Below are 57,671 nucleotides of genomic sequence, written 5' to 3'. Positions count from 1 at the left end.
TGCCCGCCTGGCGCGCGGCCCGCCGGTTTACCGTCGACGTAATGCTGCTGGGGTTGCACGGCGGCGCGGGCGAGGACGGCGGGCTGCAGGGCCTCTGCGAGACGTTCAACGTGCCGTACACCGGCAGCGGCGTGCTGGGCTCGGCGGTGGGCATGGACAAGGTGCTGTCGAAGAAGCTGTGCCGCACAGCCGGCGTTCCGGTCGTCGACTTTGTGAGCCTGCGCGAGGACGACTGGGCATATCAGGAGGAGGCGCGGCTCGACGAGTGCGCGGCGGCGCTTGGCTATCCGGTCATCGTGAAGCCGGCCCGCTGCGGCTCGTCCATTGGCATTGCGAAGGCAACCACCCGCGAGGCGCTCGATGCGGCCATTGAGGATGCCTTTCGCTACGACGACAAGGTCATCGTGGAGCGGGCCGTTACGGCGCTGCGCGAGATCAACTGCGCGGTGCTGGGCGATCAGCACGAGGTGACGACGAGCGTGCTGGAGGAGCCGGTCGCTTCGGAGGATGCGGCGGTGCTCTCGTTCAAGGACAAGTACATGCGGGAGCAGAACGGATCAGACAAAGCGGGCGGCGCGAAGCAGGGGCCGGCCGCGGAAGGCATGGCGGCGCTCGATCGCATCATCCCGGCAGAGCTTTCGGCCGAGCGAACGAAGGAAATTCAGGACATGGCGCAAACTGTGTTTCAGTTGTTCGAGTGTGCCGGCGTGGCCCGCATCGACTTCATGATTGATGAGGCCACCGACGCGCTCTACTTCAACGAGATCAACACCATTCCGGGCTCCTTCTCGTTTTACTTGTGGGAGCCCTCGGGCGTGCCGTTTGATGAGCTGGTGCATCGCATGATCGAGATTGCGCAGCGGCGGCACCGCGAGCGCAACGGACGGGTGCGCACGTACGATGTCAACCTGCTGGCTGCGCGCGACCTCGGGGGGCTCAAGGGATCAAAGACGCAACGCGAATAATCTGCTCATGTAAATGTCAGGTGCCCGTTGCGGGTGTTTGGACGAGCGGCCCATCCGCCACGAACGAAGAAGAGCAATCAGTTGTAATAATAGGGGCAAGGAGGTGACGTAAAGGGTCTTTTGCGAGGGGCACACGTTAGGGTATTGAGCAAAAAGCTAATCTCACCACACCCTAGGCTGCTATGTCTGCTCGCATTACACCGATTCGTGCGGACGCATCCGTACGCCCCGATGCTCCGCACGTTGTTGTTGTTGGGGCGGGCTTTGCTGGGCTTGAGGCCGCGAAGGCCCTCATGGATGCCCCGGTGCAGGTGACCGTGGTGGACAAGAACAACTATCATACGTTTCAGCCGCTGCTGTACGAAGTAGCCATGGCCGGCCTGGAGCCCGACGACATCGCGCAGAACGTCCGCAGCGTGCTGCAAGGGGCCGACAACGTGCGGTTTCGGATGGCCGCTGTGGAGCAGATCGACACGTCGGCCGACACGGTCGCGCTGTCGACCGGCGATCGCCTGGCGTACGATTATCTTGTGCTTGCAGGGGGTGCGGTGTCCAACGACTTTGGCGTGCCGGGGGTGGCCGACCACGCGTTTCCGTTGAAAGAGGTGACGGGTGCGGTGCGCCTGCGCAACCATGTGTTGCGGCAGTTTGAGGCGTACGACCAAGATCCGGAGCGGGCGCCGGAGGGGCAGCTCACGTTTACCATTGTGGGCGGCGGGCCGACGGGCGTGGAGATGGCGGGGGCGCTGGTGGAGCTGTTCGACACGCTCAACCGCGATTTTACGGCGTTTGACACCCGCGACGTGGCCCGCTGCGTGCTCGTGGAGATGTCGGATCGGCTGCTGGGCGGTTACGATGAAGAGATTCAGGCGTACACGGCGCAGGTGCTGCGCTCGCGCGGCGTTGAGGTGCGCACCGGCGCGACTGTTGAGGAGGTGACGTCCACAGCCGTCCGCTTTGCCGACGGGCCGACGCTGCCAAGTCGCACGGTGGTGTGGGGGGCCGGGGTAAAGGCCAACCCGCTGGCCGAGCAAATCGACGCGGAGCGCGCGGGCGGCGGGCGCTTGGTCGTGTCCCAGGATTTGCGCGTGCCGGGCCTGCCACGTGTGTTTGCGGTGGGCGATGTGGCGGCAATCGCGGACGGAGACGACTACCTGCCGCAGCTCGCGCAGGTGGCCATCCAGTCCGGCCGGCATGCAGCGGCAGAGGTGCGTCGTCACGTGCTGGGCGTCGATCCGGAGCCGTTTGCATACACCGATCTGGGGCAGATGGCCACCATTGGGCGCAACGCGGCCGTGGCGGAGTTCCCGACCGGCCATACCATGAAGGGGGCGTTTGCCTGGCTCGTGTGGGTGTTCATTCACATTGCCAAGCTGGTGGGCTTCCGCAATCGCCTCAGCGCGCTTGTGAACTGGGCGTACAATTACTTCACGTACAGCCGCAGCGCGCGCCTCATCCTGGACGTCAACGATCCGTCCGGTGCGGCACAGCAAGAGCCCCGCGAAGAAGATCCCCAACCGCTGCGTGAGGTGGTCGGATAGGCTGCGGCCCTCGCGCTGCTGTTCACACGGGGGGCGCTGATGGTTCGAACGGCTGTTCGGGCTGCTACCCGCAGCTACGTTCCCACGATGTGCTCCTCAATATCACGCTCCAGTAGCCGGTAGAACTCCGCCTGCGCCTCTTGCTTTCCGTCCAGCATTCGCAAGAACGCCTGTTCTGTGTCGAACGTGTGTGTGGTATATCCTGCCGTTTCATCGTCGCGCGGTTCCGTCTGTTCTTGCTGTGAGCGCTCCGGGGTTTGCTTGTCAGACATAGGATTCATCGTCGGCGAGGTGTTGATCGGCTTCATAGAAAAACAAGGAGAGAATCCAGCCCATCATAAGCGGTGAGAGGAGCAGGAAGGAAGAGAGCAGGCGGAACCTGGAGAACTACATAGCACGTGCTTGCTGGTTGATGATACGGTGATGAGACGCGTTCGGAAACCGCTATTCCCACGACATCTCTCTTAGTTGCTCCGCAATGGTCTCTGTGTCGGGAAGCGGCTCGTTCTCTTCCACGTCGAGATAGTCACGCAGGGAGAAATACTGCGGCCCCATCATGCCGTAAGAAGAGGCTTTCTTAAAGTTCGTGGGGTGGAAGGTGTCCACGAGAAGGAATTCACAGTCGGTGTCGAGGCTGTATCCATGTTTCTTTCCTGCTTCGATTGCCCCTCGGATCCGCTGTTCTTCATCCGCGGAGAGGCTCTCGCCGTTCTGGAGGATCAACTCGCCGTCCACAAGATCGGTCTCGACTGTCTTCGCCAACTTCCCAATTCCACGAATGCTCCTTTTGTAGTAGATCCCGATGTACTGGTGCGACTGATACCCACGTGAACTGGGGTGGTAGTACAGATCGTACTCAAAGTTGTCCTTATGCGACGTCCCACACGGGACGGCACGCATGAGGTCATCTGTAGGAAGGAGATTTTCTCCCGAGCAGAAATTGCGGTAGTCTCCGACAAGTTGAAAAAGGTGCTCTTCATGATCGCCGATCAGTTTGCCAGATCCAATGAGGACATCAATGACCTGCTTGAACGTCACGGCTTCGAATTGGATGGACTTGTCATACTCAGCAATCTGCTCTGCAGCCGCCTTTACCTTAGTAGCCGGTACTTCAGGGAGGAGCAACATCAAAATGCCCTGCCGAGCGTCGTTAAGCGCCTTCGCATGACGCATCAGTTGGTCGATTCTGAAGCTGTCAGAGCGCTTGGTTTCGATGACAATCTTGAAACTGGATTGCGTGAGCGCGCCATCGGGAATGCTGTCGGTCTCAGCAGATTGCTGTTCCATCTGAACCCCAACGTCAATGGTCGCCCCATCAACGAGGGCTTCCAAAAGCCGTTCAAGGCGACTGGGACTGTCGCTATAGATTTGTGCAAAAAGCCGCAACGTGTTGTTGGTGATGACGTTTTCACGCTGCGAGTAGCGCTGAAAGTAATGGATGTTGCTCATGGGTGCGGTCGTCTTTTGTGATCAGAAAAAGAAGAGGTCTCTCCACGCTTGTCACCCCATAGAGTCGGTACACGCATCAGCGTCTGCGATGCCCAATCGCACCCTGATTAAAGCTCTCTAGTGGCTGAAAATCCAGGTCGTGCTTTTCAAAGAAGTCTTCCGTCAATGCGTCTCGAAGTTTCAATCTGCTCATGGGTTGGGAGCAGGAAGCGGTCCTTCTACATCGTGTGTTTTTTCCCACTCTACAACCTCTCGTAGATTAATTCCAGGGAGCAGCAAGAATGGGTATCGATGCGATGTTGTTTGACGCTGAATAATACGCCTCAGACCCCCGTACAGCATGGAAGCACCGTTCACTCGGATAATGTCCAGCACGCGACCCCTCTCCTCCTCTTCTGTCGCTGGAGGGACATTGTTGGCGGAAAATCGTCCCAGTGTAACCGTTTCAATCTGGTATGGCATCGTCTCTTGAATGGCCTTGGATACCGTGTTAATCCCTACGTACAGGAAGATATCGAACTGCTCGGTGCCCCCTTTGGGCTCCGAACGAGAGAGACGCTCCGTCGAAAGGTCAATCTGGACGATGTTTTTTTCTTCAGACGTTTCGGGAGGAAAGTCTGGAGAGACCCGTTGACCGCGAACGTAAAATGTTGGCTTCAGCGTACCTCCCTCTTCTGACGGTTGGTAGGCGGGATTCGCTGAGAAATGAGATTCGACAAGGTCGAAGCTCTGCATCTGAACGGGGGAGATCATCGCTTAAATCGTTTCTTGCTCTTGCAGCGTTGCGTAGGTGTCAAAGGGAATGTGCTCAGCTGCTTCAATGGACGGCGGCTGGACACGTCCGGCGGATCGTACTTCCGTCTGGATGAACTCGCGCATTCGGTTGCGCACATGCGACGAACGCCGCCGCGTCACGGGCCACCATCCCGCTCCGTTCTTTTCGCTACAGACAAACGACTTCACTTCGTCGGTCTGGTCTTCCATCTCCTCTTTTGGCACGAACTTCAGTACGGGAACCGCCAAGTCGAGTGCTTTTGCCATTTTTGCAATAGATAGCAGCGTTGGATTCTCGCTGTTGAGCAGACGACTTACCGTAGGAGGTTTTACTCCCATGGCTTCTGCCAGATCTTCCTGCGTCCATCCATACTCTTCAAGACGGCGCCCGATCTGATATCGAACCAGATCCATCAAGTCTGAGGCAATGTCTTCGGGCGTTTCCTCCAAATCCTCGAATAGCTCTTCGATGTCGCCGGGCATCGGGTCAACATTGGCCATGTCGTGGTTGCTTTGTGTATCCACAATAGTATAATTTTCTGTTTTCTAGATTATAGTAGAGGCGTATTATTTTGACTCAAAGTAATTTCTCATGGTGGATTTTGCTTCTCTGATAAAACGACGCTGCTTTGATTCGGAGGGCTTCTTAAATGCGTCCAAAATAATCCAACACGGCTTGGTGAATGTGCTAACTTGATCGTCCTTAAACATCAAAAGACGATGCCCTTTTGGCTTCAATTCCCAGAGGTCATCTCCAACATCCCGAAGATGCCTGGGTTCTTTGTTATAGTATGATTCGCCGACTCTGGCAATCATCGTTAGCATCTTCAGGATACGTTTTTTCAGTTGCTTGTTTGAACGCACTTTTTTGCTTCGAAGGTGCTCATGGTACGGACAGGACCAAGACGCATCATCTCCATGGGCCCGTGAGCGAAGCGCTACAATCACGCGCTCATGATGGCGGCTCCTCTTCTCTTTGGGGAGCGCATGAACAAGACTGAACTCACGGGTGCTTTGTGACATGTCGCCCGGATATTAGTGTATATGCTAATCAATTGCAAGTTTCTAACCGAAGATGAAGGAACTGCGACGGTCACCCCCGCCCCTCCACCACCGCAACCTCCTCATCGGTCAGGCCATAGAGGCGGTACACGATGCGGTCGATGAGGGCATCGGTGAAGGCGAGGTGGCGGTCGAGCCGGGCGGCCTCGGCAGCGTTGTTGAGGAACGGGCGAAGCTGACGGGCAATGGCGTCGTCGGTGGGATCGGGGAAGCGGGCGGCGTGCAAGCGGTCGAGCAGGGAGATGGTTTTGGTGGCGTTGTCGCGGTAGCCGCCGTAGCCGCTGCCGTGGGCGTTGAGCACGTCGATCCAGTGGACGACGAGGGCCGCTTCCAGGTCGGTGCAGCCGTGCAGGGTGCAGACGTCCACTGGGTCGGTTTCGTGGTAGCCCCAGCGGTCCAGCGCGTCGTCCGGGAGGTCGTCGTCAGCGGCGGGCTTGTAGCGGGCGGTGGCGCGGAGGGTGACGGCGGCGTCGGTGCGGGTGGCCGAGAGCGTGCCGATGCGCAGCCCGTCATAGGTCGCAGCGGTGGCGGCTAGCATGGATTGTTGCACGCCGGGGACGGGCTGGTAGCGTCCGAAGTCGACGAGCGGACGCCCGGTGGCGGCGGTGGGCTCGGGGACGTAGTCGGTGAGGTCGAGGTGGTAGGTGCTGCGCTCTGCCTTCAGGCGCGTCATCTCGCGGGCGAGGTGCGCCAGCAGGTCGTGGACGACGTCGGCCCGCTCGGGGTCGGCGGTGAGGTGCGCGTCAACGGCCTCCAGCACGGCGTAGACGGTCGGGCCGGCGTCGGCATCGCGGGCGGCCTCGTAGGCGGCGATGGCGGCTTCGGCGTGGGCGGTGCGTTCGTCCGCCGGGGTGGTGAAGGCGATGTCGCGGATGGGGACTTGTTCAACAAACTGTCCCAGCAATTGCAAATAATCGCCCCGGTACTGAACACTGGTGGCTTTGAGATAGAAATCGGCGAGTTGAGAATTGAGAATGGCGAGTAGGTAGGCATCATCTGTTGGGAGCGAATAGATCTTGTTCGTCGGGAAAATGCCTTTCCGGTCCAGATGGAATCGTCCTTTCTCCGCCAGGTCTGGATTGATGATCTTCGGCTGTTTGAAAGCCTCCTCGTAGGCTGCCTGCGGCTGCTGCAATTCGTACCATTCCTGATCGGTGGCGCGGCCTTCAAGATCCGACCGAAACGCTTGCAAATGCGCTTTAATGGCCGGGTATCGGTCGATGTCAACGCCGTGCTTCGTGTAGATCAGATAGGTTCCCGGATCGCGCAGTGCGTAGCGCCGAACGTCGCGTCCCGTTCGAACTGGATAGAGAACCTCTTCACTTTTTTCATCTCTGTCAATCAGGCGGTCTCGCGTTTCCCGGCTAATGATGAAAGCATCGTTTAACCCGCTGACGATTCCACGGAGAGGCGATCCACCAACGTACTCCCGAAGCGGGACGGCTTGCGTCTTCATCTTCGCAACGACGTCGAGGCCGGGATTGCCAAGAAGTGCCCAGCCGATTTCGTGGAGTTGTGCTTGCGAGAAGGAGACGCCAACCTGATTCACGATTGTGTTCAGGCTATCGAACGCCAGATGAGGGATCTGTGCAGAACAGCCTTGTGCATCGGGATCGGTGCCTTTCGAAAGAATGAGGATCAGTGGATACACGGTGGCCTGGAACACAGGCAGGTCACCAAAATCAATCGCCTGCTGAACGGTCGCATATTCTTTGATCAGTTCTTGAATGGGCGTTCCGTAATTGGCCCGCATCCACTTGTTCGACACGATAAATCCGAGGCGCTGTCCGTGAGCCAAGAGTCCAACGGCTTGCTCAACAAAGTAGCCGTAGAGATCCATCCGCTCGGCGTACACGTCGTATTTGCTCCGTAGGAAGTGCTTCATGTCTTTGAATGCTTCCATGCGCACATACGGCGGATTCCCAATCACCGCGTCAAATCCGGGATTGGAGCGGCGTTTGCTGGAGTCCAGATCGTAATAGACTTCGGGAAACTCCAGCTGCCAGTGGAAGACGCGCTTCTCCTGGGCAACGCGCTCGGCCGTGGCTACCGTGTCCGGAAATTCCTCCAGCACCGCACCGCCGTCCGTTCGGTACGCTTCGATCACCTCACGGGCATAATCGCGCACCAGCGTACGGCCCTTGGGCGCGTCGAAGTGCTGCGCCGTCCACAGATCCAGCAGCCGCTTGTACGGCGCCATCTTGTCCTGATACGCGCGGAACGCCGTCGCGCTTTCTTCAACATCCGTGAGCGTCGCATCCGTGTTAAAGGCCGCGTCCTGCAAGAACTGGGTGCCGCGCAGTATCTCGCCGCGAATGTTGCCGAACAGGTCGCTCTGAATGGCATCCATCACGGCCTCCACATCGGCCCCAATCAGCGAGTTGCCCGCCTTCAGGTGATGGTCGAGGAAGGAAAGCGGTGCGCCCACGGTGAACGAGTGCAGCCACAGGCTCACCTTGGCCAGTTCCACCGCCATCGGGTTGAGGTCCACGCCGTAGATGCAGCGCTTCATGACGAGGCGCTTCAGGAGCGACGTATCGCGCAGGCGGGTGCTGGCCGAAATGGCCTCGGGGCTAATGCCTTGGCGCTGGAGGCTTTGCAGGATGCGTTCGCGGATCTCCGCCAGATATTCCGTGACCGGGTTGTTTTCCGGGTAGCGGCTAAGGATCTGTGCGAACTGTTCGGCGAGATAGTCGGCCGCGTGCACGAGGAAGTGGCCGGAGCCCATCGCCGGGTCGCACACGCGCACAGTCAGCAGCGCGTTGAGGGCCTTGCGACGCGGCGTGTCGAGCTTGGCCCGGACGCCGCGGTCGGTGGGGGCCCGTCCGTCCATGATCTCCGCGATGCGCGCCATGGCCGCAGCAAATTGCTCGATGCGGCGCTCCACGATAGGGCCGAGCGTGTGCTCCACGATGTACTCCACGATGTAATGCGGCGTGTAGTACGATCCGGTCTTTTTGCGCTCGCCCTTGTCCGTTTGCAGGTCGAGCGCTCCGTCGTCGGTGCGCACCAGGCGGTGTTCGAGCAGCCCTTCGTAGATGGAGCCGAGCTGGCGGACGTCCAGCGCCTTGTAATCCACCTGCGGCCCGGTGGGGTTGGTGTGGGGGTCAACAGCGGTGAGGTTGACGAGCGCGCGGACGATGTAGCGTTGGCCGATGGTGTGGTCGTCGAGAAAGGCGTTGGCCGGATTGGTGGTGTCGAACAGGCCGCCGTTGTACGCCGGCACATCGAATGTGGGGTCGCCCTTGTCGATGGTGCGCACGAGCGCCTGGAGGTCGTTCCAGAAATCGGAGTGGCGATCGCTGAGCGGGCTGCCGCCGGCCAGGGCGCGTTGGGCGCGGGTGGCGAGGCGGGTGAGGCTGTGCTTCTGGTAGCCGGGATTGTCGAGTGGCAGCAGGGTGCGCGATTCGGCGTATAGGAGGAACAACAGCCGGTAGAGCAGGCGCAGCGTGGCACGGTAGACGGCCTCCAGATCGGCTTCGGGGTCGTCTGGATTGTGCTCGCGGCGATGATTTTCGTACAGTCCGGTGGCCAGTTCGAGAAAGACCTGATCGAAGATGCGATCTTTGAGTTCGGCCTCCAGCTCCTCGGCGTAGCGGTCGGAGGCGGCGTACACATCCTCCAGGAAGGTGGGGCCTTGGGGGGTTGGGGTGTGCGCGGCGGCGCGGAACAGCGCATAAAATAGGCGGAAGGCGTGCCGGGCTTCGGACTGTTCCTCGGCCGTGCCCTGGGCCAGGCGGCAGATGTGTTCGAGGTTGATCTCCAGGTACGTTTCGAGGCGGGACGGGGCCTTTTCGTAGTAGAGCCGCCAGTGAGAGCCGTTGGTGAGTACGCCCCATGCGACGCCGGTGAGGGTGACGTAGTCAATGATCTGGAACGACGGGTTTTCCTGGCGCATCTTTGCGCGGCCGTCGCGGCCGGGAGCGGGCGCCGGGCCATCGAGCGGGCGGCCCCAGTACTTGGCGTCGGCGACGGCATCGGCGTAACGAAAGAGGTCCGTTGCATCGTCATTGGATTGCTGGCGGGCGGTTTCTTTGCGCTCGGCCGAGCGGAAGAGGGCATAGTCGGGGCGTCCCCGGCGGCCCTGGCGTTGCGCATGCGGCTGCACCTCGCGGGCCCATCCGAGGATGTCGAGCACCGGCCGGATGAACTGATCCTCCGTCTGGCTCTCGTTCCAGTTTCTTGTGTGCGCCGCGTGCTTCGCGTACAGCGCGCAGACATCGGCATATGCCGCGTCCGCATCGTCGTGGAGCGCCTGTACGTCATCTCGTTCCGGGAAGCGCTCGGCGAGGTAGTGGTCGGAGAACAGGCTGCGGTTGTCGACGGCTTTGTCGAACAGTATGGGTGTGGGCACGGTGCGGAGGGGCAAGGCGTGGACATGCGACGATTGGGGTAGGCAGTATACGCTCGCCTACACCGATAATATCCGAAGGTGCGTGGAGTATTTCAACGCGATGGTTTGCTCAACTGCACGTACAACGTGCCTAAACTGCAAATCCACGCTACGATGCGATCCCCCTGCACGGAGACAAACGATCCGCTGCGGCGATTGCCGCGTTCGTTTCCTATTCGCAATCCCCGCCTCGGGGCCCATCCACTTGCGCGTCGGGGGCGCTGTGCCGTAGGTTGCGCATCGCCCCGATACCCACTCATTGGCCGCCGCGCGCATGCCTCGATTGACTCGCCTGCTGCTCATCCTCGTCGTTTTTGTTGGCGGCAGTGCCTGCACATCGTCTCCCCCCAAGGCCCCGCCGCGGGCCGCGGTGCTTACCGATACCACGCTGCAGCGCCTCGTAACGGCACAGCAGGCCCGCAACGGCGCCGTGCTGCGCCGGGCACTCCAGCATCCGTCGGCCACGGTACGGGCGCGGGCTGCGCTCGGACTCGCGTCGGTGCAAGACACCACGGCCCTACCGGCGCTTTTCGCTGCGCTCGCGGATTCGGCGGAAGCGGTGCGGGCCTCCGCGGCCTTCGCGGTGGGGCAGCTGCCGCCGGCACGCGTCTCGGCCGCGCCGCTGTTGGAGCGATTGGCAACGGAATCGTCGGCGCGGGTGCTGGGGCGCTTGTTGGATGCCCTTGGCAAAACCGGCAACGCGTCGTCGCTTGCGGCGCTCATGCAACGCCCTGTGCCCCCCGAGGCGGCAGCCGACCAAGCCCGGGCCGTCGCCCGCTATGGCATGCGGGGCATCACCGATTCCACGGCCACCGTGTGGGTGCTGCAGCACCTGACGAGCGACCGTCCGGCGGTGCGAACGATGGCGGCCTACGCGGTGGGGCGCATGCAAGACGTGAGCGCCTGGGCCGCGGCGGCCGATGCCGTGCGCGGCGCGCTGGCCACGTACGCCCCGTCTGATCCCGCGGCGGCCTATCTGCTGCGCGGGCTCGGGCGTCTGGCAGCGCCGGAAGACATCGGCCGTCTGGTGGAATGGACCCAGGCGGGAACGCGGTGGACGATCCGCGTGAACGCGGCCCGCGCGCTTGCGCCGTTTGCTGATACGGCCCGCGTGCAGCGGGCGTTGCTGCAGCTGCTGGACGACGGATCGACGCTCGTGGCGCAGGCGGCCGCACAGACGCTCGCGGGCACTGGGGCGTGGACGCCGGCGCACAGTGAGGAGGTGGAGCGCTGGATTCGTACGCACCGCGACTGGCACGTCATCGCCCCGTTGGTGCGCGGGCTGGCGCGGAACGGCGCGCCCACGCTGGTGTGGGACCGGCTCAGCGACTGGCGGGCGAACGCGCGGTTTTGGGCGTACGCCGCCGGGGTGCCGGCCCTGGGCTGGCTGCCGTCTGATACCGCCCGCACGGTGCTCCTGGCGGCGGCCAATCATCCCACGGTGCGTGTGGCAGCGGCGGCGGTGCGGAGTCTGGCGGATCGCTGGCAACGGGGCGCGCCGGATACCACGCGGGCCGCGTACTTTCGGGCCTTTGCGGAGGCCGTGCAGCGTCGCGACATTGCCACCGTCAACGCTGGCGCCCGGCCCCTGGCCGATGCCCGCTTTGCCGCGCTCGGTGCAGCCGACACCCTCGCAAAGGTCTACCGCTCGCTCCGCACCCCAACCGACATTGAAGCCATGACGGCGCTGCTCCGTGCGTTGGGCGCCGCCCCCGATACGGCCGTTGCCCGTCCGGTGCTGCGTGCGGCCCTGCGGCATTCCCATCCCGTCATTCAGTCGGCCGCCGCGCAGGCCCTCGATACGACGGTGACGGCCGCCCCGGCTGCGGTGGAGACGCCGCCCATCGACTGGAACGCGTTGCAGGCGTTGGGCCCTCGGCCGCGGCTGGTGCTCGCCACCGAGCGCGGGCGCATCGTTCTCCAACTGTTCACGCCGCTCGCTCCGCAGACGGTGCAGGTCATCACGCGCTTCGTCCGCGAAGGCCGCTATGACAACGTTCCGTTTCACCGCGTCGTCCCCAATTTTGTCGTGCAAGGGGGCGACTTTGCGCGGGCCGACGGGTGGGGCGGTCCGGGCTTTTTCTTGCGCAGCGCCTTCACCGGGCACGGCTACACCCGCGGCACGCTGGGCATGGCCAGTGCGGGAAAAGACACCGAGGGCTCACAATTTTTCATTACGCACAGCATGCAGCCGCACCTCGACGGGCGCTACACGGCCTTCGGGCAGGTGCTTACCGGGCAATCGGTGGTGGATCGTTTGGTGGTGGGCGACTCAATTCTGAACGCTACCGTACAGCCCACGCCGTAACGGGGCGCTCACACAAAGCTGTAACGAAATCGTGCATGCGCTGAACCTCACGCGGGCTGTGCCGTGTGAGCCCTCGAAATCTCTTACCAAGCAATCGATGCAAGATGCCACGCCTCACGCCCTGTACGTGTTGTTGTCTGTCCACCGGGGCACGCGTGGTAACGTGCGGAGCCGCTCGCTGAGCGTCCGCGCCTTATTGCACCTGTGTGCCCCTTACGGCTTGCCGTGAGGGGCTTTTTGCATTCATACCCAACGCATACATCCAACCGCCTTATGAGCGCATACGCCCATCCCGACGTGCTCGTCGCTACCGACTGGGTAGCCGAGCATCACACCGAAACCGAAGACATCCGCATCGTAGAGTCGAACGAAGACGTGCTGCTCTACGACACCGGACACATTCCGAACGCCGTACACATCGATTGGACGAACGACCTGCAGCAGGAGGACGTCCGCGACTTTATCACAGCGGATCAGTTTGCTGCGCTCTGCGCATCGAAGGGGATCAGCAACGACACCACCGTGGTGTTTTACGGCGACAAGAACAACTGGTGGGCCTGCTACGCCTTTTGGGTCTTTAAGCTGTACGGTCACGAACACGCCGTGCTGATGGATGGCGGCCGCAAGAAGTGGATCGCCGAAGACCGCCCCTTGACCAAGGAGACGCCGTCGTTCCCGGAGGCAACGTACGAGGCCCCCGCGGGCCCCGACTTGTCCATTCGGGCGTTCCGCGACGAGGTGCTGTCGCATCAGGACGCCGGCGGCCCGCTCGTGGACGTGCGCTCGCCCGAGGAATTCCGGGGCGAGAAGCTGCATATCCCGGGCTATCCGCAAGAGGGATCGCTGCGCGGGGGCCACATCCCGGGCGCACGCAACGTGCCGTGGTCGGAAGCGGCCGCCGCGGATGGCACCTTCAAGTCGCGTGAGGAGCTGGAGGAGCTGTACCTGCAGAACGAAGGGCTGTCGCCCGACACGGAGACGATTGCGTACTGCCGCATCGGCGAGCGATCGAGCCACACGTGGTTTGTGCTCAAGTACCTGCTGGGGTTTGAGAACGTCCGCAACTACGACGGCTCGTGGACCGAGTGGGGCAACCTTGTGGGCATGCCGATTGAAAAAGGCGACGCCGCGCCGGTCGAACGCTAAAGGCTCGAACGTTAAAGGCGTCGGCTACACGGCACGAGATCCAAAGCGCTGCTGGGGCATCCCGGCAGCGCTTTCGGTTTGCAAACGGAGCCGGTGTGCCCGGGCTACTAGCCCGCACCTGTATCCGTTATTGCAAAAATAACAAAAGCAAGAAGCGACAGGTAGCATTCGTGCGTGGAAACACCTTTCTCCAACAGCAGGTAGCGCACGCCACTTGCCTGTTCACAATGAGATGGCCTCGATGGAGCACCGCGCTACGTCCCTTTCCCTCCGGCGGATCGCCAGCATCATTGCGCTGGTTTTGCTTGCGGCGTTCATTGCCTACCTGGCGGTTCGGCTGGCGCACGTACTGCTCATCGTGTTCTGCGGACTCTTAGGCGCGGTATTTCTGGGCGGCGTGGCACGCCGTGTGCAAGCTGTCACAGGCCTCCAGCGGGCGTGGGCCCTCGGTAGCGTGCTCCTGGCGCTCGGCGGGTTGGCCTCGGGGATCGTCCTCTACACGGGGCCCGATCTCGTCCGGCAGGTCACGCAGCTCATCAACCAGCTGCCCGCGGCCCTCACACGGTTGCAGGCCCTGCTCGATCAGTATCCGTGGAGCACCGCCTGGTTTGGGTCCAGCGGCGTATCGGCCCTGCTGCCCGCGGCGTCGAACGTGGTGCAGAGCGTCACGAATGTGTTCTCCACCACCCTTGGGGTGCTGACGAACGTGTTCATCATCAGCGCGGTGAGTATTTACGGGGCGCTTCGGCCGTCGGCGTATGTGGAAAACACCGTGATGCTGGTGCCGCCTGCGCACCGCGAGCGCGCACGGACGGTGCTGCATGCCTTGGGCCGTGCGTTACGCTGGTGGATGGCGGGCCGCTTTGTGATGATGGCGGTGGTGGCCGTCTTCACGAGCACGGGCTTGTGGCTTATTGGCGTGCCGTCGCCGCTGGCGCTCGGGCTTATTGCGGGCGCTGCGGACATCGTGCCGTACATTGGGCCGATCGTGGGCGCGATTCCGGGATTACTGGTGGGGCTCCTGGCGGGCCCCGAGACGCTCCTGGCGGTTGCCCTCCTGTATGGGGTTGTGCAACTGCTGGAGAGCTACCTGCTTAACCCGGTCATCCAGGAGCGCGCGGTGTCGCTGTTGCCGGCGGTGCTTATTTCGGCGCAGGTGATGCTGGGCGTGCTGGCTGGTCCGCTGGGCGTGCTGTTGGCCACGCCCCTGGCGGTGTGCATCATCGTGTTGGTGCAAATGCTGTACGTAGAAGACGTGCTGGGCGATACGGTGCACGTGCTGGGCGACCACAAGCCTGCTAATCGGTGAGGGCATCGTCGGGCGATACGAACGTGAACACGCGTTCGGTAACGAGCGCCGCGAGCACGTCCACAAAGGCGTCGTGGTCCATGTACGGGGCAAGGAGCGCGGCGGGAATGTGCATGCGATCGGTGAGGAAAGGTCCCATAAACGCGTCGGCCGCGTCGAGGGCGTACGTCGTGCCGTTGGCCGTGAGCACGACGGAGCCGTTGGGGCGCTCGGTGTACACGATGCGCGCGGTGTGATGCCGCTGAAGGCCCCGCCCGGCGCCCACGTTCTTTTGCACGTCGGCGGGTGTGCATGGCGGATCCAGCGGCTCCGGGGCTTGGGTGCGCGTGGCCCACAGGCCAATCCACCGGCGGATGCGCTCGGCGTCGCTCGTTGCTTCGCTAAACAGCGCCCGGAAGCGCTGCACGACCTCGGCATCAACCTGCCCGGGGTGCGCCGTGGGCATCAGGTCGGGGTCGCGGTAGAAGAGACGCTCGTCAAGGTCATCGTACGCAAACTGCGCAAAGTCGTAGAGGGCCTCGCGCACGCTCGGCGCCCGAAAGCCAATGCTAAACGTCATGCAGTCGTCATCGCGCGAAATGCCGTGGTGCGCCACGCGCGGCGGCAGGTACAGCATGTCGCCGGGCGTCAGGTCGTGCGTCGCCGCGGGGGTAAAGTCGGCCAGCACGCGGAGGTCGGCGTCGGGCACCAGCGTCTCGTCCACGACAGGCTCTGCGCCGATGTGCCAGCGCCGCTCGCCGCTCATCTGTAGCAAAAACACGTCGTAGTGGTCAATGTGCGGACCCACGCTGCCCCCGCGCGGCGCGTAACTGGCCATCACGTCGTCAATCCGCCAATCCGGGATGAAGCGAAAGCGGCTGCGCAGCTTTTCCACCGCGGGCAGCAACCGGTCCAGCTGTTGCACGAGTAGGGTCCAGTGGGTCGCGGGCAGCGCGGCGAAGTCTTCGGGCGTAAACGGGCCGTCGCGAAGGGTCCAGTTGTGCGCCTCGGCCGAGCCCTCGATGAGGCGGCTTTCCACGTCGGGTTCGCACGCCAGCCCGGCCATCTCGTCGGGCGAGAGCGGCGGCTCAACATCAGGCAGCGCATCGCGGATTACGACGGGGCGCTTTTGCCAGTAGGTCGACAGAAATTCGTCGGGCGTGAGGTCGCCCAGCGGAGCGGAGACGGGCATACAGCGGGTGTGCGGTTATTCGGGGGGAGTACGATGCGTGGATCGATTTAGGCTGTGCTTAAAACACCTCGCGGACTGCGCCCGGTTGGACAGCCGCTGCTGCTGCGTTGTTCTGCATCGCGGTAGGCTCGCTACCCCTGCTTCGAACGCCGTGCAGCTCTGGCTTCGCCCTCGGGCACGCACTCACGTTGATTTTTCAAACACAGCCTAGTAGTGCCAGGGCACATCCGACCAGTCGGGGGGGCGGTTTTCCAGAAAGGCATCGCGGCCTTCTTGGGCTTCATCGGTCATGTATGCCAGCCGTGTGGCCTCGCCGGCGAACAGCTGCTGCCCCACCATGCCATCGTCGGCGGCATTGAAGGCGTACTTCAGCATGCGGATGGCCGTGGGACTTTTGCGATTGATTTCTTCGGCCCAGTCGAGGGCTTCGCGTTCCAGGTCTTCGTGCGGAATGGCGGCGTTGGCCATGCCCATGGCTACCGCTTCTTCGGCGCTGTAGGTTTTGCCCAGAAAGAAAATTTCCCGGGCCCGCTTTTGTCCCACCTGCCGCGCGAGGTAGGCCGAGCCGTAGCCCGCGTCAAAGCTCGCCACGTCGGCATCGGTTTGCTTAAACTTGGCCTGTTCGCGGCTCGCGAGGGTCAGGTCGCACACCACGTGCAGGCTATGTCCGCCCCCCACCGCCCATCCGGGCACCACGGCAATCACCGCCTTGGGCATAAAACGGATGAGGCGCTGCACCTCAAGGATGTGAAGGCGGCCCAGCTTGGTGGCGTCGGCCCCGTCATCGTTGGCCTCGTCATCGTCGGCATACTGGTAGCCGTCTTTTCCGCGAATGCGCTGGTCGCCGCCCGACGAAAACGCCCACTTGCCGTGCTTGGGCGAGGGGCCGTTGCCGGTAAGGAGCACGCAACCGACGTCGGGCGTCTGGCGGGCGTGGTTGAGCGCTTGGTAGAGCGCATCGACCGTTTGCGGACGAAACGCATTGAGCACGTTGGGGCGGTTAAACGCGATGCGCACCGTGCCGTGGTCTACCGCGCGATGATAGGTCACGTCCTCGGCTGCAAAGCCGTCGACGGGGGTCCAGCGAGAGGCATCGAAAAGCTCGGAAATCATGAAGCAGACCGTTTGGAAAGCGATTGGACGAGGACTAGAGCAGTGGTGGCTACCTTCGAGCGGAGGCGCAGTTTCTACGGGCCGTCTGCCCGTTTGGCAGCGTCGCACTTCAAGCTGTCAGGCGGAAGCCGTGCGGGGGTGTCAGGGTGTGAGCGGCGGCTGTCAATCTGATAGCCCCGCGGGGCCTCCGGGCTGTAGTCTTGGCACCGGAGCGTCGCTGGTACAGGGGTTGTAGTTTAGTTGGGCGAACACATGAAGCGCCGGGCAGCCCTTTGATGCTGCCCACCAAACCACCACCGAACAGCGAACCAACCGATACAAAACATCATGACCAGCCTTGTACGCGCACGCAACCGCAACATGAATTCGCTGCAGCGCGAAATCGATCGCCTGTTTGAGAACTTCTTCCCGTCGACCAGCGGGCCTGAGAACAATGACAGCGGCTCGCAGGCCGTGTGGGCGCCGCGGACGGACCTTACGGAAACGCCGGAGGCGTACCGCATTGCGCTCGACCTGCCCGGTATGTCGAAGGACGACCTGAAAATCAACTATAAAGACCACACGCTTAGTGTGAGCGGCGAGCGGTCGAGCCAAACGCGCGCCGAAGATGAGGATGTGGTGCGCGTGGAGCGGGCCTTTGGCCACTTCTACCGTTCGTTCACGCTGCCGAACACGGTAAACAGCGACGCCATTGAGGCGACCTATGAGAACGGCGTCCTCACGATTCACGTGCCGAAGGCGGAAGAGAGCAAGCCGAAGCAGATTACGATCAACTAACCACGCGTCGCACGCTTTTGACGCTGTACGACTGCCCCGCGAGGCGTTTTCTCGTGGGGCAGTTTTTTATGCACTCACGGTACGTACCCGACTAGGCGCGGCTTGCCGGTACGTGGCCGGTCTACGCATTGGCGGTGCCATTGCTGGTAGAGCGGTCATCATCCGGACGGGCATCGTCTGTAGGGGCGTCATCAGACGCTGGGCCGCTTGCGGATGCCGCTACGGCTGCTTCGGCATCGAGCTGCAGGAGCTTGGCGCGCTCCTCGTCGAAGGACGGATCGTCCAAAATCTCGCGGACCTCGCGGATCGTTGGCAGGTCGCCGAGGTCGTTCAGTCCAAACTCTTCCAGGAAGTGATCGGTGGTGCCATAGAGGAGCGGGCGTCCTACGGCATCGCTGCGGCCCTGCACGTCGACGAGGTCGAGCTCCATGAGGCGGCGCAAGGCATAATCGGAGTTGACGCCGCGCACAAAATCCACCTCGGGGCGCGTCACGGGTTGCCGGTAGGCGACGATGGCGATGGTTTCCATGAGCGAGCGCGAGAGCGTGGTGCGCTGCTCGCCCACGTAGTACGCGTTCACGAACGGGGCGACGTCCTCGGCCGTGGCCATGCGATACCCTTCGGCCCACTGCTCGATGCGCAGCGCGCGGCCGTCGGCTTCATACGATGCGTTCAGGTCGTCAACCGCCGCCCGCACTTCCTCCACCGACGACGGCGGCCGGCCGGTGACCTCGGCCACGATCTCGGCAATCTGCTCAGGCGGCACAGGGGCCTCGGCCGCAAAGATAATCGATTCGGCGGCGCGTTGCAGCGGGTTCGTCTTCATGAAACGCAGCGTTCGTGGGAGAAACAACAACCGAGCGTCGTACCGCTTCGGCATCAGGCGTGATTCTAGGCTGTATTTGAAAACTCGAGTTTTCGGAAGCAGCGTCGGATGAAGGCCAACTTGACTACCGCTAGGTAGCACCGGGCATACTTCTCATAGCGGGTGGCCAGCCGGCGGCACGCCTTTAGCCATACGGTTGGTCTCTCAATCACATTTCACTTTGCATAAACCGTTTTGTCAACTACCAGAGGCTGCGCTTACTCTCAATCGCTCTCAATTACTCTCAGCTGTAAGGGATTGGTGATCTGGCGACCGCGACAAATCTCTCGGTTCCCGACATGAGCCTTGACATCCATGGAGATCCCTTGTGGATGGAGCCCCCTTCTGTAGACTGTAGACTATAGGGCCACGCAGACACGTTCAGCCTTTCATCATGCACCGAGCGTCTGAGACAACTTACGACTTCACGCAGATTAACGACGAGGATCTCCGGGTGCCGCTGCCTGCCTCCTCGCCGACCTGACGCCAACCCCATCAGGTGGTGGAACCCTGACCGGTCCACAACCCGCACGTCAAGACGCTTCTCAAGACGCCTCCAGATCCTCGTCCCCCTCTGTGCGTGCTTCGTCGTCCGGTGCCTCCGTCACCGCATCCACCAGCGTGTACACGTCCGCCATCGGAATCTGCACGTCCAGCGCATCGCTCGTAAGCGTGGCATCGAGGCCACGAACCAGGGTGACGCGCCAGTCCGTCTCTGAGCGGTGGTAGCGGACCACCAGCGCCTGCGCCGGATCGATCAGCCAGTACTCCTGCAACGCGTCGAGCGTGAGGTACGCTTCCAGCTTCTCCGTGGCATCGCGGCGTTCGGTGCTCTCGGACGTCACCTCCACAAGCAGCAGCGGATTCCGGAGCGACGACGGGGTTTCGTCCGTCATCTCCGGTGTGTCGCACACCATCACCACATCGGGGTAGACATAGCGCTCATCCAGAGAGACGCGCTGGTGAGACGTGACGCTCCGGCATCCCCGCGATGCGGTTTGCGTGTGGAGCGCGGTGCGGACGTTGTCTTTGATCTGATTGTGGTCCAGCGATGCTCCGGCGAGCGCGTAGGTGCGCCCGTTCAGGTACTCGTAGCGGACGTCGGTCGCCTGTGCGTCGCGCTCCAGGTACTCGTCCAGCGTGTGCAAGCGTCGGGCGGTTGCGGTGGCCATTGGATTGTGGGTTGTCGTGACGCTGGCGTCCATGTCGGTACGAGGCGGGGCGTGGGGGGATCCGGAAGCAAATCGCACACTGATGTTTTGCGAAGTTGCGATTCAGAAGATTGGTCTATAGGTTACATACTTGATGCTCTTCTTTTGCTCAATATCTCAAAATTCTATCTCGTATCATGTACTCCTTTCCATTCGAGGGTGAACAGTCTCACGTGATCCGGTTGTGCCGCGTTGGTTTTTGTTCCCGCAGTAGGCGTTTTCCGCAGTTCCATATGAACGGCTGCAGCCAAGTTGTGCAGGCTTCTTCAAACCTGGCTCTCGCCTTCCTCCTGGCCCTCCTACCGGGAGTGCTAACTCTCACACAACCGATACAGGCCCAGCCGAATCCCGTCCTTGAGGGCACCATTACCGGGCCGGGTGGCGAACCAATGGAACGGGCCGATGTCAGTGTGTACGCACCGGGTGGGATCTATGCGCCGCGTGATGGCGGATTGGCACGGGTTGGTCATCAGCGCCTGTCGGAGACAGCCCCCTTTCGCGTCTCGGTAGACACCACGGGCATCGTGCATGTCAAACTAACGGGTGTTCACCACCGTCCCTTGTCGTTTGACACCTATGTTGCAGCGGGCGATACGGTGGAACTTGATGCGCGTCTGGCACGGTATCCCTCTCCAGACTCGTTGACGGGGCTGTTCATCGTCGGGTCGTTCAACGACTTTCGGTTTGTTCCTTTTCGGTCGCCTCCCGGTGGTGTTGCGATGACGCGACAAGACGATGGGACGTACGCGGCAACCGTTCCAACACCGGGCGACTCACTGGTTTACCAGGTGAACGGCCTGACCGAGCACCGCAATCCGATAAACGCCTTTCCGATCTTCTTTTCGTGGTCTGGCACCTCGTCCGAGGCAGAGGCCGTTCTCCAGCGAGCAACCTACCGCTCGGTGCAAGCCACGCCGAGCGATTCGACGCGCATCGTCTTCGACCCGTCCGCCACGACCGGCGCTTCCGATCCGCCCGTCCGTTTCGCACCAAAGGCGCCTTTTGATGCGGCGGCGGCACCCGTGCTTCGCTTTCAAGACTCGACATCCGTAGCTGCCCGCTTCGCGTCGTACCACAGGGCGTACATTCGGGAATTGAGGGCATACATGCGGTTCATGTGGAGGGCCCGCCAAGATTCCAGCCTCTCCCCGGATGCGTACGATGCATCCGGATTTGAGAATACGCTCGATGAGGCACTGTCGTACGATGACTCGCCTGCGGTGGTCAATGCGATGCTGGTCCTCCATCTGTTTTGGACGCCTGAGCCTACAGCGGCTGTTGCCCAGCGTGCCTTGGCGTCTCTACCGGCAGATACGCCGCTTTGGAACTACGTTGCCTCCGATCTCCCGAGGCCAATTGGGTGGGGATTGGTGGGCGCCACGATGAGCGCCACGGGACGACCGGATGCGTACCGGGCGTACGCGCATGACGTACTGCGGACGAATCCAAGTCGCATTGTGCGCTCCGATCTGCTGTATGCGTTGACGCGTCAAGCAAAAACCACGGGCGATCGCGATCGGCAGCACATCTACTACACGTGGTTGCAGGAGTCGCATCCCAATGCCTTGGTGACAGAGATGGCACAGCGCCGTATCAATCCGCTGGCAGACCTGCGCCCCGGTGCCACGGTTCCATCGTTTGAGGTCCCCGCTCTTGCCGACGCCTCACGCACCTTTACCCCGAAGACCTTCGACGGGCAGTACGTCCTGCTCGACTTCTGGGCGACGTGGTGTGCGCCGTGCATCGAAGAATTTCCGACGCTGAAGACCGCCTACGACCGGTTTGCCGATGACGGCTTTACGATCCTGAGCCTGTCGGTCGACGAAAGCCGCGAGACGGTCACGGAATTTCTTGCAGACTACGACCAGCCGTGGCCGCACGCCTTTGTACCTGAAGGATTGCAGAGTGATCTGATGGCCCGGTTTCAGGTCGATGGCGTCCCTACACTTGTTCTCGTCGCGCCGGACGGCACCATCGTGTCCACCGAACGGGATGCCCTCACCGGTGAGGCGCTGTTGGACACCCTGGAGCGCGAATTGGGCGAGGGCGACGTCTCATCCGAGCGCTGACTCACCCTTCGCGAAGCTGTTCCCATCGCAGACCTGACAGGCCTCCAAGGTTTGTCAGGTCTCCACACGCCTCTACGCACGCCCCAGCCGCCACCGCTCCACCAGCAGGTAGCCCGCCGGAATCACGACGAGCGTCAGCAGCGATGGGAAGGTCTTCCCACGGCCCGCGGCTAGGGTTCCAGGTTAGGAGATAGTTTGCCATTTCAGCACGTATTGGTGGAGCGGCATAACGGACTAATTCACCTGCCGTGGGCAGCGTCAACCTACGAATTGAGCAAATGAGACACTACCGAATGAATATGATTACAGCCCACGGCCAGGTGCAATGGGGGTTATAGCGCCTTTTGGGCCTATTCGAGCGGCTCGATCCTTCCCGTCGGCTCCAAGTTCTTCGCGCGCTTCCACGCTTCCCTCAGTTCCGCACGATGCTTCCCGGCCCACTCATAGACCAACCCCAAGGCGCGACTCGGCAGCTCACCCGCCATTACATCCAACGTGTCAATCGTGATCAGTGCCTCGTCTCCCGCATATTCGGCATGGAAATGCGGCGGATTATGATCGTCGTAGTACATCTTGATCCGCACGCCGTAGAACCGGCACAGCTCAGGCATGGGTCGTTGACTTCAGCTTCGGGAAGATCTCTTCTGGGGATTTGCCCGTCAGCTTCATGTACGTCGCGTCCGGGCACAGCTCGACCTCTTCACTCCAGCGGATGGCCCCATCGTCGGCGATGCGGACGTTCTTCCACTGCTCATCATCATCCCAGAGCTTAAATACCCCTTGTCCGGCGAGGTGGGACACGTCCACTTCTCCTTCGGATCCGTCCGCGTAGCGGATCCAGACGCGGTAGTCGGCAAGCGCTTTGACTTCGATCGGCTTAAACATATAGATAATCGACTGTGGAAAACGAAGCAACGGATGAACGCACCGCATTACGGACTCGTTTCTAGGCGCTATAACGGTTGAGCTCACCGGCGGTGCTGAGGCCATGCTTCGCGGTGAGCAATCGAGACGCGGCGGTCGTCTCAATGCGCACTCGGACACCGTCCGGTGCAACGCCGTGTTATGCCAATCGATTTTCTCAAAAGAATTTTTGTCACGATAGCTTCGATTGAATCCTCATAATCCGATTCTGAAAGGACTCTCAGCTCTTCTTGTAGCCACTCAGAATCCCACAAATTCCAACCGTGGTCTTCAAAGATTGCAGCTATCTCATCACGCTCATTGTAGATATTTCCTGCAGCCAAGCAAAGTGTGACTTTAGGGTCCGGTCGGCATAGGCCGCACTGAGTCATTTGAAGCACAAGACGATTCAACACTACTTTGCGCAACACGTCCTCGTTGAACAGCTTGTAGCGGCTTGACTCTGTCTCGTTGGTACCATCAAAACCACTCAAGGGCCACGCAGACACGTTCAGCCTTTCATCATGCACCGAGCGTCTGAGACAACCTGAACAAAACGGTCGCGTGTGGGGCGCGCTCCTACAGGGCGTGCCTGCTTTTCTCGTCCTTGCAAATCGCTGTTGCGGCTGTTATTGTATGCACATGCCTCCGCAAGACCTGCACCTCTTTGGAGCGGCCCCCGGCCGTCTGCTGTGCTCCTGCGTAGGGCTGCCATTCCGCTTGTCTCACGTTCCTGTGCCTTTGCCCATGCCGTACCGCTTCACGCTGCATCGTCTCATGCCGAACTGCCTTCGTTCCTGTGCCCGCTCCGGTTGGCACGTGCCCCTCGCCGCGGCCCTGCTGCTCGTGGGCCTGTTACTGGTCGGTCTGCTGCTTCCCACACCTGCCACTGCGCAGAGCAACCCCGACTTCAAACTCGCCTCTAACGAGGTAACAGTAACGTGCGACGCGGCAGACGTGGGCGACACCGGTGAGGTAAACGGCACCGTCTACACCAAACGCCGCTCCTACGAAATCACCACGGCCAATGCCGCCACCACCTGCACGAGTGGCATCACCGATATGAGCGCACTGTTTAGTGGTAAAACGTCCTTCAACGGAGACATCAGCACGTGGGACGTCTCCAGCGTGACGGACATGAGCTCCATGTTCGCTGGAGATTTCGATAACCCTACGAGCTTCAACCAGGACATCGGCGGGTGGGACGTCTCCAACGTGACGAATATGGGCGGCATGTTCAGTGAAGCCACCGCGTTCGACCAGGACATCAGCACGTGGGACGTCTCCAGCGTGACGAATATGAGCTTCATGTTCAGTGATGCCTCCTCGTTCAACCAGGACATCAGCGGGTGGAACGTCTCCAACGTGACGACTATGCGCTTCATGTTCAATTCTGCCGGCTCGTTCAACCAGGACATCAGCACGTGGGACGTCTCCAGCGTGACGACTATGGGCGGCATGTTCCAGCTCGCCACCGCGTTCAACCAGGACATCGGCGGGTGGGACGTCTCCAGCGTGACGACTATGGGCGGCATGTTCAGTGAAGCCACCGCGTTCGACCAGGACATCGGCGGGTGGGACGTCTCCAGCGTGACGACTATGCGCGGCATGTTCACTGATGCCTCCTCGTTCAACCAGGACATCGGCGGGTGGGACGTCTCCAGCGTGACGGATATGGGGACGCTGTTCTTTGGAGCCACCGCGTTCGACCAGGACATCGGCGGGTGGGACGTCTCCAGCGTGACGAATATGAGCTTCATGTTCAATGAAGCCACCTCGTTCGACCAGGACATCGGCGGGTGGGACGTCTCCAGCGTGACGAATATGTACGGCATGTTCACTGATGCCACCTCGTTCAACCAGGACATCGGCGGGTGGGACGTCTCCAATGTTGACGACTCGCGTTCTTTCGATGACTCCTTTGAGGAGATGTTTGACAACAGCGGCCTTTCCACGGAAAACTACGACGCCCTGCTGATCGGGTGGAGCCAACGCAACCTCACCGATGGACTCACCTTCGGCGCCGGTACGATTCAGTACACGCCGGCTGCTGCCGCCGCTCGGCAGTCGATCATCGACGACCACAACTGGACGATCAACGACGGCGGGCCGGTGGACGATTAACGACACGGGGCAGGTGGCTCCCTCTGTCACACGCACCGATGGCACGGCCTACGATCCATCGGCCCCGGTGCCCGGGACCAGCCGCAACCCGGTGGGGCGGCTTACGCTTACCGCCAACGTCACAGGTTCGAGTGTAAGCGCCCTCACCATCAGTACCAACGGCGCCGGAGAGGGCATCGAAGAAGTGAGCCTGTGGACCAGCGCCAGCGCAACGTTCGACGCCGCTGCGGCCTCGCGCCAGGACCAGCAAACGCTGGACCCCGAGGCGGCCATCCCCGCCACGATCACGTTCAACGGGCTTAGCCATTCGGTGCCCACCGACGGGACGTACCTGTACGTTGTTGCCGATCTGACCGCAGACGCTGCCGGAGATGTGCAGTTCTCGCTTGCGTCTGCCTCCGATCTCACCATCACAGATGGCACCGTAAGCAACAGTTCAAGTGACTTCCCGATGCCCTTGTCCAGCGGCTCGCAACCGCTCCCGGTGGAACTGTCGGCGTTTGATGCCCAAGCCAATGGCGAAGCCGTTGCACTCACCTGGCAAACCGCCGCCGAGCAAAGCAACGCGGGCTTCGAGGTGCAGCGGCGCTCGAATAGCGCGTGGGAAACGCTCACGTTCGTCGAGGGCGCAGGCACTACGTCGGCCCCGCAGAGCTACCGCTTCCGCGACGCGGCCCCGCCCTTTGCCGACGTGCTCGTCTACCGCCTGAAGCAGATCGACACCGACGGCAGCGCGGCCTTTTCGCCGGAGGTGGTCGTCCGCCGTGGCCCCGGCTCCGAGGTGCAGCTTGCCGCGCCGTTTCCCAACCCCACGCGGCAGCAGGCCACCGTGCGCTACGTTGTGCCCGGCGGCCCAGCGCAACCGGTGCGACTCGACGTCTACAACGTGCTGGGGCAGCGCGTGGGGACCCTCGTGGATGAAACGCAGGCTCCTGGCCGTGAGGAGCTGACCCTCGACGCCTCCGGCTGGGCCAGCGGCGTGTACTTCCTGCGGCTTCAGGTGGGCGAGACGATGCGCAGCCAGCGGGTGACGGTGGTGCGGTAACCAGGCGGCGAGTGGCCGTAACCGGGCGAGCGGCGGTGCGCCCGTGAGACGGGCAGCGCAGGACACACCAGACCTGTCAGGTTTTGAAGACCTGACAGGTCTTTGTATGCACCATCAGAGCGGTCCTCGTCGCAACCGGAGGGTCGGCAAGGCCACTGCAGCAAGGCGGCTGCAGCGCTTGAAGCAAAGCAACGCGGGCTTCGAGATGGAGATGAACCCGGTGCCGCATGCGCCCCGAGGTGGAGGCCCGTTTATGGATTAGGCGGGCCGTGGCCATAAGCGATGGACTGAACGCCGCCAAGCAACTCTCAACTACTCTCACTAGCTCTCAATTACTCGCAGCAACTCTCACTGGCTCTCAACCGGCGCCACACACGTTGTGCGCTTCGCCCAGGATGGATGCTGCGTTGCATGTGCGCTTAGCTACCGATAATGAACGTTAGCAAAACTTAGCATGCGGTGGTAGAGAGAGGACGACCCCGCACACGCGGGAAGAGCCGCCGGTCGGCAGCTTTGGGTCGACCATAGCACGCGCCGCGAGCACGCTGGAGGCCCACCAGCTGCAAGACCTTGCCGACGAGATTGCCGAGATCGAACGGATCGCCGCGCCCTTCGGCATCCCGTTCCGTCTCCAGATCGACGTGGGGACCGACAAAGAGCTCCCCAGCGATGTCCGCACCCGCCTCAACGACGTCTTGCGGCCCGTTGCAGAGGCGTTGGAGGTATAGCGTATGCCGACCCTAACGTTCTACTCACCTGGGCTAATGTCTACAAGGTTCTTAAGCGAGAAGCCGATCCAGTAGATACCGAACTGTTCACACGCGGGGCGCGCCCACCTCGTCGCGCACGCGTGTGCGGAGCGTCTGCAGCTCGTCGGCAATGGACGTGTGGGCGGCCGTAGCCTCCGCCAGGGCTTCTTGCTCCTGCGCGACGGCCGCGGCAAAGGGCTGCACCATCTGCCAGACGCGCTCCAGGGCCTCGTCCACAGATCGGTCGAGGCGGGCGCGCAGGGCGTCCTGCACGCGCCCTTCCAGGGCGGCGATGCGCTCAGTAAACGCCTCGATGGCTTTGCGGCGTTGCCGGGGCAAGATGGTAGCGCCGTACAGCGCAGCGGCCGCGCCGGTGGCCAGCCCCAGCCCGCCCAGGGCGTCGACGGTGCTGGTAATGAGCAGCACAATGCCCAGCCCGCCCGCGGCGGCCGCGCCCACCCCGGCGCCCACGGTAAGCGTCGCGTCGTCGTAGACGTTCTCCACGATGCGTTGCACCTCGTGCTGCACGTTGTGCGTGCGCAGCTCGCGCGCGGCGGTGTCCATGATGCCTTCCACCAGCGCCTTGCGGTCGTACGACATCTGATCGCTGCCCAGCGCGTCGGCGCGTTGCGTGGCGGCCCGCACGCGCTCGGCAAACGTGCGCAACAGTCGCTGTTGCAGGCTCATGGTTTGGGTTAGTACGTCGTCTACGGCGTCGGTTACCACGTGCTCAATCTGACGCGTTGTTTCGTCCACCACCTGCTCCTCAAACCGCGCCTTGAAGGCGTCCTTGTTGCGCAGCAGCTGCAGCCGGCTGACGCGAATATGGTCGTCCAAAAACTGCGTGCCGCGTCGCCGCACGTGGGCGAACACATCTTCGATGGCGGCGAGATGCTGCTCGTATTGCGCTTCGAGGGTGGTGCGCGCGTCGTCGAGGTGGCGTTCCATGGCGTCGAGCGTGTCGGCGTCGTCGCTAAGCAGCGCGCGGCGCTTGGTGAGGCGCTTGTCGGTTTGTTCGAGGAGGCGCTGGCCCGTTTCGAGGGGGGCGGCGAGCTTGAGCGCCACCTGCTCGGGGCCCGCTAGGGTATCACGCAGAAAGGCTTCCAGCGCCGCAAAGCCGCTCGGATGCTCCGGGTCGATGGGGGTGCCGGCTTGCTTCGCCCTCCACGCGGCCCGCGCGCTCACAGGCAAAATACGCGGGGTGGTGCCTAGCAGCTCGCCCAGGTTCGTCTCCAGATAGTCGATGACCTGCCGGAGGTCGTCGGGCGTCTCGGCCAAATCCGCCTTGTTGAGCACCACCACGAGGCGGCGGCCCCAGTCGTCGCGGATGTAGGCCAGAAACTGCCGCTCGGAGTCGGTGAGCGGGCGGTCGAACGACGTGACGAAGAGCACGAGGTCGGAGCGCGGGACGAAGTCCTCGGTGATCGTTTGGTGCTGCTGCACGATGGAGTTCGTGCCGGGCGTGTCGACCAGGGTGAGGTGCTGGAGTAGCTCGGCCGGGACGCGCCGCTCGGTCACAAATTCGCTGAGTTGCCGCGTGAGCGGTTCGTCGCCGTGGCGCAGAAGGGTAATTTTGGCGGTTGTGGGCACGGGGCCTTCTTCCATCACGCGCGTGCCGAACAGCGCGTTCATCACGCTCGACTTCCCGGCGTTAAACTCGCCCACCACCACAACCAGGAAGAGGTCGCCGAGGTGCGCAATCATGTCGCGGAGCTGGGTGCGCGTCGCCTCGGGCGCCTCGGTGGCCACGAGCAGGTCGTGCAAGCGCTCCAGCGCGTGCTCTTCCTCCGTCAGGAGGGCGCGGGCGGCGTCGTGTAGCAGGGGCGTCATGGGCCGGGGGCGTTGGTCGGGCGTTGGGGAAGGCGGCGCGGCGCTTAGGCATCGCGCGGCGCAAAGTGTGCGGTGAAGTGGCGCAGCTGCGGCGGCTCTTTGGTGATACGGTAGCCTGGGAGCTGCTCTTTTTGGGCCTGCACCTCCTCAAAGCACTCAATGACGTAATCGATGTGGCTCTGGGTGTACACGCGTCGCGGAATGGCCAGCCGCACGAGCTCCATGGCGGCGGGTGCTTCGGACCCGTCGGGCTGTTTCCCGAACATGACCGAGCCAATCTCGCACCCGCGAATGCCGCCGGCCAGAAAGAGCGCCACGGCCAGGCTCTGCCCCGGGTAATGCAGCGGCGGGATGTGCGGCAGGAACGCTTTGGCGTCGACGTAGACGGCGTGGCCGCCCACGGGTTGTACGATGGGAATGCCGCGGTCGGTGAGGGCGTCGCCAAGGTACTGCGTGGAGGCGATGCGGTAGTTGAGGTAATCCTCACGCACGACCTCCTGCAATCCGATGGCGATGGCTTCCAAATCGCGGCCCGAGAGGCCGCCGTACGTCGGAAAGCCCTCCGTGAGGATCAGCTGGTTGCGGGCCGCCTCGGCCCATGCGTCGTCGTTAAGGGCAATCCAGCCGCCCATGTTCACCAAGCCGTCCTTTTTGGCGCTCATGGTCATGCCGTCGGCATGGCTAAACATCTCGCGGACGATCGCCTCAACCGACGTGTCGGCGTAGCCGGGCTCGCGTTGCTTGATGAAGTAGGCGTTTTCGGCGAAGCGGCAGGCATCGAGCACAAAGGGCACGTCGTAGCGCCGGCAGAGCGCACCGATGCCTTCCAGGTTGGCCATGGAGACGGGCTGCCCGCCGCCGGAGTTGTTGGTGATGGTGCACAGCACCAGCGGAACGTCCGCGGCGCGCGCATCGAGCAGGGCCTCCAGCCGGTCGAGGTCCATGTTGCCCTTGAAGGGCCGGTCGAGGGCCGGGTCAAGGCCATCGGCGTGCACGAGGTCGCGGGCCTCGGCGCCGGTGGCCTCAATGTTGGCCCGCGTGGTGTCGAAGTGCGTGTTGCTCGGAATCACGCGGCCCGCGCCGCCCACGAGGCCCATCAGGATCCGCTCGGCGGCCCGCCCCTGGTGGGTGGGGATGACGTGCTCGAACGGCATGAGCGCCTTCACCGCGGCCTCGAAGCGCTCGTACGACGGCGAGCCGGCGTAGCTCTCATCGCCCCGCATCACGCCGCCCCACTGGTCGGCGCTCATCGCCGCCGTGCCCGAGTCGGTGAGCAGGTCGATCATCACGTCTTCCGAGCGCACGTCGAACAGGTTGTAGTGCGCCGCTTCCAGAATGGACGCGCGCTCCTCGCGCGTGGTGAGGCGAATCGGCTCAACGGACTTGATGCGAAAGGGCTCAATGATCGTTTGCATACAACCGCGGGATTGGTGGACAAAAGGCGGGCGTTCAAGGTAGCGCTACCGGCGGCCGTTGGCAAGCTGCCGGAAGGCCGCGCGGCGGGCAACGGGCCATCAGCCGTCGTCCTCGTCCAACGTAACATCGAAATGATCGGCCAGCACGTGCTTCACCTTCGGGAGCACGAGCGCCCACTCGGCCGCGGGCTGCTTGCTGACGGTGAGGAAGTCGGGCATGATGAGGACGGAGGTGACGCCCGCCACGTGCAGCAGGCGCTCCGCAAGCGGCGTGTCCTCGGCCTCGTCGAGCGACGCGGCCGCTACCATGCCGTCGTCTATGAACGGGCCAAGCGTCGTGGTAATCTTGAGGCTGTTGGGGTTGGGCGTGGATTGGGTGACAAAGTGCGCCATGATGTACGCGGTGGGTGAAAGAAACCGAAGCATCGCCTCAACCCGCGGCGCCCACAATCGTTCGGGGCGGAGCCGTCGTGGAACGGCGGGCGGTGCCGGTCGTGGAAGCGGCCGAATGCGTCTGTGCCCTTCCCAACGACCGTACGGCCGTGCTTGCCTTCTGCCTGAGTGCTACGCCGCCTGCCCGCATCGCCCGTGCGGGCTTTGTTGCCGACGCGGTGCATCCAACGCTTGCTGCGGCCCAGGCGGCTGCGGCTGCGGGGCAGCGCATCGTTGTGGTAGACGGCACGCCGGTGCCCCCCGGCGCCCGCATTGCACCTGGGGCGTGCCAGAACATCGCGCCCTTCCGCCCTCCGATTGCGGTTGCGGCCGGCGGCGGGTACGTTACGTGCCGCCCGGCGCCCCAGGAGCTGGCGCTGCTCCTCATCTACCGGCGCGGCGTGTGGGATTTGCCGAAGGGGAAGCAAGACCCGGGCGAGACGCTCCGCTCCTGCGCGGCCCGCGAGGTGCGTGAGGAGGTGGGGATTACGGCGCTCACCGTGCACGAGTCGCTGGGAACCACGGTGCACGGCTACGCCCAGGACGAGGCGTACGTCGTAAAGACCACGCACTGGTACCGCATGGAAACGCCCGAGCGCTCCTTCCGGCCCGAACGCTCTGAAGGCATCCGGCGGGTGGCCTGGGCGCGGTGGGCGGTGGCGCGGCGGCATATTGGATACGACACCCTCGCGGCCCACATGGATCGCGTGGCGGACACGCTATTATAGCTCGGCGACGGTACACACAAAGCGGCGAGCCCCCGTCCGGGTGGCCCGCCGCTTTTAGCGCTGTCCTACGTCCAGGGTTAGCTGCTAAGCTGCTAGAACCGGTAGGTGACGTCCGCGAAGAACACGCGCCCCGGCTCGGGCACTTGCTGCCCGGTGTACGGATTGCTCGCGTTCAGGTGGTCCACGTACGCGGCATCGGTGAGGTTCGAGATGCCGGCTTGCAGCCGCACGGCCGCCGCGCCCCCACGGGCCTGCCACACCGTCACGCCGCCGGTGACGTCAGCGGTCATGTAGCCGTCGGTGGGCGATTCGCCCAACGCGAGGGCCACGCGGTCTTGGGCGGCCACGCCGGTTACGGTGCCCTCCACAAAAAAGCGCCCCGCGGGCGGCTCATAGCGCAGCCCAAGGCTGGACCGAAACGGCGCGATCCCAAACGCGGGCTGGTCGGTGGTCTCGTTGCGTCCCCACAGGTAGCTGGCGGTGCCGTGCACGTCCAGCGCACGGCTGAGGGCGTACTGCAGCCGCGCCTCGCCGCCGTAGAAGGTGGCCGTTCCGTTGACGTAGCGGAAGGGCCCCGCGGCAAAAATAGGGAGCGGCAGCATGGGGGCGACGCCGGGCGCGGGCGCGAGGGTGATGTAGTTGTCGATGCGGCGCGCAAAGGCGCTGAGCTGCACCGCGGCCCGCGCATACCGTCCGGTGAGCTCGGCATCGACCTGCCACGAGCGCTCCGGATCGAGCGTGGGGTCGCCGATGAATTCGGCGCTCGTTTGGGCTTTGTTGGACGGAAAGCGGTCGGCGTAGCGCTCTAGGGCGCTGGCGGTGCGTACGGCCGTGCCGCCGCTCAGCGCTGCCGTCCACGCGTCCGCAAGGGGCGCGCTTAGCATCAACGCCCCGCTCACGTTCACCTCCTGCTGATCGAGCGCGGCCCGCGTGGTGTTCGCAATGTCTAAGAACACGTCGCTCACCTGCGACTCGTCGGCGCCGGCCCACACCACATCGGTGCGGACGGAGGCGGTGGCTTCCACCGAGCCCATGAGCTGCTTGGCCTGCGCAAACACGCCCACGTCGGTCATGGTAACGCCGGGCCATACCTGGTCGCTTTCGTAGAAGGGCGGCGTCATGCGTTGCCCGTTCATGACCACCTGAAACGGCCGTTCGGCGTCGCGGAGGGCCTGGTACGCGTCGCCGCCCAGGGTGAGGCGGAGGGTGGGTGTGGGGGCCAGCTCGGTGGCCACGCGCCCGCCCACGGTCGTGATGTCGGCATTCACCGTAATCCGCAACGGGGGGCCGGGGAAATTGATCGATTCGAAGGTCGGCTTGCCTTCGTTGTTCATCGCGTGCAGCGTCTGGTAGGCGTAGGCTTGCGCCTTCACCGAGCGCACCAGCCCGCGGGCCGCGTCGTACGAGTAGCGCAGCTGCCCCCGGCCGGATTCAAAAAAGGTGGCGTTGAGCAGGCGCCCCGGGTAGCGCACATCGTCTTGCCGGTTGTACCCGCCCGAAAGCTCCAACTGCGACCGCTCGCTCCACCGGTAGCCCACGTGCGCCGTGGCTTCGCGGCTCTGAAACGCAGCCGGCACCCGCGTGCCCGACCCCGTCTCGTAGGCCCCGCCGTCGCGCCACGCGCCGTTCACCCGATAGGCCCACTGCTTCGCATGGCCGGCCGCCGTGGCAGTGGCCTCGTAGGCGTTGCGGTTCGTGTCGTATCCGGTGTGTACCTGTCCGCTGAGCGGTGCAGGCGGCCCCTGCCACAGTCCGCTCGTGGACACGCGCACCGCGCTCATGCTGCCGGAGCCCAGGGTGAGGGCGTACGGGCCCTTCACCACTTCAATTTGTTTGATGGTGGCCGGATCGGAGTGGCTGAGGGGCGAGTCCATGCGGGCGGGACCGGCGGGAAAGGTGCGCATGCCGTCGACGTACACGCCGAGCTGCGGCCCGCGCAGGCCGCGCACTACCGGATCGAGGCCAACCGGGCCGCGCCGCACGGCCGATACGCCCTGCAGCTGCCGCATCAGGTTACCCACGCCGCGCGGGTTGGCCTCTCGAATCTCCGCCTCGGTGAGCTGCGTCTGTGGCGTGGTGGCGCCGCGCTGCGCCGTAATCGTGACGACGTCGATGCCTACGGTGCGAGGCCGTAGGGCGAGCGCTATCCGCGTGGTGTCGCCGGCGCGGATGGATAGCGAGCGGGCGGCGGGTTGGTAGCCCACGTACCGAACCCGAACGGTGTAGCGTCCGGTGGGCACGCGCGCCATGGTAAAGCGGCCGTTGGTGCCGGTAGCGGCCCCGCGTGGGGTGGCGGCGAGCTGCACGTTGGCGCCCACCAGCGGATCGCCGGTGGCGGCGTCGCGCACGACGCCCGTGAGCGTGCCGGGCTGTTGGGCGTTGGCCGTGGGCGGTAGGCCGAGAAGCGAAAAGATGCAGGCGAATAATGCAAGCGAATACGCGAAGCGCGAACGCTTCGCCGTAGCAATCAAATGCGTCATGGGAAAATCAGGCAGTCGTGGATGGGTCGGACTAGCGCACGCGCGGAGCGATGCGGCCCATCGCCGTACACGACGGACGCGGTGGGGCATCGCACGGGGCGCGTGCACATACGTGGCCCTGCGCTTTGAGCGCGGGCGGCGGTATGCGAAGACGTTCGGCGGGGCAATGCCCGGCCGCGCATCATCCCATCCAGGGCGGGTGGCCCCACGGTGCCGGGTGGTGCTGCGAGGTGAGGGGGACGTGTGTTGCGTGATGCCGGAGCGGCCGCGCATCATCGGCCCGCACGGATGACACGGGCGCCGGGATGGCGCGGAGCATCACGGGCGGCGCTGCGGCCAGCGACGATCCCATGTCGCACGAGCGCAGCATAGGGCAGGGCGCATCCGATGCATCGTCCTGCATCGCCGCGCACCGCGGACATGCCGATGCTTGGTGGGCGTCGATCAGACAATAGCCGCGATCGGCACAGGGGCACGTGTTGGTGTGGCCCGATGCGGTGGGGAGCACATGGCGCCAGCCTGAAAGGGCCGGTCCTTGCAGACAGAGCAGTCCGATGAGGAGCGCGACGAGGCTCCCACCCAATTTCCGAATATGTGAACGGAAGGGCTGCATAACAAACGCTTAGGCATTAAGACACGCTGTGCAATGCCCGGTGCCCACACAAGTTCGAGAACATGCCGCGAATCGAACCGGCCGGCGGGGCGCGGTCGGTCTGCCGCAAAGCGTTGCGATCCGCTTGCAATTGGTGTTGCGTAGATCGAATCTATAGGAGCGATGTCCCGTTAAGGAACGCGTTACGAAGCGGCACTCTTCGCTTCGGTACTGTTCTACGATTAACCACGTCTGATATGAACGTCGAACGACTGGAGTCCGTGCGGCAGGCCATCGTGCACTTTCCGAGCCGTTTTTGCGCGGGGCAATGGGCGTTTGCCCGCAACGCCCGCGCGGTGCTGGCGCATCATGCGCGGCCCGAGGGCTTTAAGTGCTGCATCGCGGGGCACGCGCTGCTGCAAACGGATGCGTTCTCCGAGCGTCGCCTGCTCAAGGCGGGCGGCTTTCACACCGGCGGCTGCCTATGGAACGCCGCGGCCCGCGCGCTGGATCTGACGCCCCCGCAGGCCCGCGAGCTCTTCTTCCCGAGCCAGTGGGACAAGCCGTACAAGCAGGACTACTACCTTTGCGGAAAGGACGAGGAAGCGTCCATCGCCGGGTCGTACATCGACTACTTTATTGGCAAGCATGCGCCGAAGGCTCGCCCCGCGCCCTCCGAGGCGGCCGCGTCCGTTCAGGATGTTGCGCGCGTCGCGGCTTGATGCTGTGGAGCGGGCGCCGTCCCCACTGGGGGTTCAGACAGCGCCCGCCCAGAAGCGGTTGCCAAGCGCGGAGCCGTTCGGGGCGCAACCGCGGCGGCCCGCGGTCGTACGGGAGGCTCCGCATGTCTTGCATCGACGCTGCACAGGCGTATGATACCGGTTCGACTCCAACTCAAAAACTTTCTGAGCTACGGCACGCAGGCCCCGGCGCTCGACTTTGATGCCTTCGATGTGGCCTGCCTCTCGGGCGGTAACGGCGAAGGAAAGTCGGCCCTGCTCGATGCCATGACGTGGGCCATCTGGGGCGAGGCGCGCAAGTCGAGCGGGCGCCGCAAGCCCGACGAGGAGCTCATCCGCATCGGCACGCGCGAGATGCGGGTGGACTTCACCTTCGACCTGGAGGATGTGCGCTACCGCATCACGCGCACGTTCGAGCGGTCGGCTACGGGCAAGACGACCACCTCGGGGCTGGAATTTCAGCTGCAGGAGGAGGGCAGCGATACGTTTCGTCCGCTCACGGCCGAGACGCAGCGGGCCACGCAAGAACGCATCGACGCCACGCTCGGCCTCACCTACGACACGTTCATCAACTCGGCATTTTTGCTGCAGGGCCGCTCCGACGAGTTCACCAAAAAGAGCGCGAGCCAGCGCAAGGAGATCCTGGTGAACGTGCTCAACCTGACGCGCTACCGGCTGATGCGCCAGACGGCCCACGAGCGCTACAAGGAAGCCCGTGATCGGCGGCGGCGCGCGGTGGACGCCATCGAGCGGCTGGACGAGGCGCTTGCGGCGGTGGACGACTGGACCGAGGCGCGCGACGAGATGCAGGCAACGGCCAAGCGCCAGCGGGCCGCGCTAAAGGAGCAGCGGGCCAAGGAAAAAAAGCTGAACGAACGCCGTGTGGCGCTCGAAGCCAAAGCCGATGACGTGGCGGCCCTCACCGAGCAGATTGCCGCGCTCGACGAACGCATCGCGAGTCATGCGGAGGAGATTGAGGAGCTCGACGAACGCATCGCATCGGCCGATGCCCTCATCGACCAGGCCGACGCCATCCGGGCCAACATGGATCGCTACACGGAGCTGCAGGAAGCGCGCGACACCCTCGACGAAAAGCGCGACCTGCACCGCGGCCTAGAAAAGCAGATCGACCAGGCCAAGCAGCGGCTCCGCGAGAAGCGCCAGCAGGTGGAGCAGGAGCTGAAGCAGGCCGAGATGGACCAGAAGCGCCAGCAGGAGAAACTAGACGACCTGGAGACGCGCCTGGCAAAGCGCCCGCGCTATCAGTCGAAGCTGGATGCCGCCGCGGCGGCCGCGGAGCAGGTGGAGGCGCTTCAGGAAAAGAAAGCCGAGCAAGAGCGCTTGAAAGAGCAGCGCGAGGCCTGCACGCAAGCGATCAACGAACAGAAGCGCGCGCTGCAAACGCGGCTGGAAGGCGTGCAGGAGCAGATTCAGAAGCATCAGACGGCGCTCGATGCCACCGACGCCCTCTCGGAGCGCCTGGAGCAGTTGGAAGCACGTTGCGCGGAGCGCGAGCAGCTGGCGGAGCGGCTGGAGGATTTGCGCGAAGAGGGGCAGGCCCTGAGCGGCGCCGTCCAACAAACCGAGGCGGCCCTTGCGGCCAAGCGCGAACAACGCGACGAGCGCCGCGCGCAGGTGCAGCAGCTCCAACGCACCGCGGCCGAGGCGTGCCCCACCTGCGGCACGCCCCTGACGGAGGCGCATCGTGAAGAAGTGGCCGCCGCGTTGGAAGCCGATGTTGCAGAGCTCACGGAAGAGATGGAGGCGCTAGCGGCCACCCTCGCGGAAAAAACCGAAGCCCGCGACACCCTCCGAGCCACCTACAAAGAGACGAAGGCCGCGTACGACGAACGGAGCGCGGCCCCCGAGCGGCTCGCCACGGCGCGCGAGCAAGAACGCCAGCGGTCGCAGCACCGCACCGACCTGTCCGCGGCCCGCGAAAAGGCGGAACGCATCCGCACCCAACTCGCCGAGCAAACCTACGCCGCAGACGCCCGCGAGAAGCGCGCAGCGGTCCAGGACAAGTTGCGCAACCTGTCGTTCGACGAAGCGGCGCTGGAGAAAGCGCAAGAACAAGCTGCCCAGGCCGACGCCTACCGCGAGCGCCTCAACGAGCTGGAGGAGCTGGCGGGCCGCCGCGAAGAGATCGAACGCGACCTGAAGCAGCGGGCGTCGCGCCTTGCCGACCTCCGCGAAACGCTTGACGAAGGCACGCCCTTTCAGTCGTTGCAGGACCGGATCGCCACGCTCCAAGAGCAGCTCACCACGGTGGACTTCGACAACGAACGCCTGCGTGCCGTCAAGGAAGAGCTTGGCACCCTCGACGATGCGCCGGCACGCCTGACGGCGCTGGAGAACGCCCGCTCCAATCGCAGCGAGTGGTCGGAGCGCCGGGCCCGGCTGCGCGAACAGCGGGCGTCCGACCAGGCCGAACGCACCGAAAAGGCCGAGGCGAAGGAGGCGCTGCAGGAGGAGCTGCGAGCCCTCGACGACGTGAAGGCCGCGCAAGAAGAGCGGGCCGCGGCCGTGGAGGCCGCCGAGGCGGCGCTTCAGGAGACGCAGCAGCGCCTCGGCCAACTCAACGAGCGACTGGAGCAGGCAGCCCGCGACCGTGAGGAGCGCACCGCGGCCATCGAGCGCCGCGACGAAGCCAAAAAAGACCAGCAGATCTACAGCCACCTCAAGCAGGCCTTCGGGAAGCACGGCATCCCGTCGCTCATCATCGAGGACACCCTGCCCGAAATTGAGCGCCGCACCAACGAGCTGCTCGACCGCCTGACGGATGGGCAGATGAGCGTGCGCCTGCAGACGCTCAAAAACAAGAAAAGCGGCGGCACCAAGGAAACCCTCGACATCATCATCACCGACGAGAAGGGCGCATCGCGGCCCTACGAAACATTCTCGGGCGGCGAGAGCTTCCGCGTCAACTTTGCACTGCGTATCGCGCTGGCGCAACTGCTGGCCGAGCGCAACGGCGTGCGGGTGCGCACCCTCATCATCGACGAGGGGTTTGGCACGCAGGACGAGGAGGGCATCGAACGCCTGGTGGAAGCCATCCAGACGGTGCAGGAGGACTTCGCGAAGGTGCTCGTCATCACGCACCTAGAGCGTCTCAAACAGGCCTTTCCGGTGCGCATCGAGGTGGCCAAAGACCCGGCGACGGGGTCGAGCTTCGAGGTCGTGGGGGTATAGCCAAGCGGCGCCGCAGGGCAAGCGACGCCGCCTGGACGGAGCACCACCGCGCCGGGAGCGGTCAGTTGTTTTGGGAGAAGTAATTGGGCGACTCCTTCGTGATCTGGATGTCGTGCGGATGGCTCTCGCGCATGCCGGCGGCCGTGGTGCGCACGAACTGCGCGTTTTCGTACAGCGCGTCAACGGTCTCGCAGCCGCAGTAGCCCATCGCCGCTTGCAAGCCGCCCGTCATCTGATGGATGACCTCGCCGAGCGTCCCGCTGTAGGGCACGCGGCCCTCAATGCCTTCCGGCACGAGCTTCTTCAGGTCGTCTTCGGCATCCTGGAAGTAGCGATCCTTGCTGCCCTGATCCATCGCGCTCACCGATCCCATGCCGCGGTAGCTCTTGTACTTGCGGCCCTCGTAAATGATGGTTTCGCCCGGGCTCTCCTCGACGCTCGCGAACAGTCCCCCGATCATGACGGAGTGCGCGCCGGCGGCAAGGGCCTTCGGGATGTCGCCGGTCTGCTTGATGCCGCCATCGGCGATGATGGGCACGCCCGCCGCGCGGGCCGCTTCGGCGCATTCCATAATGGCCGTGAGCTGCGGAACGCCCACGCCCGCCACAATCCGCGTCGTGCAGATAGAGCCGGGCCCAATGCCCACCTTCACCGCATCGGCGCCGGCGTCAATCAGGTCGCGCGTCGCATCGGCCGTTGCCACATTGCCTGCAACGATGTCGATTTCTTCGCCAAAGCGTTTGGCAATCGCCTGCACCGTCTCAAGCACGCCTTCAGAATGGCCGTGCGCGGTGTCGACAGTCACAAAGTCGACGCCCACCTCGGCAAGGGCCTTCACGCGGTCGAGCACGTCGGGCGTAATGCCTACCGCCGCGCCCACGCGCAGCCGCCCGTGCTCGTCCTTGCACGCATTGGGGTGCTTGCGGCGCTTCCGGATGTCCTTGAACGTGATGAGCCCCTTCAGGAAGCCCTCGTCGTCGACCACCGGCAGCTTCTCCACCTTGTGCCGCTGCAGGAGCTGCACGGCCTCATCGAGTGTAGTGCCCACCGGTGCGGTGATGAGCCCTTCGGCGGTCATCATCTCGTGGATGGGCGTTTCGGGATCGTGCTCGAAGCGCACATCGCGGTTCGTAACGATGCCCACCAGCTTGTCGGAGGCATTCACCACGGGCACGCCGCCAATCGAAAACTCGGCCATCATGCGGCGGGCGTCGCCCACCGTGTCGTGGGGCGAAATCGTAATCGGGTCGAGGATCATCCCGCTCTCGGAGCGCTTCACGCGGCGCACCTCGGCGGCCTGGGCCTCAATCGACATGTTTTTGTGCAGCACCCCGGCGCCGCCTTCGCGGGCGATGGCGATGGCCAGGTCGGCCTCCGTCACAGTGTCCATGGCGGCCGACAGGATGGGCACGTTGAGCGTGATGTTGCGGGAGAGGCGCGACGCCGTGTTGGCCGTGCGCGGCATCACCGATGAGCGGGCCGGTACGAGGAGCACGTCGTCGTAGGTGAGGCCCTCGGTCTTAATCTTCTGATTCATCACGTCGGGCGTGGCGGAGGAAGCGGTGGGGGAAGCCATAACGGGAAAGCAGTTAAGAATGATTGACGCGACGGTAGAGGGCGTCCACTTCGCCGGGGTGCAGGCGGCGCCATTCGCCCCGCGCGAGGCCGTCGCACGTGAGGCCCGCGTACTTCACGCGTTCAAGCTGCGACAGCTCATGCCCAAGGGCTTCAAACATGCGCCGAATCTGGCGGTTGCGCCCTTCGTGGATCTCAAGCGCGATGCCGTGCGGATCGTCGTTGCGGATGTAGGCGACGCGGTCGGCCGCGGCGCGGCCGTCGTCGAGCGATACGCCGCGTTGCAGGCGGTCGATGAGGTGCGGCTTGAACGGCTTGCGCGTGCGGGCGAAGTAGATTTTGGAGACCTCGTAGCGCGGATGCATCAGCTTGTGGGCCAGGTCGCCGTCGTTGGTGACAAGCAGCGCGCCGGTGGTGTTGCGGTCTAAGCGGCCCACGGGGAAGAGGCCGTCGGGGTTGTCATCGGGCACGCCGATGACGTCGAGCACCGTGTCGCGATCCTTGGGGTCGTCGGTGGTGCTGATCGTATTTTTGGGCTTGTGCAGCAGCAGGTAGTCGAACGGCACCGGCTCCACGACCTCACCGTCGACGCGCACGGTTTGCCCGCTCTGCACGCGGGTGCCGTGCTGGGTGACCACCTCGCCGTCCAGGGTGACGCGGCCCTCGGCGACGAGCGTGTCGGCATCGCGCCGGGAGCAGTAGCCCGTGTGGGCGATGTACTTGTTGATGCGGGTGCCGGCCTGCTGCGAGGCCTGATGCGGGGATCCCATAACACAATACCAGACGGAAGTTGACGCGCGTATTTGGTGTACAAAGACTGAGCGCGTCGATCGTGCCGCTAGAAAACGATGAAGTTACGCCCTGCGGCACCAACGCCCGCGTTGATTCGCCACAGCCGGTGTTTGCGTGCACACCCAGTCGTGCTATCGTGCGTTCATTTGCATTGTCCGCGGCGCGTGGTGTATCATGAGCAACGCCGCACGGGCCGACGCCCACGTGTGCTGCCCTCCGCTGTTCGTTAGGTACGTCTTCTGCGTTCAATGCTGAACTACATCTGGTCGGGACTCATCATCGGGAGCTTGCTCTTTGCGCTGGGCACGGACATTCATGAGCTGTCCACGGATCGATTCCGCAACGGCGACTCCCTGCCCGTGACCCTCAGCTTCCCCGAGGGGTACAGCCCCGAGGCCCGCCGCCAGTCGGTACGGGTGCGCCTCGCTCCCGCGGCGTACAAGGCGCACTACGGCGTGCAGGCCACGCCCGACACCGCCGGATACGCCGGCGTGTTGGTGCAAACGAAGGACGGACGCCAGGTGCAGTTTGGCGCGGAGGCATCCCTTCCCGCCCCGTTGGCCGATATCAAAGAAGCCACCGCAACCGAAGACAACCCGGCCCTGCGGGGCGTAGCCACCGCGTGGCCCGCGCTCGAACGCGGCGCCAAGGCCGCCGTCACGCAGGTGCGCTTCGATCCGGTCCGCTTCCGCAAGCTCAACGACATCGCCCAGGCCGCCCTGTCCTTCGCAGAAACCGCCGCCTCGCTGGCGCTCAGCCTCATCGGCGTGCTGGCGCTGGTGCTGGGCCTGCTCAAAATCGGTGAGGAAGCCGGCATCATCTACAGCCTCACGCGGGTGGTGCAGCCCGTGCTGCGTCCGCTGTTTCCGGAGGTGCCCAAAGACCACCCGGCGCTGGCCACGGTCTCGCTCAACCTGCTGGCCAACGTGTTTGGACTGGGCAACGCCGCCACGCCGCTGGGCATCAAGGCGATGGAAGACCTGCAGTCGCTGAACCCATCCGAGCACACCGCCACCAACGCCATGGTCATGCTGCTGGCCATCAACACATCGAGCGTGCAGCTTGTGCCGCCGGTGCTGCTCATCGCCATCATGGGGCTGCAGATCAACCAGCTCGTGTTTTCGATCATTCTGGCAACCACGTTCTCAACCATCGCGGGCATCGGGGCGGCGTACGTGCTCAGCCGATGGCCGCGCTTTGCCAAAAGCAATCCGTTCACCGCGTCCCCCGATCCACCGGCAGACGCGTAGGCCTCCGCTCGCTTTCCCCTCTTGTTTTGTTATCCCACAGCCATGATTGAATTTATCCGTCAGGCCATCAGCGTCCTCTCGTACTTCGTGCTGCCGGCCATCCTGGTGGGCTTTCCGGTGTACGGCCTCGTGAAAGGCGTACGCGTCTACGAGGTGTTTGTGGACGGCGCCAAGGAGGGCTTCGATGTTGCGGTGCGCATCATCCCGTACCTTGTGGCCATCTTGTTCGCCATCGGCATGTTTCGGGCCTCGGGGGCCATGGACTTCCTGGTGCAGGCCCTCGATCCTGTGCTGGCGTGGATCAACATACCGGCCGAAGTGCTCCCTATGGCGCTGATTCGTCCGCTTACCGGCTCGGGCTCGGCCGCTATCGTGGCGGATATGATCCAGCAGTACGGCGAGGATTCCATTCTGGTGAAAATGGCCGCGACGATGTTCGGCTCAACCGAGACTACATTCTACGTCATTGCCGTGTACTTTGGTGCTGTCAACATCCGTGAAACGCGCCATGCAGTACCCGCGGGCCTCTTTGCCGACCTCGTGGGCGTGCTGGCGTCGGTCTACGTCGTACAGCTCTTGTTTGGTTGAGCCCTGTCTGAAAGTTCTATAGAAAGTACAGCCGGTCAGGCATCGATTCTGTGCACAAGCTTTAAATATCTGTTATTGCGAAAAGACTTGGTAGTGGGTTTTGAAGTGGAATGGAAATGCGTTTGCGCTTTGTAACGTTTAGATGTACTATGGATGGCCAGCACTGGTAGATGCTTCCCCTGTGCGTCCCCATCCGCCCTGACCGTTGTCCCCCCTTGCTCCCTCGTCTATGATTCCCCGCCGCTACTTTCTGCAAACGAGCTTGGCGGTTTCAGGTGTGCTCATGACAGCGCCCCTGCAAGCAAGCGCACGAACCGCCGCCTATACCTATTCCGCCGCCGTTATGAGTCAGCAACTGGTTCGATCTGATTTTGCACCGCATACCGATACGTCTTTCAAAGTGGTGAGCGATCAGGGCGTGCTGACCCTCACCCTGCGTTCCATTGAGGACCTGGGACGTGAAGCCTCCGATGCGTCAAGCTCGGAGCACCAGTTCAGTCTTCTTTTCGAGGGACCGGAAGCACCGGTCTTGCAACAGCAAACCTGTCGCCTTAAGCACGCGGAGATGGGTGAGCTCGCGCTTTTTCTTGTGCCTGTGCAGGGCGGTGGGGCCAAGCAACGATACTATGAGGCCATTTTCAATCGCCGCGTTTAGCGCAAGAGCCGTATCACCCATGCTTTGTCCAAGTTGCAGCGTGAATCATGTCTGAACCATTTGTTGGCGAAGTTCGGATCTTCGCCGGTACGTTTGCGCCCCGCGGGTGGGCATTCTGCAACGGTCAGTTGCTGCCCATCTCCCAGAATACGGCGCTTTTTTCCTTGCTCGGAACCACGTATGGAGGCGACGGCCGAACCACCCTTGCCCTTCCGGACCTCCAGGGGCGGGCGCCGATGCATCCCGGTAGGGGGCCAGGGCTAGCTGATCGTCAACTTGGAGAGGCAACAGGGACCGATGCCGTTGCGCTCACGAACGATCAGATGCCACGTCACACGCATGAAATGAAAGGCATCCCGTTTCCTGGCAATGCCGCACGCGGTGGGGCCTTTGCCAAACCCGCTGACGGCACGCCGTTGTATCGCGATGGGGCCTCCAACGCTACAATGGGCGTCAATACCACCACAACGGGCGGCGGGCAGGCCCACAACAACCGACAGCCGTACCTTGCCCTTCATTTTATCATTGCCCTTGTCGGGCTTTACCCTTCGAGATCTTAGCTCTGCCGTTTATGTCTGAACCGTTTGTCGGAGAAATTCGCATGTTTGCGGGCAACTTTGCCCCCAAAGGGTGGGCCTTGTGTGACGGCCAGTTGCTCGCCGTTTCGCAAAATAATGTACTGTTCTCATTGATCGGCACGCTCTATGGCGGCGATGGGCGCACGACCTTTGGATTGCCCGATTTGCGCGGCCGTGTGCCGGTGCATGCGGGCAATGGCCCGGGCCTCACCGCGCGACGGATGGGTGGGAAAGGGGGCGTCGAGGAGGTGCAGCTGACCTCCAATCAGCTTCCGGTGCATGACCACGTGCCACAAGCCTCAGGCGATAGTGGACGTCAATTCACCCCTGTGGGTAACGCCCCGGCGTCGTTTCAAGGGGGCCTCGCGGCTTACGGAGAGGCCGCAACATACAACTTTCCGCCCGAGAGCATGGATTCGAGTGCCCTGCAGGCGGAAGGCGGCGGGCAACCGCATACCAACATGCAGCCTGCGCTGTGTCTGAACTTTATCATTGCACTCTCCGGCATTTATCCTTCTCGCAGCTAAGGCGCACCGATTATGTCTGAACCGTTTCTGGGCGAAATTCGACTCATGAGTTTCAACTTCGCGCCGCGTGGATGGGCGCTGTGCAATGGGCAGATTTTGCCCATCAACCAAAATCAGTCGCTATATTCGTTGCTCGGGACGACCTATGGGGGCGATGGTCGTACATCGTTTGCGTTGCCCGACTTGCGCGGACGCGTGCCTGTGCATGCTGGTGCCGGCCTTTCGTTGGGGGCGAGCGGCGGCACGGAGGCCCACACCCTAACCGCGGCCGAAATGCCACCGCATGCGCATGCCTACGGCGGCCAAAGCAACGCGGCCACAACCGATGACCCCATCGGGGCCGTCTTTGCCGAAACCCGCACGGATTTCTACGCATCGCCCGACAATCGGCGTTCGATGGCCGCGGGCGGCGTACAGCAGGCCGGCGGTGGGCAGGCGCATACCAACATGCAACCGTTTTCGGTTGTCAATTTCTGCATTGCCTTGCGCGGCCTGTTCCCGTCCCGAAGCTAGCGCATCCACTACTCCCCACTCCTCACCCGATCTTTTTTATGTCACGCACGCTGTCGGCTGTTTTTGGCTGTGTCTTGTTGCTTTTAGCTGTGCCTCCGGCGCAGGGGCAAACCGGTTCGCTCATTCAGGACCATGCGGTGGTAAGCACGGCTCCGAATGGGCTTTCTTTTTATGGGGAGCGCGTGGTTGCTGTCGGGGATATTGACGGCAATGGGGTGCGCGACTTAGCGGTGGGGGCCCCGGCCACGCCGTACAATGGGCAGAGCTCCGTTGGGGCGGTGGTCCTCCACTTTATGCAGGCCGATGGCACCATCCGTGACACGGCAACGATTGACGCCACCGACATGGGCGCGGCGGTGCTGATGCCCTTTGGCACGATCGAGCCTGCCTTCGGCTCTGGGATCACGTCCATCGGCGATGTGGATGGCAATGGTGTGCCGGATCTGGCGATAGGCGCCTCGGGCGACAAAACGCTCGACATCAATCAGGATGGCGTGAGCGACTGTGCTGACGATGGCGCGAACACCTTCCCGCCGGGCGCGGGCCCCGATGACATTGCCTGTAATGGCAAGGTGGGCGCGCTTTACATCGTTCGCCTAAACAGCAGCGGCGATGTGCTGGGCTTCGACAAGTTCGATGATACGCATCCGCTCCTTACGCTGGATCGCCGGAATACGAGCAATACGCCCAATACGGGGTTTGGCGGGGCCTACTTTGGAGAAAGCATCAGCGCACTGGGCGACGTAGACGGTACGGGTGGCAGCATTACCACGCTTGCGCTGGGTACGCGGCGTCTTATCGATGACGGAATCACACAGGGCAGTCAGTCGCCGGGCGGTTTCGTTCTTGCCCAGATTGGCTGGAATGGAGGGGCGGCCGAGCTGACGGCGGCTCAAACCGTTGATAATTCGGTGCTCGACAATGCTGGATTGACGAACGTGCCGGCAGGAGCCCGCTTTGGTCAGTCGGTGGCCGCGCTGAACGATTTGGATGGCGGTGGTACCCCCGAGTTGCTGGTGGGTGCGTACACCGACGACCTTGGGGGAACGAACCGAGGCGCGGTCTATCTCGTCGACCTCGACTACGATAATGCGGCGAATACGTTTAGCATCGACCGGCATACGCGGTTTGGGGACGGCGTTGGGGGCATTGCGCTCGATAGCTGGCCCAGTAATTCGAACTTTGGGACCTCGATCGCTGTGGTCGATGACCTGGATGGAAATGGCACGTCGGAGGTGCTGATCGGTGCGGAAGGCTGGCATCCGTTTGGTGAGCCCGCCAACGATCAGGGGGCGGCCTACCTGCTGTACACCAACGATTTGAATGCGGCGCTGGATGGCACGACCTCATTGGTGCGTTCACTTTTTGCCCTTCGCTCGGGCACGAACGGGTTCAACCCGTCGCCCGCGCTCGCAGCAGGCGATTTGTTTGGAAGTGGCGTTGCAGCCGTCGACCTGAACGGCGATGCGGTGCCCACATTCTACGTGGGGGCCCGCAGCACGTCCTTCGATCCACCCTCGGGGCGGGTGCACCGCCTGTCGGTGGCGCCAGTTCTTGAGCACACGCTGGCGCTTACCGCGCGCACCGACAATGGCAGCAGCACGGCTTCACGCAGCGACAACACCCTCGATCCGGGCGATGTGGTCACGTACACCATCACTGGGGCTAACAACAGCTACGTGGGCGTTGCCAATGGCACCGTTGATCTCCCGCTTGATCCGAACCTGACGCTCGTGCCGGGCTCCATTACAACCAACGTGGGCACGGTCGCTTCGGGAAATGCTACGGAGGCCACGCTCACGCTCGAAAATGTTGTGCTACCGGCTGGCGCGGTGTATGGCGGCACCGCGCCCACCACGCTAACGGTCACCTTCCAGGCGACGCTTGCCGACCCGTTTCCGTCGACTACAGCGGCGCCAACGCTCAGCGTGCAGTCGACGGTGGACACGCGTGAAACGGGTGCCATTCCGTCGCGGCCGTCTAGTGGAGCCGCCGTGGCTCCTACGGTCACGGCCGTCGATGCGGCGCCCCTTCTCATCGCAACGCGCACCGATGCGCAGGCATCCGATGCCGATGGGGACGGCCGGGTCGATCCGGGCGAGGATGTGACGTTTACGACGACACTCACAAACACCGGCGATCAGTCAGCAAGCGATCTTACGCTAAGCGAGACGTTGCCAGGCGCGGTGACGCTGGCTAGCGGGCAGGCCAACACGTCGCTGGGAACGCTGAGTGGACAAGCCATCGGCGCGACGGCTCCACAAACGACCCACGACTTCACGGTCACAGTTAACGATCCGCCCGAGCAGCCGGCGGGCAGCACGCCCTACGTCAATCAGTTTAGCAGCCAGGGAACGATTGCGACGTCTACGTTCGACGTGGCAGACCTCGTCACCGATGACCCGGCAACCGCAGCCGCAGATGACCCAACCACTGTGGCGGTGCCCACGGCCGAGCTCGTCCTAACGCAGGCTGCAGACGATGCACGCCCGCCGCTCAATGGCGCGGTAGCGCTCACCCTCACGCTTACAAACAACGGCCCCGATGCCGCGACGGGCGTCACCGTCCGCGATGCATTGCCCAGCGGCCTAGCCTTCCAGTCGGCGACCGGCGACGCGGCTTCAAGCTATGATCCTGCCAGCGGCGACGCGGTGTGGGATGTGGGCACGGTGCCCGCCGGTGATACGCGTACACTTACGATCAACGCGACGCTCACCACCACGGCCGCGGTTACAAACAGTGCAACCATCGAAACTGTAGATCCGCGGGACCCGGTGCCGGGCAACGAGGACGCCAGCGTGACCCTTGAAGCCGAAACGGTGGATGTGGCGCTTACGGCCGACGTGCCTGCGCAGGCGACGTATGGTACCGATCTGACGTACACGTTGTCCCTAGACAACACGGGCAACGGCACCGCGACTGGGGTTGAGGTTACGGCACCGCTTCCGGGTGGGCTGGACGTCCAAAGCATTCGTGGCACGAACGCAGCGAGCTACAATCCGGCGGGGGGCGATGTCGTGTGGACGCCCGGACCGGTGCCTAGCGGTGGTTCGGCCGCGCTTCAGGTGACCGTACGTGTTGCCGCGCCGTCTGCCGATCAGCAGGTCACGGCAGAGGTGACCGCCCTCGCGCCCCTGGATACCGACTCGACGCCCGCGGATGGTCAAGGCGATGACTACTACAGCCAAACGCTCACGCCGCAGCAGGCCGCCTTGTCGCTTAGCGGGCCGTCGGACGTGGCCGAGGGCACAGGCAGCACGCAGGCGCTCACGTACACGGTCACGTTGTCGGAGCCGCTGGTGTACGACGTCACCGCCGCCTATGCAACCCAGGACGGTACGGCCACGGCCGGCGCGGACTTCGCCAGCGCCTCGGGTACGCTCACCATTCCGGCCGGAAATACCACCGCATCCGTAGATGTGACAGTGCAGGGCGATGCGACATTTGAGCCCGACGAAACGTTTGCCCTGACGCTCGCCAATCCGTCCAATGCTACGATCCAAACCGGAACGGTGACAACCACGCTCACCAATGACGACGCGGCGCCGCAACTTACGGTGCAAGATGTGTCTGTGATTGAGGGGGAAGGGGCGCAGTTTATCGTTACCCTCGATGCCCCGTCGGGTACCGCAGCTACGGTCGACTATCGCACACAAGGTGGCACGGCCACGGCGGGCAGCGACTACACGGCGGTCAGCGGTACGCTCACCTTCCCGGCGGGCACTACCGAGCAAACGGTACCGGTGGCCACAGCCGATGACGCATCGGACGAATCCGCGGAAACCTTTGAGCTCGCACTCACCAATCCTTCGGGCGCCCAAGCGCCCGCTGCGCCTGCTACAGCGACAATTGAAGACAACGACGCCGATCTGTCGGTTGCGCTGGCTGTCTCAAACGCGACGCCCGCCTACAACGAAGCCATCACGGTGACGCTGTCGGTGACCGGCGGCCAAACCGCAACGAGTGATGTTCGCATTGAGGGCGCGCTTCCGAGCGGGCTGTCGATCGATCAGGTGCAAGGCGACGGGGCGTGGAGCTACGATGCGGCTACAGCAACCGGTACATGGACGCTGGCCACGCTGGGCGCTGCCGAAACCAAATCGCTAACGATCGAAGCAACCGCCCAACTCACGTCCGATGCTACGCTTACGTCCGCCATTGTGAGCCAATCGCTGAACGACCCTGTCGCCAACAACAACAGCGACTCGGTGGTGCTAACCGCTCCCTCGGCCGACCTCTCCCTCGCCGTATCGGGCAGCGATACCACGCCGGACTACGGCACGTCGCAGGTTGTAACGTACACGCTCACGAATGATGGCCCGAGTGCAGCCGCCGACGTATCCGTTTCGGTGCAAGGCCCCAGCGGGCTGTCCATCAACAATGTGTCCACCGCCGCAGGCACGTTCAGCGGAGGAACGTGGACCCTCGCGTCGATTGCAAGCGGCGATGCGGTCACGCTCTCTTTTACAGGTGTGGTGAACACAAGCAGCCAGGTGACCACCAATGGTGCCGTTTCGGCTGCGGCCGTGCGCGATCCAGACTCAACGCCCGGGGCGGGCACGGGCGAGGACGACACCGCGTCGCTCGCCCTGGGAGTCCCGGCGGCCGACGTCTCGCTTGCGCTTACGAGCAGCGCCTCCAATCCACTGCCTGGCGAACCGTTTACCATCACCCTCACGCTTACCAACGACGGTCCGGGCGGAGCGGGCGACGTGTCGACCGCGTTCCCAGTACCCACCGGATTCACGCTAACGCAGGCCATGCCGAGCAGCGGAAGCTACAGTGCCGCAACGGGCGTGTGGCAACTTGGGCTGTTGGATGCGAGCAATACGGCTACGCTGGCGCTAACGGGCACGGTGGATAGCAAAGCGCCGTTTACGAGTGTCGCGGAGGTGACGGCAGCGGGGCCCACAGATCCCGATTCGGCTCCGGGGAATGGCGTAACCACGGAAGACGACTACGCGACGCTGCAAACGACGCCGCTGCCCGTGGAGCTCGTGTCGTTCCGGGCCACGCAGCAGTCACAAGGCATCGGACTTTCCTGGAAGACAGCGAGTGAGACAAACAACGCGGGGTTTGCCGTTTTGCGCCGCGTGGGCGGCGACAGCACCCACGCATTTACGCGCATCGGATTTGTCGCGGGCGCCGGTACGACTACCGCGCCCCACACGTATCGCTTTGTTGATGCCGAGGTGCCGTTTGCTGCCGCAAAGGTTGCGTATCGCCTCCGGCAGGTGGATACAGACGGCCGTGCGTCGCTCGTTGACCCGGTGATTGTGGAGCGGGCGGCGCCCACGCGCGTAGCGTTGCATGCCAACTTCCCCAACCCCTTCCAGCAACAAACGACGCTGCGCTACGAGCTTCCGGTTGATGGTCCGGTGCGCGTGGCCGTGTACGATGTGCTTGGACGCGCCGTTCGCGTGTTGGTGAACGATACACAGACGGCCGGCCGCAAGGAAGTCACGTTTCGCACGCGTGGGCTTGCCAGTGGGGTGTACTTTCTACGCCTCACCACACCGGCTGCCGTCCGTACGCAACGAATGACCGTGGTGCGCTAAGCCGTCGCGGTGCACTGACAACGTCACACCGGCATCCCCATTGACGATTGGGGTAGAAGGAGGCATCAACCCTCACGCATCTACTTATGTCTGTTATTGCAAGATGAGCAGATACCAGTTATAGCAGTAATGCGATAGCCTTCTTCCCGTAAATCTATCGCCCCACGAGGGAACGTTATCCCCCGAGCCAGAATGAAAGGACACCTGGTACACCCATTCCTCCTATCGCCTCGTCGAATTCCTGGACGCAGATTCTGCCATGCAACCTATTCAAGACATCGACATCTTGGACGAAGACGTTGACCGGGCCAAGCCGCTCGCGCGCGAGGCCACGGGCCAGCAGATGGTTTATCTGGAGACCTACGGTTGCCAGATGAACGTCTCGGATTCAGAAATTGTAGCGTCGGTGCTTGAGGAGCATGGCTATGGCCTCACCCGTGACGAGGCCGAAGCCGACGTGGTGCTCATCAACACGTGCGCGATCCGGGAAAATGCCGAACAGAAGGTGCGCACCCGCCTGGGCATGCTGCGTGCACAGAAGCGCGACGCGAAGCGCGACCTCACACTTGGCGTGCTGGGTTGCATGGCCGAGCGCCTGCGGGAAAAGCTTCTGGAGCAAGAAAAGCTCGTAGACCTCGTGGTGGGGCCCGATGCCTACCGCGACCTGCCGCGCCTCCTCCATGAGGCCAATGAGAGCGGGCAGGCGGCGGTAAACGTGCAGCTTTCGAAGGAGGAGACCTATGCCGATGTGTCGCCGGTCCGGTACGCATCCAATGGACTCTCTGCATTTGTCTCCATCATGCGCGGCTGCGACAACATGTGCTCGTTCTGCGTTGTGCCGTTTACGCGGGGCCGCGAGCGCAGCCGTCCGGTGACCACCATCCTCTCGGAGGTCGCGCAACTCGTGGAAGACGGCTACAAGGAGGTGACGGTGCTGGGCCAAAACGTAAACTCGTATCACTTCGCGCAGGACGGAACCGCAGTCAGCTTTCCGGAGCTGTTGCATCGCATCTCGCTCGTATCGCCTGAGCTTCGGATTCGCTATTCTACGAGTCACCCGAAGGACTGCTCGGATGAGCTGCTGCATGTGCACCGCGAGCGGCCCAACATCTGCAACTACATTCACCTTCCCGTACAGCATGGCAACACCGAGGTGCTGCAGCGCATGCGCCGTACCTACACGCGCAAGGAGTATCTGGCGCTCATTGAGCGCGCGCGGCGGATTTGTCCGGGCATCAGCTTCTCTACCGACATCATCGCAGGCTTTTGCGGCGAGACCGAAGCACAGCATGAAGACACGCTTTCCCTCATGAAGGAGGTGCGCTACGATCATGCGTACATGTTTAAGTACAGCGAGCGCCCCAATACGTACGCAGCGCGCAAGTACGAAGACGACGTTCCGGAGGAGGTGAAGCAGCGCCGCCTCGAAGAGATCATCACGCTCCAGCGTGGGCACGCATTGGAGAGCAACAAGCAGGAGGTTGGGCGCACGCACGTTGTGCTGGTCGAAGGGCCGAGCAAGAAAAGCGACGAGCAGTTCTTTGGGCGCACCGATACAAACAAGGGCGTGGTGTTCGACCGGGAGGACTATCAGGCGGGCGATTACGTCCGCGTACGCATCGACGACTGCACCTCCTCCACCTTGCTGGGCACAGCCCTTGAGCGCACCACACTTCAGGAAGCTGCGCAGACGGAGACCATCGTGGCATAAGGAGGGCTGCGCATGTATGATCGACGATGCTGGATCGTCGGTGCTGGAGTATTGATTCTGTGGGTGGCATGCGGCTTTGGTGCGCATGGCCAAACGCTTCGGCTCAATGTCGAGAAAATGCCGCTGGACCGAGCCCTTCGCCTGGTTCAGGATCAGAGCAACATCCGACTTGTATTTGCTGAGCGCGTGGTAAACGGCCGCACGGCAAGCTGTCGCTACGTGGGCGATGATGCCGAGGCGGCGTTGCGCTGTGTGCTTCGCGGATCGGGCCTGGCCGCCACGGCCATACGCGACGATCAGTTCGTCATTGTATCCGACACAAACGCCGCGGCGCGCGCGACCCTCCGCGGCCGGGTCCTCGATGCTCGATCGCGTGAAGTGCTTCCCGGCGCCCACATCTACATTCCCAGCATCGATGCCGGCGCCGTCACCAACCGGGACGGCTATTTCGCCCTCTCGGGCCTGCCGCCCGGACGCTATCCGGTGCGCATTTCCTATCTGGGCTACGGAGCCGTCGACACGACGCTAACCACGGGCGCCCCAAACCAGGTCCTCCTCCAAACGACAACCATTGCAGCCGACAGCATCGTCGTGGAGGGCTCTGCTACAGCCAATCCCGAGCAAGCATACGTGCCGGGCGTGATGACGCTGTCGATGAATCAGCTGGACGAGCTGCCGACGCTGGGCGAGCCGGATCTTTTCAAGGCCCTGCAATGGATGCCCAGCATCCACAAGTCGAACATCCTAAGCGGCGGCCTCAGCGTACGCGGCGCGTCCCCCGATCAAAACTTGTACCTGTTGGACGGCGCGCCGGTCTACCATCCGTGGCATGCCTTCAGCCTAATTTCGACGTTCCAAACCGGCACGCTCAAAACGTCAAACTTCTACCGCGGCGCCTTTCCGCCCGAGCACGGCGGCCGCCTGGCCTCGGTCCTCGATGCCCAGATGAAGGACGGCAATGCGCGCACGCCCCACGCCAGCGCAGCCCTCAGCGTACTCAGCGCGCGCTTTCAGGTGGAGGGGCCGCTAAGTGAGGACGTGACGTTCATGGTGTCGGGGCGGCGCTCGTACGTGGATAAGCTCATCGGGCGCCGGCACCCCGTCGTCGATCCGGCCACCGGGCGGCGCGATACACTGCGCACCGGCTACTACTTTTACGACACCAGCGCCAAGCTGTCGGCGCGGCTGAATGCCCGCCACCGCATGTCGCTCACGTTTTATCGCGGCCGCGACGACCTCGATCTCCGATTGCCGTTCGACCTCTCGTTCGACTTTTCGTCGTGGCTGCGGCCGGCCGACCTGTTCTTTGAGGTCCGCCAGAACTGGGACAACACCGTCACCAGCCTGCAACACGACTGGCTGGTATCCGACCGCCTGTTTCTTTCCAGCACCGGCTACTTTTCGGGCTATCGCGCGCAGGAGCAGGCCTTCATCCAGCCCACCACCACGGCATCGCTCGCGTCCAACTACACGGTGGCGCTGCGCGACGTGGGTGCCAAGTTCGACGTCGACTACTACCACTCGGTGGCTCATCGGCTGCGGGCCGGACTTCATGTGTCGCGGTTTGCATTCAGCAGCACCCTCGATAGCCGATTGCAGCGCTCGGTGTCGGATGTAGAGACGCAACGCGACGTGAGCCGTCTGGATGCGGTGGAGTTGACGACTTACGTGCAGGACGTGTGGCAGCCCTCCGGTCCGCTGACGGTGCAAACGGGCGTTCGGGCGTCATTTTTTAGCGACGTGGCGCACGTGCAAGTGCAACCGCGACTGAGCGCACAGTACGTGCTGCATCCCACGTGGCTTACGTTGCGCGCGGCGGCGGGGCGTCACGTACAATACCTGCACCGCCTGCGCGATCGGTTCTCGCTCGCGTACGATGTGGTATCGAGCCGGTGGATTCCCTCGGATGCGGGAGTCGCGCCCGCGACGGCCTGGCAATTTAGCGCCGGTGCCCGCAGCTATCCCCTGCCCATGCTGACGGCCGAGCTGAACCTGTACGCCCGGCTGACGGACAACATGCTGATTCCCGAGGATGTCTTTCAGTCGAAGGATAACCTGCAGGGGCCCGGCATCAACGTGGGCACGTTGCTGGGGCAGTACGTGCCGGCCAAAGCCCGCGCCTTTGGTGCCGAACTCTCGCTGCTGGCCGAACGCGGCCCGTGGCAACTGCGGGTGAGTGGGTCGCTCGGGCGCTCGCTGGTGCAGACCCCCGAGCAGAACAACGGCCGCTGGCGCCCGGCCGACCTTGACGTGCCCGTCGGCTTCAACGGCGTGTTGGGGTGGAGCGATGGCCCGTGGAGCGCGACCCTCGCCGTCGATGCGCGCAGGGGGTTTCCGCTCTCGCGCCCCGTGGCCCGCTATGCGGTCGGCACGCCGTTGCAGGAAGCGCCCACCACCTACTTGTACCGGCCGCGCATTAACAACGGCCGGCTGCCCACGTACTGGCGCGTAGATGCTACCGCCGGCTATCGGTTTTCAATGCTGAGCGCGCGCTGGAAGGCCCGCCTCACGCTCTACAACGTTACGAACCACGCCAACGTAGTGGGACGGCAGTACGAGCCTACGCCCACGGGCGTGCTGCGCGACGATCAGCGTGGCCTGCCCATCCTTCCGCTATTTGAGCTGGAGATGACGCTATGAGTGCTCAACGTACGCCTTGCTTCGGGTGGTGCTGGATTGTGCTTGCGCTGGTCGCCATCGGCCTGGGCGGCTGCGACGTGTACGCGCCGGGCCGCACCGACACCGCGCTCGTGGTGGAAGCCTTCGTGACCACCAACCGTCCGGCGCCCATCATCACGCTCCGGCAAACCACCCCGCTCGATCAGCCAAGCGGGGGCGGGGTGGCCGATGCGACGGTGCGCCTTACGCTTGGCGGCACGACGTATGCCTATCGCCCCATCCCCGGGCGCCCGGGGCGGTACCGCACCGACGGGCCGCCGCCTACCGTGCCGCCCCAAACGCCGCTCCGCGTTACGGCCTTCTGGAACGGAACGCAAGCCACCGCGGACAGCCGAACGCCGCTGCCTGTTGCCATCGATTCTGTTTGGTTCCAGATCCCGGACGCCCCCGTAAGTGCCATCCGCGTTGACTCCCTGCGCCGTGATTCGCTCGACATTCCCGCCTCGGAGGAGTTCATCTACCCGGTGGATGTGACCATCGCATGGACGCCGCCCCCGGCGCTCGCCCCCGCCGATACCTCCTACTGGATGCACACCCAGCTGCAGCCCAGCCGCCCGCCGTTCAGCTCGCGGGTTGTGGAGTTCTTTCTGCAGCCCACCGCCGTCGCCCGCGAAATTACATACGCCCAGCCCAACGCGCCGCACTACCAGTGGTCAGGGGTGTACGCTGTCCCGGTCGACTCGGCCACGGCCCCGCTGCCGGTGCACGAAGTGCGCACGGCGCTCGTCCGCGGCCCCGCAGCCTATGCCTCGTTCATCACCAGCAGCACCGACCCCGACCGCCGCGAGCCCACCTCGAACGTCGAGGGCGCGTTGGGCGTTGCCGTGGGCGTCGCGGTCGATTCGCTCCGCTTTCGCGTGGCGCCTTCGGGCGTTACGCCGCTCCCGAATCCGCGCTGATGCTGCCTCGTACGTGCTTTCGCCGCCTCGCGCTTTCCCGAGCTGCCCGCCTTTGCCATGCCCGACGCCCGCACCATCACGCGCCTCGACACGCAACAGAACGACCCGAACCGCATCTCCGTCTTCCTGGATGGCGCCTTTGCGTTTGGCGTGCATCGCGACGTGGCCGCCAAGCACCGGCTCGCCGTGGGCGACACCCTCTCGCCGGCTGCGCAACAAGCCCTGGAGGTGGACGAGCTGCGGGTGGAGGCGAAGCAGCGCGCGCTCGATTACCTGGCCCACAAACCGCGCACCGAGGCGGAAGTGCGTCGCAAGCTGCAGCGCAAGGACTACCCCGACGACATCATCGCAGATGTCGTTGCCCGGCTGCATGAACTGGGCTACCTCGACGACCACGCCTATGCGCGCGACTATATCCACAATCGCTTCCGCTCCAAGCGCTACGGCCCCCTCCGCATCGAACGCGAGCTGCGCAAGCGGGGCGTCGATCGTACCATTGTGGAGCAGGCCGTGGCCGATTTTTTCGCCGACCACTCGACGCTCGACGCCGCACGCCACCACGCCAGCAAACGCTGGGGCCGCCTGACCGACGACGACCCGCGCCGGCGCCAGCAAAAGATGTATCGCTACCTCAAGCGCCGCGGCTTCCGCTCCGATACCATCCGTCGCGTGGTCGACGACCTCAAGGCCGATAGCGCGTAGCTCTTTTCTCCCTCTTGCCTGTGCCCATGCCCGATCGTCCCCCCGCCGTTCGCACCGACGGCACCAACGCCTTTGCGCATCGCTCCATGAAGGCGCGCATACCCTCGATCATTGACGATGTGATCGCGCGGAATCCGGACCGGCCGCCCGCGGTGCACGATGCGCTGCGTGCTCTTCGGGACGCGATTCGTGCCGATGCTGCCCTAACGCCCCTGCGCCAACCGACGCCCGACGCCGACTGGTGGGCCGAGCGCCTGGCGGAACGCCCCGCGGCCTCATGGCTCGATGGCGAATGGTTCTTTGTGGAGCTGTATGCCTACCGGAAGATGCTGGAGGCTACGCGCTACTGGACCACGCAGCAGGATCCGTTTCGCCCCATGAAGCACGACGACATCCACGATGCTGCGCTGCCGGATGTTGTGACGCGGGCCCTGCAGCCGTTCGAGACGCCCGCGGATATGCTGACGCACCGCCTGCACGCGGCCCTATGGGGCAATCGGATGGATCGGAGCATCGCCGCAGCACATGCGCAAGGCACACAGGCGGCCGACGACCACCTGCTCGTCAACGACATCCCCGCGGCGGTCGAGCACCTGCTGCAAACCGATCGGGGAACGGTCCACGTGGTGATGGACAACGCGGGCACCGAGCAAGCCCTCGATTTTGCGCTGGCTGATGGCCTCCTGACGCACGACCTCGCGGAAACGGTGGTGCTGCATGTCAAGATGGCGCCGGTGCTTATCAGTGACGTGACGCCAGCGGACGTGCCGCCGCTGCTCGATCGGCTGGCGGAGGCGGGCGGGCCACTCCGCGCGCTTGCCGAGCAATTCCGCCAACACATCGCCGACGGCCGGCTCCGCATCGTGCCCGACTTCTTTTGGACGACCGACGGCCGGTGGTTTGAGCGCCCCGCGCGGCTGGCGGCTCCGCTACAGGCGGCCGCGCTCGTCATCGTAAAGGGCGATGCCAACTACCGGCGCATCACCAACGATGCGCTTTGGCCGGCCGAAGCCACCCTGGCCGATGCCTTGGGCCCAGGCAGCGGATCGGTGCTGGCGCTGCGCACCATCAAAAGCGACACCCTCGTCGGCGTACCGCCGGCGACCGTGCATCGCCTCGACGAGGCCTCCGATGACTGGCGCACCACGGGGACGTACGCCGTCGCCTCGTTTGCCCAAACGTAGCCCGCGCGTCGTTCCGGCAGTGGCTGCCCCTACGTACCGATGCGCGCGAGCACCCGGTTGTCCAACAGCAGCGGCGC

44 protein-coding genes (2 of these 44 only partly in view) are annotated in these 57,671 nt (G+C 63.5%); 24 read left to right on the top strand and 20 right to left on the bottom strand.

From position 1 onward, the window contains the following. Both SALLO_RS0103870 and SALLO_RS15070 read left to right on the top strand, forming a co-directional pair. Nucleotides 1-965: the 3' portion of a D-alanine--D-alanine ligase family protein gene (locus tag SALLO_RS0103870; protein ID WP_022835004.1), read on the top strand. It extends 283 nt beyond the left edge of the window; the window shows 965 of its 1,248 coding nt (coding positions 284-1,248); its start codon lies off the left edge, out of view; its stop codon occupies nt 963-965. Nucleotides 966-1,147: 182 nt separating this feature from the next. Then, nucleotides 1,148-2,506, top strand: coding sequence for an NAD(P)/FAD-dependent oxidoreductase (locus tag SALLO_RS15070; RefSeq protein WP_022835003.1), 1,359 nt, complete (start codon nt 1,148-1,150; stop codon nt 2,504-2,506). A gap of 74 nt (nt 2,507-2,580) precedes the next feature. On the opposite strand, the gene SALLO_RS0103860 is transcribed toward SALLO_RS15070, so the two are convergent. From SALLO_RS0103860 to SALLO_RS15060, 6 genes are all read right to left on the bottom strand, one after another. Next, nucleotides 2,581-2,814, bottom strand: a complete 234-nt coding sequence (locus SALLO_RS0103860; RefSeq protein ID WP_022835002.1) for a hypothetical protein — start codon at nt 2,812-2,814, stop codon at nt 2,581-2,583. Nucleotides 2,815-2,950: 136 nt separating this feature from the next. After that, entirely contained in the window at nt 2,951-3,955 is a 1,005-nt protein-coding gene (locus SALLO_RS0103855) for a hypothetical protein (protein ID WP_022835001.1), read from the bottom strand. 189 nt (nt 3,956-4,144) lie between these two features. Further along, nucleotides 4,145-4,708 (bottom strand): hypothetical protein, encoded by a 564-nt coding sequence (locus SALLO_RS0103850; protein ID WP_022835000.1) that lies wholly within the window; start codon nt 4,706-4,708, stop codon nt 4,145-4,147. A gap of 3 nt (nt 4,709-4,711) precedes the next feature. Beyond that, nucleotides 4,712-5,230 carry a helix-turn-helix domain-containing protein gene (locus tag SALLO_RS15065; RefSeq protein ID WP_022834999.1) on the bottom strand — a complete coding sequence of 173 codons (519 nt, stop codon included), beginning with the start codon at nt 5,228-5,230 and terminating at the stop codon, nt 4,712-4,714. 66 nt (nt 5,231-5,296) lie between these two features. Then, complete coding sequence (locus SALLO_RS18370) at nt 5,297-5,752, bottom strand: hypothetical protein (protein ID WP_157621202.1); 456 nt, start codon at nt 5,750-5,752, stop codon at nt 5,297-5,299. Nucleotides 5,753-5,822: 70 nt separating this feature from the next. Beyond that, entirely contained in the window at nt 5,823-10,145 is a 4,323-nt protein-coding gene (locus SALLO_RS15060) for an Eco57I restriction-modification methylase domain-containing protein (protein ID WP_157621199.1), read from the bottom strand. A 313-nt stretch (nt 10,146-10,458) separates the two neighbouring features. On the opposite strand from SALLO_RS15060, the gene SALLO_RS18085 reads away from it, so the two are divergent. From SALLO_RS18085 to SALLO_RS15055, 3 genes are all read left to right on the top strand, one after another. Further along, nucleotides 10,459-12,492, top strand: coding sequence for a peptidylprolyl isomerase (locus tag SALLO_RS18085; protein WP_157621196.1), 2,034 nt, complete (start codon nt 10,459-10,461; stop codon nt 12,490-12,492). Between the two features lie 273 nt (nt 12,493-12,765). Next, nucleotides 12,766-13,638, top strand: a complete 873-nt coding sequence (locus SALLO_RS0103830; protein ID WP_022834997.1) for a sulfurtransferase — start codon at nt 12,766-12,768, stop codon at nt 13,636-13,638. Between the two features lie 214 nt (nt 13,639-13,852). Beyond that, on the top strand, nt 13,853-14,947 hold the full coding sequence (locus SALLO_RS15055) for an AI-2E family transporter (RefSeq protein WP_157621193.1): 1,095 nt from the start codon (nt 13,853-13,855) through the stop codon (nt 14,945-14,947). On the opposite strand, the gene SALLO_RS15050 is transcribed toward SALLO_RS15055, so the two are convergent. Then, entirely contained in the window at nt 14,937-16,118 is a 1,182-nt protein-coding gene (locus tag SALLO_RS15050) for a cupin domain-containing protein (RefSeq protein ID WP_022834995.1), read from the bottom strand. The two genes, SALLO_RS15055 and SALLO_RS15050, sit on opposite strands and share 11 nt — an antisense overlap. Before the next feature lie 207 nt (nt 16,119-16,325). After that, nucleotides 16,326-17,231 (bottom strand): 1,4-dihydroxy-2-naphthoyl-CoA synthase, encoded by a 906-nt coding sequence (locus SALLO_RS0103815; protein ID WP_022834994.1) that lies wholly within the window; start codon nt 17,229-17,231, stop codon nt 16,326-16,328. 327 nt (nt 17,232-17,558) lie between these two features. On the opposite strand from SALLO_RS0103815, the gene SALLO_RS0103810 reads away from it, so the two are divergent. Next, nucleotides 17,559-18,008, top strand: coding sequence for an Hsp20/alpha crystallin family protein (locus SALLO_RS0103810; protein WP_022834993.1), 450 nt, complete (start codon nt 17,559-17,561; stop codon nt 18,006-18,008). Between the two features lie 121 nt (nt 18,009-18,129). Here SALLO_RS0103810 and scpB read toward each other — a convergent pair whose 3' ends face one another. After that, complete coding sequence (gene scpB, locus SALLO_RS15045) at nt 18,130-18,834, bottom strand: SMC-Scp complex subunit ScpB (protein ID WP_022834992.1); 705 nt, start codon at nt 18,832-18,834, stop codon at nt 18,130-18,132. A gap of 584 nt (nt 18,835-19,418) precedes the next feature. After that, nucleotides 19,419-20,045: a Uma2 family endonuclease gene (locus tag SALLO_RS15040; protein WP_022834991.1), complete on the bottom strand. Its 627-nt coding sequence runs from the start codon at nt 20,043-20,045 to the stop codon at nt 19,419-19,421. A gap of 293 nt (nt 20,046-20,338) precedes the next feature. On the opposite strand from SALLO_RS15040, the gene SALLO_RS17620 reads away from it, so the two are divergent. Beyond that, nucleotides 20,339-22,153 (top strand): TlpA family protein disulfide reductase, encoded by a 1,815-nt coding sequence (locus SALLO_RS17620; RefSeq protein ID WP_169577879.1) that lies wholly within the window; start codon nt 20,339-20,341, stop codon nt 22,151-22,153. Nucleotides 22,154-22,503: 350 nt separating this feature from the next. Here SALLO_RS17620 and SALLO_RS0103790 read toward each other — a convergent pair whose 3' ends face one another. Beyond that, nucleotides 22,504-22,764: a DUF4160 domain-containing protein gene (locus tag SALLO_RS0103790; protein WP_022834989.1), complete on the bottom strand. Its 261-nt coding sequence runs from the start codon at nt 22,762-22,764 to the stop codon at nt 22,504-22,506. Continuing rightward, nucleotides 22,757-23,038: a DUF2442 domain-containing protein gene (locus tag SALLO_RS0103785; RefSeq protein ID WP_028566871.1), complete on the bottom strand. Its 282-nt coding sequence runs from the start codon at nt 23,036-23,038 to the stop codon at nt 22,757-22,759. Before SALLO_RS0103785 ends, SALLO_RS0103790 begins: the two co-directional genes overlap by 8 nt. Nucleotides 23,039-23,875: 837 nt before the next feature. Here SALLO_RS0103785 and SALLO_RS15030 point away from each other — a divergent pair. After that, nucleotides 23,876-25,180, top strand: coding sequence for a BspA family leucine-rich repeat surface protein (locus SALLO_RS15030; protein WP_228702769.1), 1,305 nt, complete (start codon nt 23,876-23,878; stop codon nt 25,178-25,180). A gap of 13 nt (nt 25,181-25,193) precedes the next feature. Then, the gene (locus SALLO_RS17615) at nt 25,194-26,225 is read left to right on the top strand and encodes a T9SS type A sorting domain-containing protein (protein WP_022834986.1); all 1,032 of its coding nucleotides are present in this window, start codon (nt 25,194-25,196) and stop codon (nt 26,223-26,225) included. An 815-nt stretch (nt 26,226-27,040) separates the two neighbouring features. Here the strand turns inward: SALLO_RS17615 and SALLO_RS15020 are convergent. The 3 genes from SALLO_RS15020 to SALLO_RS15015 all read right to left on the bottom strand — a co-directional run bounded on the left by SALLO_RS15020 (nt 27,041) and on the right by SALLO_RS15015 (nt 30,612). Next, nucleotides 27,041-28,804, bottom strand: a complete 1,764-nt coding sequence (locus tag SALLO_RS15020) for a dynamin family protein (RefSeq protein WP_022834985.1) — start codon at nt 28,802-28,804, stop codon at nt 27,041-27,043. Nucleotides 28,805-28,848: 44 nt separating this feature from the next. Continuing rightward, nucleotides 28,849-30,219, bottom strand: a complete 1,371-nt coding sequence (locus SALLO_RS0103765; RefSeq protein ID WP_022834984.1) for a tryptophanase — start codon at nt 30,217-30,219, stop codon at nt 28,849-28,851. A 99-nt stretch (nt 30,220-30,318) separates the two neighbouring features. Beyond that, a complete protein-coding gene (locus SALLO_RS15015) occupies nt 30,319-30,612 on the bottom strand; it encodes a NifU N-terminal domain-containing protein (RefSeq protein ID WP_169577877.1) in 294 nt (97 codons plus the stop codon). A gap of 14 nt (nt 30,613-30,626) precedes the next feature. Between SALLO_RS15015 and SALLO_RS15010 the strand changes: the two genes are divergently transcribed. After that, on the top strand, nt 30,627-31,379 hold the full coding sequence (locus SALLO_RS15010) for an NUDIX hydrolase (RefSeq protein WP_084696137.1): 753 nt from the start codon (nt 30,627-30,629) through the stop codon (nt 31,377-31,379). Between the two features lie 92 nt (nt 31,380-31,471). Here SALLO_RS15010 and SALLO_RS0103750 read toward each other — a convergent pair whose 3' ends face one another. Next, a complete protein-coding gene (locus tag SALLO_RS0103750) occupies nt 31,472-33,859 on the bottom strand; it encodes a TonB-dependent receptor (protein ID WP_022834982.1) in 2,388 nt (795 codons plus the stop codon). Nucleotides 33,860-34,040: 181 nt separating this feature from the next. After that, nucleotides 34,041-34,229, bottom strand: coding sequence for a hypothetical protein (locus SALLO_RS0103745; RefSeq protein ID WP_028566869.1), 189 nt, complete (start codon nt 34,227-34,229; stop codon nt 34,041-34,043). A gap of 479 nt (nt 34,230-34,708) precedes the next feature. On the opposite strand from SALLO_RS0103745, the gene SALLO_RS0103740 reads away from it, so the two are divergent. Together SALLO_RS0103740 and SALLO_RS0103735 are read left to right on the top strand one after the other, a co-directional pair. After that, on the top strand, nt 34,709-35,173 hold the full coding sequence (locus SALLO_RS0103740) for a hypothetical protein (protein ID WP_022834980.1): 465 nt from the start codon (nt 34,709-34,711) through the stop codon (nt 35,171-35,173). 150 nt (nt 35,174-35,323) lie between these two features. Then, on the top strand, nt 35,324-38,383 hold the full coding sequence (locus tag SALLO_RS0103735) for an AAA family ATPase (protein ID WP_022834979.1): 3,060 nt from the start codon (nt 35,324-35,326) through the stop codon (nt 38,381-38,383). Nucleotides 38,384-38,444: 61 nt separating this feature from the next. Here the strand turns inward: SALLO_RS0103735 and guaB are convergent, their stop codons facing one another. After that, nucleotides 38,445-39,959 (bottom strand): IMP dehydrogenase, encoded by a 1,515-nt coding sequence (gene guaB / locus SALLO_RS0103730; protein WP_022834978.1) that lies wholly within the window; start codon nt 39,957-39,959, stop codon nt 38,445-38,447. Between the two features lie 13 nt (nt 39,960-39,972). Further along, entirely contained in the window at nt 39,973-40,728 is a 756-nt protein-coding gene (locus SALLO_RS0103725; RefSeq protein WP_022834977.1) for a pseudouridine synthase, read from the bottom strand. Nucleotides 40,729-40,998: 270 nt separating this feature from the next. Between SALLO_RS0103725 and SALLO_RS0103720 the strand changes: the two genes are divergently transcribed. The 12 genes from SALLO_RS0103720 (at nt 40,999) to SALLO_RS14995 (ending at nt 57,594) form a co-directional block, all read left to right on the top strand. After that, entirely contained in the window at nt 40,999-42,000 is a 1,002-nt protein-coding gene (locus SALLO_RS0103720; RefSeq protein ID WP_022834976.1) for a nucleoside recognition domain-containing protein, read from the top strand. 42 nt (nt 42,001-42,042) lie between these two features. Beyond that, nucleotides 42,043-42,588, top strand: a complete 546-nt coding sequence (locus SALLO_RS0103715) for a spore maturation protein (protein WP_022834975.1) — start codon at nt 42,043-42,045, stop codon at nt 42,586-42,588. A 229-nt stretch (nt 42,589-42,817) separates the two neighbouring features. After that, entirely contained in the window at nt 42,818-43,243 is a 426-nt protein-coding gene (locus SALLO_RS15005; RefSeq protein ID WP_022834974.1) for a DUF6916 family protein, read from the top strand. A gap of 47 nt (nt 43,244-43,290) precedes the next feature. Beyond that, nucleotides 43,291-43,803, top strand: a complete 513-nt coding sequence (locus tag SALLO_RS18865; RefSeq protein WP_022834973.1) for a phage tail protein — start codon at nt 43,291-43,293, stop codon at nt 43,801-43,803. A gap of 11 nt (nt 43,804-43,814) precedes the next feature. Then, nucleotides 43,815-44,348, top strand: a complete 534-nt coding sequence (locus tag SALLO_RS0103700) for a phage tail protein (protein WP_022834972.1) — start codon at nt 43,815-43,817, stop codon at nt 44,346-44,348. 12 nt (nt 44,349-44,360) lie between these two features. Beyond that, on the top strand, nt 44,361-44,861 hold the full coding sequence (locus SALLO_RS0103695) for a phage tail protein (RefSeq protein ID WP_022834971.1): 501 nt from the start codon (nt 44,361-44,363) through the stop codon (nt 44,859-44,861). Between the two features lie 38 nt (nt 44,862-44,899). Further along, entirely contained in the window at nt 44,900-50,419 is a 5,520-nt protein-coding gene (locus SALLO_RS0103690) for a Calx-beta domain-containing protein (protein ID WP_022834970.1), read from the top strand. Nucleotides 50,420-50,678: 259 nt separating this feature from the next. After that, nucleotides 50,679-52,130 carry a tRNA (N6-isopentenyl adenosine(37)-C2)-methylthiotransferase MiaB gene (miaB, locus tag SALLO_RS0103685; protein WP_022834969.1) on the top strand — a complete coding sequence of 484 codons (1,452 nt, stop codon included), beginning with the start codon at nt 50,679-50,681 and terminating at the stop codon, nt 52,128-52,130. A 117-nt stretch (nt 52,131-52,247) separates the two neighbouring features. Then, nucleotides 52,248-54,770, top strand: a complete 2,523-nt coding sequence (locus tag SALLO_RS0103680; protein WP_228702768.1) for a TonB-dependent receptor domain-containing protein — start codon at nt 52,248-52,250, stop codon at nt 54,768-54,770. Next, on the top strand, nt 54,767-55,708 hold the full coding sequence (locus SALLO_RS15000; protein ID WP_157621190.1) for a DUF4249 domain-containing protein: 942 nt from the start codon (nt 54,767-54,769) through the stop codon (nt 55,706-55,708). The genes SALLO_RS0103680 and SALLO_RS15000 overlap by 4 nt, the downstream gene beginning before the upstream one ends. A gap of 57 nt (nt 55,709-55,765) precedes the next feature. Continuing rightward, the gene (locus SALLO_RS0103670; protein WP_022834966.1) at nt 55,766-56,410 is read left to right on the top strand and encodes a regulatory protein RecX; all 645 of its coding nucleotides are present in this window, start codon (nt 55,766-55,768) and stop codon (nt 56,408-56,410) included. A gap of 26 nt (nt 56,411-56,436) precedes the next feature. After that, nucleotides 56,437-57,594: an ARMT1-like domain-containing protein gene (locus SALLO_RS14995; protein ID WP_022834965.1), complete on the top strand. Its 1,158-nt coding sequence runs from the start codon at nt 56,437-56,439 to the stop codon at nt 57,592-57,594. A 29-nt stretch (nt 57,595-57,623) separates the two neighbouring features. Here SALLO_RS14995 and SALLO_RS0103660 read toward each other — a convergent pair whose 3' ends face one another. Continuing rightward, a protein-coding gene (locus SALLO_RS0103660; protein ID WP_022834964.1) for an RES family NAD+ phosphorylase crosses the window boundary here: on the bottom strand, nt 57,624-57,671 show its 3' portion. It continues 426 nt past the right edge of the window; the window shows 48 of its 474 coding nt (coding positions 427-474); its start codon lies off the right edge, out of view; the stop codon is at nt 57,624-57,626.

It is taken from the genome of Salisaeta longa DSM 21114 (assembly GCF_000419585.1).
GTDB classification, from domain to species: domain Bacteria; phylum Bacteroidota; class Rhodothermia; order Rhodothermales; family Salinibacteraceae; genus Salisaeta; species Salisaeta longa.
The sequence above is the reverse complement of the archived record's forward strand: the minus strand, read 5'-3'. Positions and strand labels throughout refer to the sequence as shown.

Coding starts and splice junctions, on each gene's coding strand:
- SALLO_RS14995 (WP_022834965.1), top strand. CDS start 56,437: ATGCCCGATCGTCCCCCCGCCGTTCGCACCGACGGCACCAACGCCTTT.
- SALLO_RS0103715 (WP_022834975.1), top strand. CDS start 42,043: ATGATTGAATTTATCCGTCAGGCCATCAGCGTCCTCTCGTACTTCGTG.
- SALLO_RS0103725 (WP_022834977.1), bottom strand. CDS start 40,728: ATGGGATCCCCGCATCAGGCCTCGCAGCAGGCCGGCACCCGCATCAAC.
- SALLO_RS0103810 (WP_022834993.1), top strand. CDS start 17,559: ATGACCAGCCTTGTACGCGCACGCAACCGCAACATGAATTCGCTGCAG.
- SALLO_RS0103815 (WP_022834994.1), bottom strand. CDS start 17,231: ATGATTTCCGAGCTTTTCGATGCCTCTCGCTGGACCCCCGTCGACGGC.
- SALLO_RS0103785 (WP_028566871.1), bottom strand. CDS start 23,038: ATGTTTAAGCCGATCGAAGTCAAAGCGCTTGCCGACTACCGCGTCTGG.
- SALLO_RS18370 (WP_157621202.1), bottom strand. CDS start 5,752: ATGTCACAAAGCACCCGTGAGTTCAGTCTTGTTCATGCGCTCCCCAAA.
- SALLO_RS15005 (WP_022834974.1), top strand. CDS start 42,818: ATGATTCCCCGCCGCTACTTTCTGCAAACGAGCTTGGCGGTTTCAGGT.
- SALLO_RS0103765 (WP_022834984.1), bottom strand. CDS start 30,219: ATGCAAACGATCATTGAGCCCTTTCGCATCAAGTCCGTTGAGCCGATT.
- SALLO_RS15050 (WP_022834995.1), bottom strand. CDS start 16,118: ATGCCCGTCTCCGCTCCGCTGGGCGACCTCACGCCCGACGAATTTCTG.
- SALLO_RS18865 (WP_022834973.1), top strand. CDS start 43,291: ATGTCTGAACCATTTGTTGGCGAAGTTCGGATCTTCGCCGGTACGTTT.
- SALLO_RS0103680 (WP_228702768.1), top strand. CDS start 52,248: ATGCCGCTGGACCGAGCCCTTCGCCTGGTTCAGGATCAGAGCAACATC.
- SALLO_RS15020 (WP_022834985.1), bottom strand. CDS start 28,804: ATGACGCCCCTGCTACACGACGCCGCCCGCGCCCTCCTGACGGAGGAA.
- SALLO_RS0103750 (WP_022834982.1), bottom strand. CDS start 33,859: ATGACGCATTTGATTGCTACGGCGAAGCGTTCGCGCTTCGCGTATTCG.
- scpB (WP_022834992.1), bottom strand. CDS start 18,834: ATGAAGACGAACCCGCTGCAACGCGCCGCCGAATCGATTATCTTTGCG.
- SALLO_RS0103790 (WP_022834989.1), bottom strand. CDS start 22,764: ATGCCTGAGCTGTGCCGGTTCTACGGCGTGCGGATCAAGATGTACTAC.
- SALLO_RS0103670 (WP_022834966.1), top strand. CDS start 55,766: ATGCCCGACGCCCGCACCATCACGCGCCTCGACACGCAACAGAACGAC.
- SALLO_RS0103855 (WP_022835001.1), bottom strand. CDS start 3,955: ATGAGCAACATCCATTACTTTCAGCGCTACTCGCAGCGTGAAAACGTC.
- SALLO_RS0103720 (WP_022834976.1), top strand. CDS start 40,999: ATGCTGAACTACATCTGGTCGGGACTCATCATCGGGAGCTTGCTCTTT.
- SALLO_RS15065 (WP_022834999.1), bottom strand. CDS start 5,230: ATGGCCAATGTTGACCCGATGCCCGGCGACATCGAAGAGCTATTCGAG.
- SALLO_RS0103850 (WP_022835000.1), bottom strand. CDS start 4,708: ATGATCTCCCCCGTTCAGATGCAGAGCTTCGACCTTGTCGAATCTCAT.
- SALLO_RS18085 (WP_157621196.1), top strand. CDS start 10,459: ATGCCTCGATTGACTCGCCTGCTGCTCATCCTCGTCGTTTTTGTTGGC.
- SALLO_RS0103695 (WP_022834971.1), top strand. CDS start 44,361: ATGTCTGAACCGTTTCTGGGCGAAATTCGACTCATGAGTTTCAACTTC.
- SALLO_RS0103740 (WP_022834980.1), top strand. CDS start 34,709: ATGAACGTCGAACGACTGGAGTCCGTGCGGCAGGCCATCGTGCACTTT.
- SALLO_RS0103735 (WP_022834979.1), top strand. CDS start 35,324: ATGATACCGGTTCGACTCCAACTCAAAAACTTTCTGAGCTACGGCACG.
- SALLO_RS0103690 (WP_022834970.1), top strand. CDS start 44,900: ATGTCACGCACGCTGTCGGCTGTTTTTGGCTGTGTCTTGTTGCTTTTA.
- SALLO_RS0103700 (WP_022834972.1), top strand. CDS start 43,815: ATGTCTGAACCGTTTGTCGGAGAAATTCGCATGTTTGCGGGCAACTTT.
- miaB (WP_022834969.1), top strand. CDS start 50,679: ATGCAACCTATTCAAGACATCGACATCTTGGACGAAGACGTTGACCGG.
- SALLO_RS15000 (WP_157621190.1), top strand. CDS start 54,767: ATGAGTGCTCAACGTACGCCTTGCTTCGGGTGGTGCTGGATTGTGCTT.
- SALLO_RS15040 (WP_022834991.1), bottom strand. CDS start 20,045: ATGGCCACCGCAACCGCCCGACGCTTGCACACGCTGGACGAGTACCTG.
- SALLO_RS0103830 (WP_022834997.1), top strand. CDS start 12,766: ATGAGCGCATACGCCCATCCCGACGTGCTCGTCGCTACCGACTGGGTA.
- SALLO_RS15070 (WP_022835003.1), top strand. CDS start 1,148: ATGTCTGCTCGCATTACACCGATTCGTGCGGACGCATCCGTACGCCCC.
- SALLO_RS0103860 (WP_022835002.1), bottom strand. CDS start 2,814: ATGAAGCCGATCAACACCTCGCCGACGATGAATCCTATGTCTGACAAG.
- SALLO_RS0103745 (WP_028566869.1), bottom strand. CDS start 34,229: ATGCTGCGCTCGTGCGACATGGGATCGTCGCTGGCCGCAGCGCCGCCC.
- SALLO_RS15015 (WP_169577877.1), bottom strand. CDS start 30,612: ATGGCGCACTTTGTCACCCAATCCACGCCCAACCCCAACAGCCTCAAG.
- guaB (WP_022834978.1), bottom strand. CDS start 39,959: ATGGCTTCCCCCACCGCTTCCTCCGCCACGCCCGACGTGATGAATCAG.